This is a genomic window from Paenibacillus sp. FSL R7-0297, assembly GCF_038009025.1.
GTDB lineage: Bacteria > Bacillota > Bacilli > Paenibacillales > Paenibacillaceae > Paenibacillus_AQ.
Genome location: NZ_JBBPAQ010000001.1, coordinates 5,588,548 through 5,646,218, shown reverse-complemented (window position 1 = coordinate 5,646,218; position 57,671 = coordinate 5,588,548). Strand labels below are relative to the sequence as shown.

Here is a 57,671-nt window from a genome sequence, read left to right as displayed (position 1 = left end):
TTGCGGCTGGTAGTATTAGAGTCGTGAAGAAAGGGGATAATCATTACTGGATCGGCACAACATTCATCTTGCCGGAATATCAGGGTCAAGGACTTGCCCAGCAAGTTTTCACCCAGATTGAGCGCATCTATGCTGACGCTAAGTCTTGGGGGCTGGCTACCATCGTGCAAGATGAAAGAAACTGCTACTTGTATGAGAAGCTGGGTTACAGAAGAACAGGTGAGACCAAAGAGATCAATGACAAGCTGACGTTGTGCTTTTATGAAAAAAAGCTTGTTTAAGGTTCACGTTAACGTTAAGAGATGAAGCTATAAAATGTTGTATTTATTGCAACTTTGATTCATAAGTAACTAAGTTTTCAAGGGATTGTTGTATGAAAATTTTCGATTAGGGACGTTTTAAGGAGGAGAATGTTGCATTTTGTGCAGGATTGTAAATCGTAAGAGATATAGACAAACGCTTGACAAACGGATTAATAAAAAGTAAAGTGAGAATATAAATTATCTTAACTTAAAGATAATATTCAACCTAATATCTTAAAGTAAAGATATTATAAGCTGTACTAGTTGCTACTTAAAATTTATCAAAACAGGAGTGAATTCAAATGAATAAACAAACTATGGGCATTCATCATATCACCGCAATTGTCGGCCATCCGCAGGAAAATATGGATTTCTATGCAGGCGTATTGGGACTCCGGCTGGTTAAGCAAACCGTCAATTTCGACGATCCCGGAACGTATCACTTTTACTTCGGCAACAATGGTGGCAAGCCGGGGACCATTATCACCTTCTTCCCTTGGGCAGATGCGTATCAGGGTAAAATCGGCGGGGGTCAGGTCGGCGTTACTTCATATGTGATTCCGGTAGGGGCGATGGCTTTCTGGAGAGAAAGACTGACGAAGTTTAAGGTTGCTTTTACCGAAATGGAGCGGTTTGGCGAGCAGTACCTGGAATTCGATGATCCGCATGGTCTTCATCTCGAACTGGTGGAACGGGAGGCAGGAGAACGTAACGAATGGACCTTCGGCGGGGTAACACCAGAGGTTGCGATCAAGGGCTTCGGCGGTGCTACACTACTGTCCACGCATCCGGAACAAACGGCGGAGCTGCTGGAGAAGGTAATGGGACTTACATTCGTAGGACAAGAAGGCGATGTCGCCCGTTACCATTCTACTGCGGACATCGGAAATGTAGTTGAACTCAAGGTAACTGCGGTGCAGCGCGGCGAAATGGGTGTCGGCACCGTGCATCATATTGCCTGGAGAGCGAAGGATGATCAGGATCAGCTTGAATGGCAGGATGTTGTGCATGATAATGGATATGGAGTAACGCCAGTTCAGGACCGGAATTACTTCAATGCCATCTATTTCAGAGAGCATGGGGAGATCCTGTTTGAGATTGCTACTGATCCTCCAGGCTTCGCCCATGATGAATCGCCGGAAACAATGGGTAGCCACCTGATGCTGCCGGAACAATATGAGCCGCACAGAGAACAGCTTGAGCAGGTATTGCTGCCTTTTACCGTAAGAGCAGTAGATTAACCGACTTTCAGAGAAGAGGGGATGCTAAAATGATTTCAATTGATCCACTGCAGAATACCGAGCGGGATAATTATAAGCTTCTCACCGGGAGCATTATCCCGCGGCCGATTGCTTTTGTCACGACGATGTCGGGAGAGGGGAGCTTGAATGGTGCGCCGTTCAGCTATTTCAATATTGTTTCCTCCAATCCGCCGATGATCTCCATCTCGATTCAGCATGCTGCGGGCCAGTCCAAGGATACGGCACGGAATATTAAGCAGACGAAGGAGTTTGTCGTTCATATTGTGGATCAGCAGAATGTCAGGCAGGTAAATATCACCGCAGCGCCCCTGCCTCCGGACCAGAGTGAAGTAGCTTTAGCGGGACTGACGCCGGTAGATAGCCTGCAGATTGCTGTTCCGGGGGTTAAGGAAGCGAAGGTGCGGATGGAATGTACACTTGAGCATTGCCTGGAGCTGCCTAATAATGACCTGATTATCGGCAGGATTGTACAGTTTCATATTGACGAGCAGATCTACGATATGGGGAGAATTGATGCGGTGAAATTAGGAGCGGTAAGCCGTCTGGCGGGGAATAATTATGCAGGGATTGGTGAGATTTACACCATAGAGCGTCCTGTTTAAAAGCTGGGCTGGTAAGCAGGCGTCATAGGGTGTCTGTTATACTCAGTTTCTTATATCTGAACAACAAAAACCCTGGCGCAAGCGCCAGGGTTAATGATGTATCGGGAAGTATTGCATACAAAGAAGTAATATGTTAATGTTAAAGAACTGTTGATTTTTTTTAATGAAAAGAACGGAGGTTATGCATCTTACTTATATTTTAATTATAGCAAATGGACATCCGGTTTGTCAACCCGCCAGTTTGGGATTATTGCAGCGGGGAAGATAAGGAATATCATTCAAGAAAAGGGAGTGGTCGGGTGATGGAGAAGATAAGCAGCTGGGAGCAGGAACAGGAGTGGCTGGAGCAGGTAAAAGAAAAGCTGAAATTGGGGATTGCTAACCTGGAGCCGGAGGTTGGCCGGTTAAAGGAGCAGGCAACAGATATCCGCAAAAGATTCTGGGAAGAGGTAACGGTGAATACCAGCACCCAGGAAGACTTCGAAGAGAGCTTCTTCACCATAACTCAGCAGGATGCCGTCTTATCCGAGCGGGAACGCAGCCACGCGCGGAAGCTGCAGCAGTGGAAGAATATGAAGCGGCTGCTGCCGTCCCCCTATTTCGGGCGGATTGATTTTCATGAGGATGGCCAGAGTGCTGAAGAACAAGTCTATGTCGGTGTCTCCTCCTTCGTAGATACAGACGGGCTGAGCTTTGTGGTCTATGACTGGCGCACTCCGATTGCGAGCCTGTACTATGACTATCCGCCTGGAAAAGCAGCCTTCGACACACCGGGAGGACGGATCAGCGGAACCATGAGTCTGAAGCGGCAGTACCAGATCCGTAACGGCCAGCTTCAGCATCTGTTCGATGCGAATGTAACGATCGGCGACGAATTGCTGCAGCAGGTGCTCGGCAAGGGGGCGGATGCCCAAATGAAAAGTATCGTGGCAACCATCCAGGCGGAGCAGAACGCGATCATCCGCAACGATAACAGCCAGATGCTCATTGTGCAGGGAGCGGCCGGCAGCGGCAAAACATCAGCAGCGCTGCAGCGTGTAGCTTACCTGCTGTATAAACACCGCGAGCGGCTCTCGGCGGATCAGATCGTGCTGTTCTCCCCTAACCCGATGTTCAACAGCTATGTGTCTACTGTTCTCCCCGAACTGGGTGAAGAGAATATGCAGCAGACGACCTTTCAGGAATATCTGGAAACTTGGCTAAGTCCGGAATTCAGGCTTGAAGATCCGTTTGATCAGATTGAATATGTATTGACCGGGGAACAGGACAGGGGTTATGGCTCCCGTCTTCAGGCCATTGAGTATAAGGCATCGGAAGCCTTCCTACGGGCACTTCAGGGCTATTCGCTGTGGCTGAAGCAAGAGGGCATGCGGTTTAACGACATCTGTTTCGGGGACCGCGTGCTGATCTCAGGAGAGCAGATCAAGACCAGGCTGTATAGCTATGATCCTTCGATTCGTCTCCCGAACCGCGTCACCCTGGTGCAGAAATGGCTGCTGGAAGAGCTGTCCAGACTGCAAAAGGAGGAGCAGGGAGCGTCCTGGGTACAGGAGGAGATGAATTACCTCGATAATGAGCAATACGCTAAGGTATACGGCATGCTGCACAGAGAGAAGGGGGTGTTTGACTTTGCTGAGAAATACCTCCGGCTTCAGGAAATGCTGGTGCACAAACGTGAGCTGGATGAGAGTGATTTTGATTATGCCGAACGGGAGGAAGAGCTGCTGGGCCAGATGATCGTGAAGGAGCAGTTCAGACCTCTGAGACGGGGAATCAAGCGGTTCACATTTATCGACATGAGCGGATTATACTGCCAGCTCTTCACTGATGAACAGGCCTACAGGGAAATGACAGGTGAAGCGGAGATGCCGGAGCTTTGGCCGGAGATCTGTGCGCAGACTAAGGATAAGCTGAGCGGGCAGGAACTCTTTTATGAAGATGCGACACCCTATTTGTATTTAAAAGAGCTGATCGAAGGCGTCCGGACGAATACGCAGGTGCGGCATATTTTCGTTGATGAGGGCCAGGACTATTCCATGTTCCAGTATGAGTTTCTCAAAAAGCTGTTTCCCCGCGCCCGTATGACGGTCCTTGGTGATTTCGGCCAGGCGATCTTCACACAGGCGACGAATCTGTCAGGTGAGAGTTCACCGCTGGTTCAGCTATATGGAGCGGCGGAGACTACGCAGTACCAGCTGGTGCGCAGCTACCGCTCGACGTTTGAGATCGTGGAGTTCACGAAGCCGCTGTTGCCCGGCGGTGAGTCGATTGTCCCTTTTGAGCGGAGAGGCAGACAGCCTGTTCTAACTAAGCTGGAGAGCCATGAGACGAAGGCCGAACACATAGTGAAAGATCTTGCCACGCTTCACGCGGAAGGGTACACTTCAATTGCCGTGATTACGAAGACTGCGGCTGAGAGTATAGAAGCTTATAATTTGTTGACCGCCGGAGGTGCCGCTGAGCTGCGGCTGATCACGAAGAACACGCCTACTTTTGAGAAAGGGGTACAGGTGATTCCTGCTTATCTGGCCAAAGGCGTAGAGTTCGACGCTGTGCTGATCTACGATGCTTCCCCGCAGACGTATCAGAGGGAGAGCGAGCGGAAGCTTTTCTATACCGCATGTACAAGGGCGATGCATGTGCTTCAGCTGTACACAACAGGGGAATGGACGCCTTTCATCCGGGAGGTAGACCCGGCATTGTATGAACTGGCGGAGCACTAAGCACAGGTTATACCCTGAGATTTCTTGAAAGGAGTGGATGCATGCTTATTTCCAGTCATTTGAACAAGTATAGACAGACGATTCTTGAGCTCCCGGAAGATAAAAAGCTGTCTAAAGCGGAACTGCTGGCCAGTGATCTGCTCATGAAGCGCAGCGGCCTGCTTGAAATGTATTACGCTCCACACAACGAGTATGTCAATCCTGCTGCCAAAGTAGTGATTATCGGAATTACGCCCGGATGGACACAATTGAGGATAGCGCTGCAGGCAGCCAAAGCCGGTCTTAAAGCTGGACTCTCCGATGAGGCAGTGTGCAGGCTGGCGAAAGAAGCGGCCGGCTTCGCCGGCACCATGAGAACCCATTTAACTGACATGCTGGACGCGCTTGAACTGCATCGATATCTGGGTGCCGAATCTTGCGGGGATTTGTTTCAGGATCAGCATGAGCTGCTGCATACCACTTCTCTGCTGCGGTTTCCGGTTTTTGTAGCGGGGAATAATTATAACGGAACCCATCCCCATCTGTTGACCAACCCTTTTCTGAACCAGACTGCTTTGCGCTCATTGCAAGATGAACTCAGTCTCATGAATCAGCCGATAATCATACCTCTGGGCAAAAATGTAGAGCAGGTGCTTCAGCAGCTTGCGGCGGACGGGGTGCTGGATGCACGAGATTGTCTGTGGGGATTCCCTCATCCTTCCGGCGCCAATGGACATCGACATAAGCAGTTTGCCAGCCATCAGGAGTCCATGCGAAATAAGATACGTGCGCTTAGCGGTAAATGAATAACGCTCTGAATACCATATGATAAAGAAAATATGAACAGTAACCGACCGGCTGCGCAGCAGCTGGTTTTTTGGTATTTAGTAAATTATGATTTTCGTTTGTTGTGGATGAATCCTGCTGAATCTCCTGGATTTCCCCAGACGGGCCAAAGGAGGAAATGAGGAGCATTAGTGCTGTAACGATAGGATATCAAGTTACTCTGACCGGAGAGAGGGAGTTAATGTTCTGGTTTCCGTCTAAGCGGAATGTTGACAACAGATATTGATTACACTAGACTGTAATTAACACACTAAGATGTAATAGAAACAGATGACTGTAACTGATGTTTCTTAAAGAAGGGTGATTTTATGAATACGTATACCGCGAAGCAATTGGCCGAAGTACTGCAAAGCGAAGATCCGCAAATGAATTTGCGGACGGTCAGGTACTACACACAGATTGGTATGCTTCCACCGCTCGAGCTGGTTGGCAACAAGCGGGCGTATACGGATAAGCATCTGCATTATTTACGCGCCATTCTGGTATTGTCCAAGGGCGGCGACACACTCTCCTCGGCTCAAGAGAAATTAGCGGATCTGGCGATGGATGAAGTGATTAAGATTGGTGAGAACCTGCGTTTGTATCAGTCAGACCAGATGATCCGAAACGAAATGTTTGTTGTCAATGAAGATGTGATTCTCTCGGTGAGTCCGCGTATCCCGCCAGCATTGAAAGATAAGATGATCGAAACCGTCACCCGGTTACTTAAGGAGGAGGGACACTCATGATACAAGTCCGCTACGCTAAATCTGCAATTGAAAATGAAGAAGGCATGAATCATCTCTGGCTTCAGATTACTCCGCTGGGTTCAGTCCAGAATGCCCGGGTGCAGATTACTCTGCCGGCAGGACTTCACCGGATGCGTAATCTAAATGGTACCGACGAGGACAACGCAGGGGTGATATCGGTTCTTGATCCGCTGGCTGTAGCGGATCTGTTCCTCGAAATTTTTACACTGGAGCCAATCCCCTGCGGGATGCACTATATTACTGTTGAACTGTCATACAAAGACTGTGTAGGATCGGTCACCAGTATCAGGCAGGAGATTCCGCTTATTGTCGTACCCGAAGAAGAGTCCGGGGATATTGATACCGATGAGGAAGTGGTGCGAAGAATTAAAGGACTGCAGCTTCTGCCTGGCAGTGGTGGGATGAAGGAGGATAACGAATTCCTCCCGGTTAAGCTGATCAGGATGGACTCCAGTACTGTATCCGAATGGGAGAAAAAGTACCGCGTTGAAGGGGCAATTGAATAGTATATTAGTTTTTTAGAGAATCCTGCTCATCATGGGTTAGAAAAGAAGAGCCAGCGGACAAATGACCGCTGGCTAGAAAACCAATTCACCCGTTAGGGTGATTAGAACGAACTGGATAAGCTCAGAGGGGAGGGGAAGCGGAATTAGTTGGATTTCCTCCACTTGCTGATGAACGAATGGTAGCATCTATACCAACAGTTGGAAAAACAACACTTAAATTTGCCCAATTCATCGACAGTAGCAAAAACGAACTAGATTAGATGCTGTTTTTCCACTTGCTTCCGTATATCCCGCGGAACTGGGCTAATTAAGATACCTTTATCCACTTGTTTGCCGCTAAAGAGGTAATTCGGGGGTAAAAGTGCACCTGATTCTGGTGGAAGTGGGCTGTTGCAGCCGTTGGGAGCTCTTCAGCTTCCTACCGCCCGTTGGCTGTATCTCCTCATTGACCCACCTTGGTGTTAGGAGATGAGAGGTTATGTTTCGGCTGTTAAACCAGCTTGCTGCTATTAAGCAGCAACTCAAGGATTCATGCTGTTCCACAGCGCCTGGAAAGCACCGGATTCGACTTCGAAGAATACCGGAGCATTGCCGTAGCGTACCAGTCCCTGGCCGAATAGGGTCAGCTCCACCCGGGCCTTGTCATCCAGCTGCAGGTAGATGATCTTGCGGTCTTCACTGTCATAGATGCCTTGCTCCGTCAGCGGCTCTGCTGCCAGTGGTTTGGCGGCATTAAGCGCGCTCAGGAAGCCATCCAGCGCGGCACCCTCCGGCAGCGGCAGGTACTGCTGCTGGCCGTTGTTCCAGCTGCTGAAGCTCTCCCACTGGGCGGAGGCAATGCGGCCTTCCAGATTCAGCTTGCCGAACAGATCAGCGCCGCTGCTTATTGTAATGCCATTCGTGTGTTCATACAGCTCCGCATATACCTGGCCATCAATCTCCGTATAGGACATCACCATGAATCCGGAATCGTATCCCTTTACGGCATAGATATCCGCTTCGCCAATATTGGAGGCCAGCTCGATATACTCATCCTTGCCGCTCCATTCATCAATGCCGCCGGACGTCCTGCCCAGCTTCTCGCCGCGCAGTGCTGCGGCATCGGCCGCATCGATACGGGTCGCCGCTTGAGTATAGATATTGCCCTTATATACGACAAGGGCGATCATATCTGCTGAAACACCGGAGCTTTTATCCGGCAGCTCTATCTTGGGAATGACGATGCCTGCCGAGGTACCCGCAGCGGGCGTGCCCGGATCTACCTGAGCCACTTGACCCGGGGAGGCCGTTCCATTCAGCTGCTGCATAATGCTTGGTCCGGCTAAGCCGATTCCGGCAGCGAGCAGTACACTTGCTGCCACATAGACGATTTTACGCGGACGGCGTTTTTGCTCCATTTTATCGACGAATCCTTGTTTCATTGTTTCACTGGATTTCATTGAATTCACCGCTTTCTTATAGTTTGTGCGAAATTCTTCTTCCTTCACTCCGGTTCCGCTCCTTCCAGCTCCAGTTTTAACAGCTGACGTCCCCGCTGAAGTCTCATCTTCACGGCAGACTCGCTGATTTGCAGAATCCTGCTGATCTCCTGGATGGGGTAATCCTCGTAATAATACAGATGGATCACCGTTTTATACTTTACCGGCATCGCCAGCACCAGCTGCAGGATCGCCATATCCTCGGGGGTGTCGGCCGCGGCCGGCTCAGTGCCCTCCAGCTTGACTTCGCGCTTGCGCCAGCCTCTGCCCAGCAGATTTTTACAATGATTGGTGATTACCCGGATCAGCCATGCCTTCTGATGTTCGTCATCCTTAAATGCGGGAGCTTTCTCCATCAGCTTGATGAAGGTGTCCTGCGTGGCTTCTTCGGCATCCTGGCGGCTGCCCAGATGGATCAGGGCAATCCGGTACAGCATCTCTGCGTATTTTTCGTAGCTTGCCATCACATGATTGCCCGGCCGGGTCATGGGTTGCTGCATGAGGTTATGCCCTCCTTTACCTATAACACCCTTAAGGACGGCATTTGGTCACATTTTGTTTCCGGTAATTTATTAGGCTCTGTATTACTGTTGCCTTGAAGTGAAAATAGAACAGGGGATGGGGAAGTCCTAAGACTTCCCCATCCCCTGTATTAGCGGTCATATGAAGCGGCCATACGTTCAGCCGCTTATCTGTTCCAGGATGCTCTTCCTACTCCGGGGTTCCTTGGGTCACCCCGTGCACATAAGTCTGCCATGGGGAATCCAGTGCCCCCTGACCCGGGTTGTACGTGAAGAAGTATTCCACGGTATCACCCTGCTGAAGGTTATTTACCGCGTAGGTGTAGTTGCCGTTGCCCGCGGAGGTCATTGCGACGTTCTGCTGTCCGCCGTTGTTAATTTTGTAATGCAGGTCGGCGAAGGTTGCGCCGTTCACATAGAACAGCAGGTTATTGCCTGTTTTTTTCAGGCCGCGCACCTGATCGCCGATCACAATGACCGCCGGAGGAGGGGACACAACCGTAATCGTGCTGGAGGCGGTTTTGTTGCCGTCTGCCGTTGTTGCCGTAACAGTTGCGGTACCCGGTGCAAGACCGGTTACGAGACCATTCTGGTTCACGGAGGCGGTACTGCTGTTGGATACGGTCCAGGCAACCTGTTGGTTAGTTGCACCAGACGGTGCCACATTGGCGGTCAGCTGGACGCTCTGTCCGGCCTGCACCTGGGCGGTGGAAGGGGTTACGGTGACACCACTAACCGGAACGTTGCCGGGATTGCCCGGATTCCCGCCGCCGCTGCCTTCCTTGTAGACCCGTACATAATCTACCTGCATCGTTGCCGGGATATCAGACGGAGCGGGGGAGAGCCCGCCGTCAAAATGTCCGCCGACCGCCAGATTCATAATCAGATAGAAGGGCTGGTCGAAGGGGGCATTTGGATTGTTCGGTGCCGCTACGGAATACCATTGCTCTCTGTTGACCTTGAAGAAGAATTTACCGTCCACATACCATTTCACATTGTCTTCTTCCCAGACGATGGAATAGACGTGATAATCGTTCGCGAAGGTCTGCCCCTCAGAGAAGTGATATTCACCGGAAATATACCGGTTCACAGGCCATTGTCCACCGAAATGTACGGCGCCGCTGGTCGTGCCGGGAAGCCGTCCCTTGGCTTCCATAATATCGATTTCACCGGATGCGGCCCATGCCCCGTAAGCAGCATCTTCCGGAAGCATCCACAGTGCAGGCCAGATCCCATTGCCTGTAGGCAGCTTAGCCCGAATGTCCACCCGGCCGTACTGGAAGGACAGATGATCCTTGGTGTTGATTTTGCCGGAGGAATACTGCGCATACCGGCTCGGGTCCTGCGGGAAGGACTTTGGCTCATTAATGGCCTTGATATTCAGCTGTCCGTTCTGGAGAAATACATTCTGGGTACTGTTCGTATAATGCTGCAGCTCGGCATTGCCCCAGCCCCAGCTATTGGGATCACTCGTGATATAGTACCCCTGCTCATAATTCCATTTGCCGGTGTCGAGCGCTGTCCCGCTGAACTCATCCTGCCAGAGGAGGTTCATACCTGCTACGGCAGGGTCCGAAGGTGTTCCGAGCGTAATATCTTCCTGGTCGCTTTCATCGGGACGCGGGGCATTGGGATTACCGGTGAAGGTGTAATAGACATAATTGCTGCCGACATTTCCGCCTTGCTGCCCGTTCAGCGGATACCCGATGCGGATTTCCATATTCACCTGGATCGGCTGGAACCACAGGCCATAGATGTAATCGGCCCAGTAGCCCCACTGGTTGGCAGCGGACATATTATTATAGCCGTTGCCGGCATAGACGAATCCGCTCTGTCCGGAATTGCTCAGATCCACCCACTGGCCGCCCGCTTTGATCTGATAGACGAATTTGCCAAGCTCGCTGCCAACCGGTGCGCCTCCGTCTATTTTAGGAAGGGGGAAGCCGATGGAGCCGTTGTTATCCGCTGTGTAAGCTGTGCCGTCGTAAGCAGTCAGTACGTACGAATTTCTAACAGGTGTATTAAAGGTGATGGTATAGATGAGATTCGCGGAAGAGGTCTTGGAGGCCAGTTTGACATTCATGGATTCAGTAACGGTAAACCAATAGCCTCCGCCACCATCGGTGAACTGGCCGAAGTTGCTGTCATAAATCCAGCCGCTGGCTGCGTTATTATCAATATCAATCCAGGTGCTACTGTTAACAGGTTTCACGTACACCTTCAGATCATCCGCCACGGCTTCATAAGTTAAGGCCGGATCATTGTTGAAGGTAGGGTAGGTAAAGCCTGCGCTGCCTGTAAAGCCTGCTGTAATCTGCGGCCCTTGTGTAGGCGCCATAGCCGAGATGGTTGTTGTGTTCAGGTTCTGAAAGGCCAGTGTGTAATTAAGTGTGACCGCGCTATTAGCCTTGGAGTAGAGCTGGATCTCGGTTGTTGCGGAGAGCGTGAACCAGTAGCCGTTCATCCCGCCGTCACTCCAGTGCCCCCAGTTCTGGTTGTAGACATAGCCGCCTGCGCTGTCGATGTCTATCCAGTTGCCGCTTACTTTCACTTTGACGCCCACATCGTCCGATACATCACTCCAGGTGGCGGAGCCGCCGTTGAACACTGGCATTACGAAACCGTAGCTCGCTTGTCCAACCCCTGATTTGGAGATAACTGGACCGTCTGCCGCTGAAAAATAGGTCATGGAGCTAACAGTGACACCTGCTGCTGCTGCAGTCTGAATTCTCGAAGCAGGCCACAGGCCGATGCCGGCCAGCATCACTAAGCTCAGGAACAAACATAATACCTTCTGTTTAAATCCGATATCCGTTAGGTGAAGTCGCTTCATACTTGCCCTCCTTTAATTAAATGGTAGTGAAGGTAACCGCTTACATGTGAGAGAACATCTTTATTCTATCGAAACTAATATCGCGCTAAAAGGGACAATACTTTTTGTTATGACCCAATTTTTTGGCTTTTGCTCACAAGGACTTCATCTGGCAGCGTTTCCCTTGGTCTATAGCACGTTATCCTGGTAATCGCCCTCTCTGCCATGCCTGCGGCGGATCAGCTGCCGGTATTCCGTGGGTTGCATATGCATCACATCCCGGAAGGCCCGTGTGAAGCTTTTGTAGCTTTCATATCCGACCATGGAGGCAATCTCGACGATCTTATGGTCCGTTTCTGCAAGCAGACGCCGGGCTTTATCCAGACGCACATCACGCAGGTATTCGGCGAAGCCTTTGCCGATATTCTTCTTGAACTGGTTGGAGAAATAAGCGTAATTCAGCGACACATGGTTGGACACCATCGCGAGATCCAGCGGCTTGTGGTAATTCTCGTGGATGAAACGGATAGCTTCGTTCAAGTCCTGAGAGTTGCGGTAGCTGCATTTGTATTCATAATAAAATTGGTTCAGCCGGAGCAGCTGCTGCTGCAGCGCCTGAATATAATCGCGGATGCCCGGATAGTCGAACAGGTTGCGCAGAGAGTCTAAGTCCAGCGCTTCTTCTCCCATGTACGGGCGGATTACACGCTCATATTCCTCCATCATCTGGACTACGGCCCGGCATAGCTGCTGTGTATATCGAATGTGATACCGCTGCAGTACATCCTTATGGAATAGGCCGGAGATTCCTTGCGTAATTCTGCCACCATTCTTAGTGCCGGTTAACTGGAACAGGGCATACAGCTCCTCATAGGGGAGCTCCCACTGCTGCTCCAGCCGCTCAATATGCGCGGGCAGGAGGCAACGTTTATCTGGAAACAGGAAGCTATGGCGGTACAGCTCCAATGCCAGCGTATAGCTGCCCGGAAGCTCCCTTAATCCCTGTTGCGGGCGGGTCATTGCGGTAATGGCCTCAATCTGCTCGGTTTGGAGCGCAGCAGGGAAGACCCCCGGATCTATGGCTGCATCAACCGCCAGGATCAGGTGGGGGCGGTGCTGAAGACAGATACAACCCTGTCTGCCATATACGCGGTAAGCAATAGATTCTATGCTATGGCTGCTGCTGGCACCCGGCTGGTTAATCCACAGCTCCTCGCGCAGAATGCAGAGCCGGTAGCTGCGCCATAGCTCTGCATTCTGCTGCTCAGTCGTGTCAATCCACGTTTCATCACCCGCCGCGCCTTGCATATACATGCGCAGCTCCTTACGGTCAGACTCCATGGCGCGGCGAGACAACTGCTCGAGATTACGCGAGAGCGACATTCGTGTCTGAATTTCCTGCCAGACATGCTCCACCGAGGACTGCAAATCCTCCCGCTTCACAGGCTTGAGCAGATAACCCTTAGCCCCAAGCTCAATGGCCTTCTGGGCATAGGTGAAATCGCTGTAGCCGCTAATAATCAGATAATCAACCTTAATACATTCCTCTTTGGTCTGAGCCATGAGCTCCAGGCCATCCATATCAGGCATCCGGATATCGGTAATCACGAGCTGGATGCTGTGCTGACGCAATAGCTCCAGTGCCTCAATTCCGCTCACAGCGCTGTATATATGGTCAAGCTGCAGAGGGAATTGGCGCAGCATAGCCTGCAGGCCGTCACGGATCTGCTTTTGATCATCCACAACCAGAATATTGATCATGCCTACCATCCTCCAAGATTCACATTTTCCCAAGGGAGCCGTATGGTTACGCAGGTATAGGCGCTCTGCACGCTGTCAATCCAAAGTCCGCAGCCCTTGCCGTAATGCAGTTGCAGGCGCTTATGCACGTTCTCCAGACCCAGCCCGTTCTTGCTGGTAATAATCGGCGTATCCGAGTCACCCCGCAGCACAGACTGCAGCCTCTCCAGCATCTGCGGATCAATACCTGCGCCGTCATCGCGGACCTCTATCAGCAGCAGGCTATCATTCTCTACCCTTACAGTAATTTGGATATGTACACTGCCGCCTGCAGGGGCTGCGTGATGCACGGCATTCTCTACGATAGGCTGCATGCACATTTTGGGAATCGTATAGCGCTGCACCTCCGGGGGAAGAGCGGCTGACAATTCAATGCTTCCGCCTTCCATGAAGTTGATGAACCGGATATAGCTGTGGATGTTGGCAAGCTCTTCACTGAGGGCAACCGTATCGCTGCGCCACTGCATGCTATAACGCAGCAGAGAGCCTAAAGAGACCAGTGCACCCGCAATAGCCGGCTGCTGCTGGACCTCCGCATGCATCCGGATCGACTCCAGGGCGTTGTACAGGAAATGGGAATTGATCTGTGAGTGCAGGGAGTGGAGCTGCGCGTTCTTGGCGATAAGCTGTTTATCCACCACCTGTGTCATCAGGTGCTGGATTTCGTCCAGCATATTATTGTAGCTGACGGCCACGTAGTCGATTTCGTCACCGGTTTCGTTATGCCGGAGTCCTGTATCAATCTTCGCATCCAATTGCCCCCTGCGTACCTTGCGCATAGAGACGAGCACCTTCTCCAGCCGCCGGAATATACGCCGGGTCATCTGTGAAACGAGCAGCAGCATAAGCAGCAGCACACAGGAGGTGACGGTGATCACAATCAGGTACCAGTTCCGCGGGCCCTGCATCAGCGCCTGATGGGAGGCGATATCGACCACATAGGCGTTCAGAGGAGCGATGTAGCGATACAGCGCGTAGTAGGTTTGATCCCCGGAGTGAATCTTAATCGGGTTATTCTGCTGCAGCACATCCAGCTTTTCGTGAATCCGGCTAAGAATTCCGTCCAGCTTCTCCCTGGCATTCTGCGGGAACTCATGCCCCGGATTGTATACATTCCGGAAAGCACTCGTTCCGTCCATTACTACGGTGAAGAAATCTCCGTGGGTGTCTTCAAGCAGATCGCTGAAAAAAACACTGTGCCTGGCGCGGATTTCCATAATCGTAGGGAGCTTCTGCTGTTGGCCCTGAAGCCTCACCAGCCTGTAGTAGGATAACGTATCCTCGCCATCCTTAAAGGCGGATAAGCGGAAGGCGGCCCCACCTTCATCCCGGAGCGTCATCCAGTAATCCTGCGGCCAAAACTTGCTGTAATGGTAGATTTCAGGCCAGATTTCGTATACATCCGGGTTATCGACATAGAAGCTTAGCTCACTTATCAGCTCATGGCTTTGAATGATATTATGCATCTGCTCATACTGGTCTTGCTTGAATTTCACGAGCCGCAGGCCGTCCCCGCGCATATTGGTGTGGATGAAATCCACAAATCCCTTCTGGGTCAGAGCGGTGGAGGAAGCGTTCTCAAGAATATCCATCCGGCTGCGCAGCCGCTCATTCAGGCGCGCTACATGATTGCTGCCCTCCGCCATAGCTTCCTTGTAGAGCTGGCTTTCCTGCGTGCGGATGAATAAAAAGGAGACCACAAACGCAGGTATGGCAATCATGAGGCTGAAGGCCAAAAACAGCTTGGTTGAGATGCGGGAATTCCGGTAAAGCTTCCTCATCGTAGTCAGCAAATACTTCATCTGGTTACCCTCCCATCCCTGTAATATACCATATATTACAAACCGGCTGGTAGGTAATAAGGCGTTGCGGCGTAAGGGGAGAAACCCCTCTAAGCAGGGAAGACCGGCCGCCATTCCGGCCGCCGGCATAGTTTAAGACATTATTCCGCCATTTTGGCTTTGCGTGCATCCAGCTCCGTCTGGCGGTACTCCTGAACCTGCTCGAAGCCATAGCTGTCGCGGCGGGACAGGAAGCTGTCGAAGATTTTGTCAAAAGCAGCTTCGTCCTTGGCCGTAATCAGCTCAGGGAGTACTTCTTCCCAGTTCTGGGAGATACGCGCCCAAGCCACCGCTACATCCGAATCGCCAAGCGGGTCCAGCCCTTTGTAGATACCGCTGTCGATATCGGCCTGTGCGTTCGCGAAGTCTTCCATCTGCTTGATCACAGGCGCTTTCTCCGGTCTCCACTGGTTGACGATAACAGGATTGCGCATCATCCAGTAGGTATCCAGTATGCCGTATTCCTTCTCCAGCTTCTCGATATTGCTGCCCAGCATGTCTGTGAATTCAGCCTTCAGCTGCGGTTTGCCGTCCACCGTATCCCAGGTTTCGCCTTCCTTGCCGAGAAACAGGTCACGCTGGCCCTCTTCACTGGCGAGGTAGGTCAGGAAGCGGATCGCACGCTCCGGATGCTCGGTGGATTTGCTGATCATGGTTACCATCCAGCCGTCCATGTTGCCGGGGAACAGCTTGGCACTGTCACCTTTGCTGTTCTGCGGCCCGTCAACTGCGATGTAGTTGGAGTCCGGATTAGCACCCGCAGCCAGCATCGGATTGACAGCCGTCATGCCGGTCCATTCGCGGATCATCATGAAGTAGCGGGCGTTGTTCGTTTTCTCTTCCACCTGGGTATCGGAATCCACCAGGAAATCTACGTTAAGCAGTCCGCGCTCGTAAGCGGTACGGAAGGTTTTGAGCCAGGCGATATAATCCGGGTCGGTCACCCGGTCATATACGCTGCCGTCTTTCTCATGCGGAACGGCCAACAGATTCTGCAGATATTCCGTCATCCCGTAAGGGACATTTCCCTGGGCGAAAAAGGGGCTTATAGGCTGACCCTTATACTCGGAATACTTATCCTTCAGCAGCTGCAGCGCACCCAGGAAGCCCTCCGGGGTACTGAGGTCCGGACTGCCCATTTCCTCGTACAGATCTTTGCGGACCAGGAAGGTCTGATTGGCGGCCGTCATGCCGGTCTCATGCATCAGGTTGGGGCTGTAGGAGTCATTCGGAACCCCATAAGTGTTGCCGTTCTCCTGGCGGTACCACTTCAGCGTACCGTCACCTGCGACCTTGTAGAAGTAAGGGTCGTACTGATCGGCCAATTCATTGAGGGCATAGACATGATCGCCTTCCCACAGCTTTTTGACAGCGGTTTCCCAGGAACCCATAGAAATAAGGTCCGGAAGCTTGCCCGATGTCATCATTAGAGTAATTTGCTCGTTAGCTTCACCGGAAGGTACCTCCAGCTTGACATTGACACCTGTTTTCTCCGTTACATATTTGGAAGCCAGGCTCTCGCCCCAGGTGTGTGCATACCAGTTCGCTCCAACAAACCAGGTTAAATCGATAGGGCTGGTATCAAGCTTCCAGGCGGGTTCATCAGGATTCTGAGTGGCTTCTGCCTGAGGCGCCGGTGTAGTATCAGCCTGCGGCGCAGTTGTGGGTGCGCTTTCCTTATTGGCGGAATTGCTGCTGCAAGCGGCCATAGTTAACGTTAGGATTACAGCCAGAATAATGGCTAAGAATGGTTTGACAGATTTGCTTTTCAAGGCATAATCATCCTTTCTGTATGTGTGTAGAATGCTTCATTACGGCTAGCCTTTAATAGCACCTATCATTACACCTTTGACCAGATAGCGCTGGATGAAAGGGTAGAAGATGAGGATAGGCAGCGTAGCCACCATCATGGAGGCGAATTTGATCGAGTTGCCGGGAAGCCTTGCGCCGAATTGCGCCATCGCCTGCTGCTGCATGAAGGACATGGAATTCTCGGCAATGATTTTGTACAGCATGGTCTGCAGCGGCAGCAGCTCCTGGGAATGGATATAGATGACTCCCTGATAATAGTCGTTCCAGTGATAGACTGCAGAGAAGAGGGAGATGGTGGCAATGACAGCCATGCTGTTGGGCAGGACAATCCGGAACAGAACGCCATAATCCGAAGCCCCGTCCACCTTGGCAGACTCCTCCAGGCTGTCTGGAATGGTGCGGAAGAAGCTCATAAATATAACCATATTAAAAAAAGTATACATGGAAGGGATGATGAATACCCAGAAACTATCATACAGGCCCAGCTTCGTCATGAGAATAAAGGAGGGGATCAGCCCGCCTGAGAACAGCATCGTAATCAAAGAGATTTTGAGATACAGCTTGCGGCCCATCAGATTGGACTTGCTCATTCCGTAGGCTACGATAGCGGTGAACAGCACATGCACCACAGTCCCGATTACCGTACGCATAGTTGTGATGTAGAAGCCGTTCATCAGCGTTCTATCATTAAAGGCTACACTGTAGCTGGCCAGCGAGAGCTCTTTGGGAAACCAGTTGACGGTACCCAGCGAGGCCTGCGCCGGTGAATTCAGCGAGTTGACGAGTACAAACCACATCGGGTACAGCGTCAGAAAGCAGACCGCCAGCATCAGCAGGGTATTGCCGACCTCAAAAGCGCCAATCCGCCGGAATCTTCCGCGTCTTGCCATGAATCTGTTGTCTCCTTTCCAGGTGGAGTCGGCTTCGCCGCTCATCATTCGTTTCTTCTAAAAAATACTGTCGCCGGTCAGCTTCTTGGAGGTCTGATTGGCCAACAGCAGCAGCCCCAGCGCTACGATTGAGCGGGCAAACAGGACGGCGGTGGAGAAGGAGTGACGCCCGGAGACCAGCCCCATGTTGTAAATGTAGAGGTCGAGACTCTCCGCCATCTTCATATTCATGTTGTTCTTAAGCATGAAGATCTGCTCGAAATTACTGCCGAGGATCCCGCTGACCGCAAGGATGAACAGAATCGCGATCGTGGGGCGGATGCTCTGCACGGTAATATGCCACATCCGCTGCCAGCGGTTCGCGCCGTCCAGCTCGGCTGCTTCATACAGCCCCGGATCAATACCGGCTATGGCTGCTATGTAGATAATGGCGCTCCAGCCGGTTTCCTTGAGCGTATCGGTGAAAAAGGTAATCCACCAGAAGTACTTAGGGTCGCTGTTGAACAGGATTTCCCGGTCCTGGAACCCGATCGCCATCATCAGCTGGTTAATGACACCGCCCTCCCCCAGCCAGTTGAGTGCGATTCCGCCAAAGATCGTCCAGGCGATGAAATGGGGCAGGTACGAGATTGTCTGCACCGTGCGCTTAAACCGCAGACCCCGGATTTCATTAAGCAGCAGGGCGAATAGAATGGGGATTGGAAAACCAAGTACGAGCTTAATCGTACTCATCCCGAGGGTATTGCGGATCGAGCGCCAAAACCGGTCATCCGTCATAAAATCCTGAAAATGCTTCAGCCCGACAAATGGCGACTCCAGCATAGGCTTAGCAATGCTGAAGTCCATAAAGGCGATGATCAGCCAAAACATAGGGATATAACAAAAGATGAACATCCAGAGAATGCCCGGTATTACCATGCTTTGCAGCTGCCACTGTCTGACAAGCGCTTTCATTTGTTCCGTTCTGTATTGGAACATGTGCTGTGCCCCCTTCCTCTTTCATCGTATGAGAAAAGGGCAGAGGAAAAAAGGCCATGATTATTGACCCTATCCCAATTTTTTGGATTCCACCCACCGGGTCTGGAAATTAAGTATGCTGTGATTAACTGAAGGGAGTGTGCGAAGGATGAACAAGCTTGTATGGGAGCAGGATTTCGTAAGCGGAAATGCGGATTTGCAGAGCTGGAATATCCGCCTGGGCAATGACTTATTAGACAATGACGGGAAGCCGGTGTATCCGGGCTGGGGCAACGGGGAGCAGCAGTTTTATACGGGGAATCCGGGGAATCTGTCTATTGGAGAAGAAGGCCTGCAGCTGTGTGCGCGCCGCGAAACTGTGGAGCAGGATGGACGCAGCTTCGCGTATACCTCGGCTCGCCTGGATACACGGGACCAGTTCTCTTTCTGCTACGGCAGACTGGTCGTGCGGGCCAAGCTGCCGGTAGGGCAGGGAATATGGCCCGCCATCTGGCTGCTTCCGCAGGATCAGGCTTACGGGCCCTGGCCCGCCTCCGGGGAGATCGATATGCTGGAGGCGAAGGGACGCCTGCCCCGGCAGATTGCGGGAACGCTGCATTATGGACCGGATCTTGCGCAGAAAGTCGTCGAAGAGTTCACCTATGAGCTGGAGAACGGAACGATTAACGAGTTCCGGGAGTATGCGCTGGAATGGGAAGCCGGTTCCATGCGCTGGCTGGTCGACGGGCATTGCTTCGCGGAGCGGGGTCTGGAGCCGGGGGTGATGCCCTTTGATCAGCCTTTTTATCTGCTGCTTAATCTTGCCGTGGGCGGCTGGTATGACAATGTGGCGGTGGACGAAGCTGCGCTGCCGGCGGTGATGACGGTGTCAAGCATCCGGCTGTATCAGCATTGAGGCAGCTTAAATTCCGGTGAAAATATCCTCCAGGCGGTCCCAGTTGGCGGCGACCCAATTATTTTCGTGGCGGAACCGGATGAGCGGTGTGAATTCATCCTTTTGGGGAACCGCAATCCATTCGGCTTCCCTCCACCACGTTAATTTAATGGAACGGATCAATTTGTTAACGGGTAATGGGATATGCTCGCGGTAGCCGGTCACAAAGGCTTGGACCCGGTCCAGCCGGAGCTGGTTGCCTGACAAGGCGCAGGACAGGATGGGGCGTGATATATCGAACTCCGGGTACACGAAATGCAGTCTGTCGAAGTCAAGGATAGCGGCTACTTCATCGGCGCTGAACAGAATATTATCGACGAACAAATCCCAGTGCCCCCAGCCCCGTTCGCAGTCTGCAAAGATACCGGTGTCCATTCCATCAATAATTCTCCGCTGAATCTCAAGCGCTGCAACCGTTTCGCCATTATGAAGGGTGGTGGCCTGAAGGTATCTTTTGTCCCAGTGCTTCACCATAGCTTCCTGGGTCCGTATATTCCAGTGCAGGGGCAATGGAGTCAGGTCCGTGTTCAGCAGCTTATGCATCCGGCCGACTACGCTCCCCAGTGCATACATTTGGGGCTCACTTGCTGAGCCCGGCTCAATACTGCTTCCGTCACACAGGTTCATCAGCACATACCGTTCCTGCGAAGGCGTTCGTAAGACATATTTCCCCTGATGTGAAAATAACTTCGGAACCGGGATGCCCTGCAGCTGCAGCTGATCCTGATGAGTCAATGAAATTTCAAGTCCGTGGGTGAGGTGTTCCGGATAACGTATCTTGCTGTATTGCTTCACGAATAAACGTCCGTGATCACTTTCAAGCTTCCATTTCAGATTCAGGAAACCCTGATCAATCTGCGTAGCTTCAGTAACGTGCACCCCGAAAATCTCTGAAATGGAGTCTAAGATTTCATCCCGGATGGTTGCGGCTGTGTCGGACATATAATATCTCCTCACCTGGAAATATAAATGATGAATGTATTCAGGGTTAACACTAGTTTAATCTCTGTAATGCTCCTATATGACTTTATTTTCACCGGAGTGAGGGGATTATTCAAGATAAATATTTGCTGAGAAACCGAAGGGCGATGCAGCCATTTACTGCCCGGTTAGTTTAAGTTCATAGACCAGTGAATGCTGAATACAGGTGCTTGAATTTACACTGTAAACCTTAAATGATGTACGTATTGCAACTTGGTTTCGCAGAAACAAGGGTGTGGGGATAGATTGTTGTATGAAATACAAGAATTGTCCCTCCAAGCCGCTTGGAGAAGGGGAAATGTTGCATTATGGTCATGAATTGTTTGCACGCTAGTGTGCACTAGGAGAATGGGTTCTTAACCGTGCGGTGAGGTTGGCATGAGCAGGAAAAAAGCTGGTAATGAACAAGCGAAAAGAGGTGTCCCAAGCCGCAGTACCGGCTGCCGGGACACCTCTTTATTGAAAATATAACATGCTTCACACGATAACTTATCCTTCTATGTCTCGCTGAAACGGTACCGTCCATATAAAAGGACGGTACCGTTTCTACTTGGGAGGCAACTTACACGAGTGAAAGCGTGAAGCGGAACGAATACGGACGGTTAGCAGGCAGGGTGAACTGCTCATGGGTCGGTGCACCCCAGCTGTCGTCACCGCCGACACCCATCTGCTTATAGTTCACGCGCAGCACCGTTTTGTTGGATACAGGAAGCTTGTAGCCATGATCGCTGGCTTCAAGCTCAGCGGCACTCCAAGGAAGAGCGTTGATCTCAATTGGCAATGCACCTTCTACATGCAAGCCGTGTCCATCACTGCCTGCAGTGACAGAAGCATATCTTACATCCGTCTTGTTGCCGCATTCCTGCGGACGGAGATATGGTGTGTATTGCCCGCTGACAGTGCCGCTGTAACGTCCCAGCGGAGCTCCGGACTGCCGGTCCCAGTAGTTCTCATGCGGGCCGCGGCCGTACCAGGAGATAGTGTCTAGGCTGCTGTCCAGCTCGAAGGCCATGCCGAATTCCGGAATCTCCGGCAGCTTGCTGCTGCCCGGCTGAAGCTCCTGAACAATCTCTACCGAGCCGTCCGTGCGGATCTCGTATTGAACACGCAGCAAGGACTTCGGCTGGGTATCCAGCAGATACTCAGTGGTCACGAAACCGAGACTGCCCTCAACCCGGCAGCTGAACCGGGTGAGCTGACGGCTGTAAGAGACTTCCTTCCAGACTGCGCAGCGCTCGGGATGCTTGTTGCCGAGGTCATTGTCAGTTACCGCTCTCCAGAAGTTAGGTCTTGCCGGTGCAAGCAGATGCTCTTTGCCGGAAGACTGGTAAGAAACCAGGGCGCCGGTTGCCGTGTCGAACGATATTCCGAAGCTGCTGCCTGCAAAAGTCACCAGCCCGTCTTGCTCATTGACCTGCAGCGTGCTTCCTGGAGTAACAGGTGCGCTGGCCGGAAGGTATGGTATTAGAACGAACTGTTCCCAGGCGATTTCGTGGTCTGCACCTGCCCAGGCCGTTTCGGACTGCTGGACGAATGAGACTGTGAGTACTGCTTCTTTACCGGTTTCAAGCAGGTCCTGATCGTATGAAATAGCAATTTCAGCGGTTTCACCAGGTGCTGCGGACAGCGGCAGCAGTCCTTCCTGCGCGGTTTCTCCGTCCAGAGCAAGCTTCCATTGCAGCTGATAGTCTGCCAGATCCGTAAACAGGAAGTTATTGCGAACCTGTAGACGTCCGTTCGGCAGATCCAGTGCGGTGATGACAATGCTCTGATAGCATTTTTTGACCTCCAGCAGCTTGGGAGTAACCGTACGGTCAGCAAACAGCAGGCCGTTGCCGCTGAAGTTGCCGTCATGCGGATTTTCCCCGAAATCGCCGCCGTAGGCCAGATAGCTTGTGCCGTCAACGGTAGTCGTGCGGATGGCCTGATCCACCCAGTCCCAGATAAAAGCGCCCTGAATGATGTCATACTTGTCAAACAGCTCGGTGTAGAGATGCAGACCGCCGCAGGAGTTGCCCATGGCATGGCTGTATTCGCAGAGAATATATGGCTTCTTGGGATGGTTCAGCGCACATCTCTCGACATCATCCGGTTTGATGTACATGGTAGATTCGATATCACTTGCGGCTTCTGACGCTCTGTAATGGAAAATCCCTTCGTAATGCACCGGACGGGTCGGATCGGCTTCCCGCAGATAGTCATGCATCGCCAGGAAGTTATCGCCGCCGAAGGACTCGTTACCGAGCGACCAGATGATAACCGACGGATGATTCTTGTCTCTTTGCATCATGGAGTTACAGCGGTCAATGACATTGGCGCGCCATTCCGGCCGGCTGGCAGGGACATTGTGCTCATGCAGCTCCTGCTGCTCGTATTGCCAGGAGCCATGGGTCTCCAGATTCGTCTCGTCGATGACATAGAGCCCGTATTCGTCACACAGCTCATACCATACGGACTGATTCGGATAATGGGAAGTCCGCACAGCGTTGATATTATGCGATTTCATGAGCTTGATGTCGGTGATCATATCTTCTCTGGAGAGTGCACGGCCGGTGTCGCAGGAGAATTCATGACGGTTGGTACCCTTGAGCACAATCCGTTTGCCGTTGATCTTCATGAGACCCTCATGGATCTCGAAGGTACGGAAGCCTACTTTGCAGCTGACTGCTTCCAGCACTTGTCCCTGATCATCTGATACAGCAATAACCAGTGTGTACAGATAAGGCTTCTCGGCGCTCCACTTCTTCGGGTTCGTCACTGCTGCGGAGAGCTGTAGCTGCTGAATTCCATCCTGGCCGAAAGCGACAGAGGCGGAGACAGGTTCAGCCCATAAGGGCTGTTCTTTACCGTCATAGAGCTGCACCTGTACCGAATGGGACTCAATTACCTTGTCAAAATAATTCTCTATCGTCAGATTTACATTCAGCTGCGCATCGGTAAACTTCTCATCCAGATCGGTGCGGACGAAGAAATCAGCAACCCTTACAGTCGGTGCAGTATACAGATAAACATCGCGGAATATTCCGCTCAGCCGCCAGAAATCCTGATCCTCCAGCCAGCTGGCATCGCACCAGCGGTAGACTTCTACAGCCAGCTTGTTGACACCGGGTACCAGATAAGCAGTAATATCGAATTCGGATGGCGTGAAGGTATCCTCACAGTACCCTGCCAGCTCACCGTTCACCCAGACATAGAAAGCGGATTCCACCCCCTGGAAGCTGAGGTACACTGGCTGCCCATTCCAAGTCTCGGGTACGGTGAAGGTGCGGATATAAGAGCCCACCGGATTGTACACGGTCGGTGCAAAAGGCGGCTTCAGCTCAGGCTCCGATAACGCCCATGGATAACGGACATTGGTATATTGCGGGTAATCATATCCCTGGAACTGCCAGTGGGAGGGAACGGTAATATCCGCCCAGTCTCCGGAGTCATAACCGGCGGTATAGAAATCCTTAATCCGTGCTTCCGCAGTTTCGGCGAATGCGAATTTCCAGGTTCCGTTCAAGGATTGATAACGGGATGAGGCTTCTTTAGTTCCTTGCAGGGCTTCAGCCACTGCCGGGAAAGACATCATGGAGGCATGCGCGTCTATCCGGTTCAATTGAAATAGCTCAGGATTATTATTCCACTCCGGATATCCGTTTGCAGGCTGCTGGTATGAGAGCTTCTGGCGCAAGTTAACATCTCCTTATATTGTTATATTCATATTATAGAATGGAGAATGACTGGGGTATATATAATGATATTCATCGAATATAACAAAATATGAAACAAGAATAGACTGGAATTTGAAACTGCGTGCCGTTATGATGAGGAGGTGGAACAGGAATACCGGCGGTTAGAACCCGCTGGGCTTTTAAAGGGGGGACGCCTGTGAGAAGTACAATGATCTTTTGCGAAATGGAAGAAACGCTTCCGCTTCCGCTCTATGCTACGACCATCGGGTACTGGGAGCATCAGGAAGAGACGGAACGTCCGGCGGGGTTTCCGGATTACCAGCTGCACCAGGTGCTTGGAGGCAAGGGAGAGCTGCATATCCGGGATAAATCCTATATTGCCGGTCCCGGGGATATCTTCTTTCTCTATCCGGATGTTCCCCATTCGTATGCACCGCTGAGCCGGGAATGGGAGCTGGCCTGGATTTCCTTTAACGGGCGGGAAGCGGCCCAGATGCTGCTCTATGCCGGAATACGCGAGTCAGGAATGGGGAGCTTAAGAGCGGAGCCCATCCTGAAACCGCTGGAGGAGATGCTTACCCTTTCATACGGCAATGAGCTTCAGGATAATCTGGAACGTTCGAAGTTATTGTACTCGCTGCTTCTGGATCTGAAACGCAGCCTGCTCCCCGCCTCGAATGAGGATAATGAGCTGGAGCGGATGAAGCCGGTGCTGCAATATATAGAGCTCCACCTGCACCGTCCGCTGCTGCTGAAGGAGCTGGCCGAGGTGGCTGAAGTGTCGCCGCAGTATCTGTGCCGGCTGTTTCAGCGCACCGTCCGCGAGCGGCCGGTCGCCTACATTAACAAACAGCGGGTGAACCGGAGCAAGCAGCTTATGTTCAGCAGCAGAGGGCAGAGAGTCTATGAAATCGCCCAGCGGGCAGGGTTCGAGAATGTCAGCTACTTCTGTGCTGTGTTCAAACGGATTACCGGTATGCAGCCCGAAGAGTGGAGGCGCCTGCATGGTCTGGATTAGGGACCGCCTGACTACGGATTCGTATCCGTATCCGTATCACAGACTCTCCCTCAGCCGGGCGTACATCCAGTAGCCATGCACTTTCCTCAAAGCATCGACGATCCGCTTCCGTTTATGAAGAGTAGTAGGCCAAGATCAGGCAAGTTCAAGCTTGAACACAACCGGCAGGGCGCTGGCCACCGCTGTGGTGCGGATCGTTAATGCTTCTGCATCCCGCTCCCAGGCAGGCTGCTCATCGAAACCGAGCACGGACATCTTTTGGATAATACCTTCGAAATAGGGGGATTTCTCCCTGAGCGATGTAATGCGCACAACGCCATCCGCAGGGAACACCAGGACAGTTGCATACAGGCAGCTTCCCTTCACGGTGAAGCGGATGTCCTCAGGGGTGAACACCTTGGCGCTGCCGTCGGTGAACTGTCCCTCTTCAATGCGTGTCGGCCCTTCACCGAACGTGCGCCAGAAGGAGCTATCATAAATGGCCTCACCATTTGTACCCAGCCAGCCGCCGATAGCAGCCAGAATCGCTTTATCTTCATCGGCAAAGCTGCCGTCTGCCCGCGGACCCACATTCAGCAGAAGATTGCCGTTTTTACTGACGATATCCACCAGATCGCGGATGATTTCTCCGGCCGATTTGAAGTCATTATTCTCCGTATAGCACCAGGAGTTTCGTGCTGCTGCAGTATCCGTCTGCCAGAAGAATGGCTTCAGCTCAGCGAATTGCCCCCGCTCTACATCGGGAATAGCTGTGCCGAACATGAAGGCATCATGTTTATAATTAATGGCAGCCGTAGTTCCCCATTCTGCAGCTCTGTTATAATAATAGGCAGCGAATTTTTTCAGATATGGCTTGAATACAGCATTCTCAATCCACCAGTCGAAATAGAAGATCTTGGGCTGATACTGGTCGACCAGCTCGCAGCAGCGGATCAGCCAGTCCTCCAGATATTCTGCGGACGGGGGGGAGCCGTAGAGATCGTGATGATCGGGTTCCGGCATGGACGGCCAGTAGAAATCGCCGCGTTCCAGCGGCTCGTGGATATCGGAGTCGAACTCTTTGCCGTGGGACATGAAGAACCAATGCTCTGCGCGGTGGGAGGAGACGCCCAGCTCCAGATCCTGCTTCCCGAAGGCGGCCTTCAGCTCGCCGAGAATATCCCGCATGGGCCCCATCTCGTACGTGTTATAATGGGAGACAGCGCTTTTATACATCTGGAAGCCGTCATGATGCTCTGCAACGGGAATGACATACTTGGCGCCGGAGGCTTTGAATAAGGCAGCCCACTCGCCGGGGTTGAACTGCTGCGCCGTGAACAGGGGAATGAAATCCTTATAACCGAAATCCTTGTGGTTCCCGTAGACAGCCAGATGATGCTCATATTCCTTCGTACCTTGGATGTACATATTGCGCGAATACCACTCATTACTGAAGGCCGGAACAGAATACAGCCCCCAGTGAATGAAAATGCCGAATTTGGCCTGGCGGTACCACTGCGGCACCTCATACATCCTTAGTGAATCCCAATCATCCTTGTAGGGGCCGTTCTTAATGGTCTCGTCGATAAGGTGCAAATAATCTGTCATGCTCATAGTCAATCTCTCATCCTCCCGCGATTAATATAACGCCTTCATTGTACCCGGCCGCAGGGGGATTTAAGAATGTACGCGATTAACTTTCTGATGTACAAAATTAACCTTTAAGGCGGTCTGAACGATGGATCATCAAGCATTGCTTACCAGCTACTTATCCAATCTGAAGGTCGACCTGCTCATGGCGGACTATAACCAGTGCACCACACAGTGGAGGGATCTGGACTATACTCCGGACTACAGCAAGTTCTATTACATCTGCGGCGGTGAAGGTTGGCTGAAGATCGGGGATAAGGAATATTATCCGCAGCCGGGGGAGCTGATCCTGATGCCTGAGGGTGTGAAGCAATCCTACTCATGCATCAGCGAACGCCCTTTTCTCAAGTACTGGTGTCATTTCAGCGCCAAGGTCGGAGAGATCAACCTGTTCCGTATCCTGGAGATGAGCCATGTATGTATTCCGGAGAATCCTGCTGCTGTGGAGGCGGCGTTCAAAGGGGTTACAGGGAGTGCCCAATCGGACGCTGTGTACGCCCCGCTGCTGGCCAAGAGCAAGCTTCTGGAGCTGATCTCCTATTACATCATGAACCTCAGGCTGGATGAAATCTCTTATAAGAACCTGGGCTCCGCCCGGAAGCTGACAGCCGTTCTGGATTACATCGCTGCGAATATCGAACACAATATTACCATTCATGACCTAGCCGAAATTGCGCTTATGCACCCTAACTACTTCATACGCCTGTTCAAACAGCAGATTGGCGTCCCCCCCATCCAATACATCACCCGGCAAAAGATTGAAAAAGCCAAAGACCTCCTGGCAACCACCTCCGGTTCAGTCAGCGACATTGCCGACCAGCTCGGCTTCGGCGATTTGTTCTATTTCTCGAGGCAATTCAAGAAACATGCCGGGCTTGCGCCCACAGAATTCCGAAAACAGGAAACAGGAGGAGTTAAACTATGAGCAGCGAAGCATATAGCGGGTATCAGATCCGGTTAATGGATGAGCCGTCAGCCAGAGCGATTCTTAACTGGAAATACGAACCGCCGTATTCTCTGTACAATATGATGGATGATTCTGCTGAAACGGAGGATATCGAAGAGCTAATGGACGGATCCTACTTCAACGTACGTACTGCGGAGGGAGAACTGGCCGGATTCTTCTGTTACGGAAGGAATGCCCAGGTGGGAGGAGGGGTAGAGCTGGGATATTATCTGGATGGTGCAGCGCTTGATATCGGACTGGGATTAAGGCCGGACCTGACCGGCGCTGGAAAAGGGCTTGCTTTTCTGCAGGCGGGTATGAAGTTTGCACAGCGGACCTATGACGCGAAGCGGTTCCGGTTGTCGGTTGCGGCCTTTAATCTCCGGGCTATTGCCGTGTATAAGAAGGCGGGTTTCCTGCCCGGGCAACGCTTCATCAACCGGTATGGAGACAACGAAACGGAGTTCCTGCTGATGGAGACGGCGGGCCTGTTCTGACCATCAATAGCCAGAGTGGAGAATACAGGGCGAAGTCTGTTAAAATAGAATTATGCATCATACATATCAAAGGAGAACTGAATGTGAACGATAACTTGAAGCAAGCGTACATGCGGCTAGGATTAACTGAAACCGTAACCAGAGAAGAATTGAACAAACGGTTCGATTTGCTCCTGAAGCGCAGACGGACCCTTACTACGGATGAAGAAATAGCAGACTATGAAGCGGATTTCCAGGCGTACAAGCTTATTCTGGATACTTGGGACGAGCAGGAGATTCAGGAAGCTGAAGACCAGCGGCTCGCCAAATACGGGCGGTTCTCCGGGACTGCAAGCCAATGGGAACGCTTTATGCGGCTCTACAAAACGCATGTTATCCTATCCATCGTCGCAGTGCTTGTGTTGATTTTTGGCGGGAAGGCACTGTACGATAACTATCAGCATAAACAGTATCTTGCTTCGCTGCCGCCGGTGGATGCGACCATTATGTTCGTGGGTAATTTCGGGGCCAAGGACAGCAGCGGGGATACAGCGGCATTGGAGCAAGCGGTCATTGACGCTTATCCGCAGTGGAAGCGGGTAGAGGCGACCATTGTGTATCTGCCCAAGACCGGGGAAGGCGCTGATACGCTGGATATGAACCATATGCAGAAAGCTGTGGTCGAGCTGGCGGCCAACCGGCCGGATATCGTCATTATGGATGATGCAACCATCGAGTGGATCGGCGGACAGGCTGGATTCCAGAATCTCGAACCCATTACGGCAGACGGCAAGCTGGCTGCTGACGATACACGTATGAGATGGGGAACGAATGAAGATACCGGCAAGCGCGAGCTGTATGGTGTGGATATTATGGACTCTCCGTTCATCTCTGCACTGCCCATTGACTATAATGTGAAATCGATCATTATCGGTGTGCTTGGCGAAGACAATAAGGATAAGACGATTGAGTTTGTGAAGCATATTGCGGAGGAACAAGCTACGAAGTAAGCAGGGTGCAAGATCAGCATCTCTGAAAATAACAAAAAACCTCTCTTCGAAGGGTTGTTCACACCCATTTCCGAAGAGAGGTTTTTTGCTGCGCCGTTATCCGGCAGACTGGCTGTTCCTAGTTCTCCAGACGGTATCCGCCGTGGAACACAGGGCCGACATACTGGTTGAAGGCATAACCGTTGCGGATCGCTGCGGACACGAAGTCCTTCGCTTTCACCACGGCTTCCTTCACCGACAAACCGTTAGCCAGGCCGCCGGTAATAGCAGCGGCGAAGGTGCAGCCGGCTCCGTGATTGTGGGCTGGTTCGATCTTGGCCGTCTCCAGCACCAGATATTCGCTGCCGTCGAAGAAGATATCGATCGCCATGTCGCCGCCCAGTGCCTTGCCGCCTTTGACGACAACATTCTTGGTGCCGAGCTGATGGATCAGGCGGGCCGCTTCTTTCATCTCTTCAAGAGTAGTCAGTTTCCCCATTCCGGAGAGGACACCGGCTTCGAACAGGTTCGGTGTCGCTACAGTAGCCAGAGGCAGCAGCAGTTCGCGGATCGCATTGGCGCTCTCCGGATTCAGCACCTCATCTTCGCCTTTGCAGACCATCACCGGGTCAATAACTACATTGGTCTGCAGATTGTTCTTGATCGCCTGCTCGGCAACCTGCACAATCTCAACACTGCCTAGCATACCGGTCTTCATGGCATCTACGGGACCGCCGGCGAAGATGGTTTTGAGCTGCTCGGCGACGATTGCGGCATCGATCGGATATACATTATGATGCCAGCCCCGGTCGGGGTCCATGGTAACGATTGTAGTCAGTGCGCTGAAGCCATAGGTGCCGTATTCCTCAAAGGTTTTGAGGTCAGCCTGAATGCCTGCGCCTCCGCTGGAGTCACTGCCGGCAATGGTTAAGGTTTTGATGATTTTTGACAAAGGTAACGTCCCCTTTTTGTATATGGATGGTATGGAGCCTGGTTTAGGTGCAACTTTTTAACTCTACGACATTATAACAAAAAACACTCTGGCTGTCCGCATGACAGTGCTATTTTCAAAGATAAGAATTGAGGATAACCTAGGTGTGCAGCCGGGATAAGTGGTGCGGGAGCACAGGCTGGCAATAGGTTGGCAGTATAGTGAAGCGGACTGAGAGGACCTTATTTCCCGCAATAATCACATTTTGAGACTGAAGCGGATTCTCAGTCCGTTTCAGAGGCGGAGCCGCCTTCGAGGCTGTGCAGCGCCAGCTTGATGGTCTTGTCATAAACGTAGGGCTCAGCACTGTCCCCGCCCATCCAGTACACCACAAGGAATTTCCCTTCCCTGAAGACATGAGGGTATATCCGCATTCCTCCGTCGTTTGTCGTACGGTTAATCTCCAGCTTCAACGCAGCCAGACCTTCGGCACATTCCTGGCTGTCAGCGTAGGTATAGACGGACAACCGGTCCGGCCGGGCCGGTGTATCGGTCTTATCAATCAGCAGCTCTTCAGGCCAGACACCGGCCAGCTGCTTGTTGAACATGAGCTCAGTGGTATCCGGGACGAGGCTGAGCTGCATGCCCCGCTGTTCCAGAGCCAGGTAGAGAGACTGAGTAGTATATTCTGCACTGCCTGCGGCAGATTCCGGATTCTGCGCTGCAGGAAGGAGGAGCGGACCATGATGGGCTGCGAAAAATCCCTGGATGCTGTCAATCACATCCTGCCCGTCAAAGGCTGAAGAGGTGGTTATCTCAAGCTTGCGGAACAGATATCCCCATTCGCCTTCATCGTAGTAGGCCGTTCCGGCTGTTTCATACCCGCTGGCTTCCGCAGGCAGAGAATACCGCACAGTGCGTGCATCGGCTCCTCCGGTTCCCGCCATATACTGTTCGGTGAACGCAGGAGGAATAATGGTCAATCCGTATTCATCCGCCCATTCTGCCTTGCCGGGGAAATAGGTCCCGATGCTGCCGACTGCACAGCCCTGACAGCCCCAGGCATTATCGGAATATTGCAATGTTTGCCCCGGATTATCCGGGTCCTCAAAAGTCGCCCCTAAGGAGCCGTTGGCTCCAGTAATAGCCGAAGCTTTCCAGCCGGCAGGGGCCAGCAGGATATAAGCACTGCCGGTATCGCCCTGGAAGACGAGGGCCGCCTGCAGCTTATCTTCCATGCCGGCCGGCAGCGGGAAGGTCATCTTGGGCAACGGGGGCGGAGTGACATGTGCAGGACTGTTTCCGTCGTCCAGAACGGGAACGGAAAGGACGGCAGCCAGCGGGATCGATACTTCAGCACTTTTGTCTTCAACAGAAGGGAAAGGGACTTCAGCATTATAAATGCTGCGGATGCCGACGGCATAATCATTGCTTGGAACGCTTTGGTTATTGCTGGTGGGGGCGGGGGAGAAATCCGCAGCTCCGGTTTCCAGAGGCTGGGGAGCTTCCGATACCAGGGGAGTTAGACGTCCAGCAAGCTTGCCGGGTTCCAGGCCGCTGTAACCGAACCATAGCAGCATGGCCATGACCGGCAGCAGTACCGCTGCGTAAGCAAGAACCTTATAGCGCTTGGGCTTGGGCTGATACCCTCCCAGACGCTGCTCTACCTTCTTCTGCATTTGCGGAGTGAAATTCATGCCCTCAAAAGGCTTCTCCTTCAACTGTTGTTCCCATTCCTCCGGTAATTTGCTCATGAATTGTTCAGCTCCTTTTCCTTTTCCCAATATTCATTGGCTTGCTGCCTTGCGCGGCAGCTGCAGAACTACCTTCCACACCTCACTGCTTAAGGATTGCTGCAAAAAGGTCTCTTCAGCGGAGGGGCTTGAGCCGGGTCTGCCAGCGTGATCTTGTAAGGTTACCCGCCGGATGAAGCTGCAGCTGCGGTAGGACAGCCAGCGGTTGCGGGTAATCTGAAGCAGCCAGGTTCTGACGGAAGCTTCGCCACGAAAAGTACCCCTGTATTTATAAGCCCGGATGAAGGTCTCCTGGGAGATATCATCAGCAGCACTTCTGCAGCGGGCCAGGTAGTAGGCATAGTTCCATACATCCTCGCCATAGTCTTCCATAAGTGTCTTTAACGCGGCGGCGTTCATAGTATTGGAATCCTTCGTTGCACCGTACATACGGTCCCTCCCTTTTCTCTCTACTGTATTGACCTCTGTATCCTCCGGAAAGTTTCTTTTGTCCTGAATAAAATTATATAGCGGTGATTGTGGCACTAAGTGCAGCAGATTGGCTAGGAACGGGAGTTCCAATTGGAGGGGGCTGCATATTTATATAGGAGGATACCAATTAGGAGGCTGCCATGATAGAAATTAGCTTATGCATGATTGTCCGCAATGAAGAGAAGAGCCTGCCCCGCTGCCTTACTTCTGCTCGCGCGATTGCGGATGAGATCATCATTGTGGATACAGGCTCGGCGGACAGAACGAAGGAGATTGCGGAAACCTTCGGAGCGGTGATATATGATTTTACCTGGATCGAAGATTTCTCTGCTGCCCGCAATTTCGCCTTCAGCAAGGCGACCAAGGAATACATCTTCTGGCTGGATGCAGATGACTATCTGATGGAAAGTGATCAAGTGCTGTTCAGAGAGCTGAAGCAGTCGCTCCCGGAGAATGTGGACAGTGTGAACATGCAGTATAATCTCGCTTTTGACGCGGAGGGGAAGGTGGTCACGTCCTTGCGGCGCAACCGGCTGGTCCGCCGGTCCTGCGGGTTCAAATGGATCGGCCCGGTGCATGAATACCTGGAGGTATACGGCCCTTCTTACAGCAGTGATGTCTGCATTACCCATGAGAAAGACAAAGAGTACACGGACCGAAACTTGCGGATCTACCGCAAGCGGGTGGCTGAGGGGGAAGTCTTCTCTCCGCGGGATCAATATTATTATGCCAATGAGCTGCGCGATCATGGAATCCACGGGGAAGCCTGCCAATATTACGAGTTGTTCCTGAACGGCGGTCAAGGCTGGGTTGAAGATAACATTCAGGCCTGCCTGTGGCTTGCCGAATGCCGGGAGCGGCTGGGTGACAAGGAAGCGGCGTTCACTGCGATCACCCGGACGCTGCAGTACGATTCCCCGCGTGCCGAGTTCTGCTGCCGGCTCGGTGCCTGGCATGTGGAGAAAGGCCAGCTTCATCCGGCGATCTACTGGTATGAGCTTGCTGTTATGCTGCCCCCGCAGACAGCTTCACTGGGTGTGAAGAATGAGGCCTTCGCCACCTGGATTCCGAATCTGCAGCTCGCGCTCTGTTATGACCGGCTGGGCCAGCATGAACGGGCTAATCATTTCAATGAGACGGCCCTGCTGCAGCTTCCCAGCCATCCCAGTATGCTGTATAACCGGACCTACTTTCAGAAGCTCCTGGGTGATAAGTATGTTTCGCTGCAGCCGCAGGAGACCGCCGGGGAGAAGAAGAAATAGCAGGGTTGCGTAACAGCGGTACCGAAGCGGCGGATAAATGCAGACCGGCCATATGAATAAAGGCGCTCCTCAAGCCGTAGCTTGGGAGCGCCTTTGTGTGTTTTTATTGGAACAGCAGGGTTTGAATCGCATGGGCCGGAATTGAACCCTCCGCCAGCTGATCCCGGAAGTGCAGGGTGTATGGAAGCCTGCTGTCCGTGCGGTTGAGCACGACCACGGCATAGGTGCCGTCTGTATTACGGAACGCCGTAGTTTCGAATTTGTCAGTATATCTGGAGCTGCCCACACGGACGGCCCCCGGACGGATATACTTGCTGAAATGCCCGATGTAATAGAACGAGCTCTCATAGATTACTTCATCCTTCAGGGTGTCACCGATAATCGGCGCATCGCAGAAGTTACCCACATGGTTCGGGCCGCCCTGCTCATCAAGAACGATATTCCAGTCCGTCCAGCTGGACATCCAGTTGTTCAGGTTGCCGATAATATCATGGCCGTAACGTTCGCCGGTGTTCCAGGAACCGAGGTGAACGCCACCTTCCTGACAGCCTTCGCTGAAGAACAGCTTTTTGTCAGGGAAACGCTCATGTACAGCGCTCAAGGCTTCGAAATGATCACCGGAGTACCAGTGGAAGCAGATGCCCCAGATATACTTTGCTGCCTCCTGATCATTGAAAGTGGTCTTCGCCCGGTCATAGACCCGTTCCTTATTATGATCCCAGATCATGATTTTGACATGGCTGAGGCCGGCTGCTTCCAGGGCAGGACCGAGATAATCGCGTACGAAATCCTTCTCTTCTTCAGCGGTATAAATGCAGGAATCCCAGATCTGCTTGGCTTTGGCTTCATTCTGCACACTGACCGCCCAGATATCGATGCCGGCTTCAGCGTAAGCCTGAATGTATTTCACGAACAGATTAGCCCAGGCTTCCCGGTATTCCGGCTTCAGCTTGCCGCCGTTATTCATCTCGCCGTTCGTCTTCATGAAGGCCGGAGGGCTCCATGGGGAGGAGAACAGCCGGAAGCTCCCGCCCACAGCATCAGCCGCGCGTTTGATTAACGGAAGGATCGACTCCTGATCTCTGGAGATATTGAAAGTAGCCAGCTCCGGGTCAACGCCATCTACATAAGCATAGTTGCCCGTTGAGAAGTCACAGCTCTGGATATGTGATCTGCACAGGGTGTAGCCGATTCCGTGCTCCGGATGGAAGTAGGCATCGATGATTTCCTGCTGCTTCTCCGGACTAAGCTTGGCTAGCGTGACTGCGGAGGCTTCCGTCAGCGCACCGCCGAAGCCTTCGATTTCCTGATATTCCAAATCCTCATAAATATTAATTAACTCCATTTCCTTCTCTTCGGAATCGGGCCGGAAGGACAGAGGCTGTAATTCTTTTAACCGGTCACCGGTTTCTTTGGCTGTCTGGATCACGCGGATTGTAGTGCTGCTCATAGGACTTATGTTACCTCCTGAAATTTTGTAGGAATAGTCTAATTATAGAAGGTATTCCGCTGCACATTGAAGAAACAATATGGTTAAGAACCTCAACGATCTGGTCATGAGGTAAGAGTACGGAAGGGTGATCAAGGATGGGTACAACCTGTGTAGACATTCATCTCAGCTCATTTTCCCGGCATATCCAGCCGTTCTGGCATTTGTTCCGGGAAGGGCTGGATACCTATATCATCAGGCTCCAGGCAGAAGGGGAATGTGAAGCGCTGATTGACGGGGAGATGGTCACGGTGATGCCGGGTGATCTGCTGCTGTTCCGTCCCGGCGAGCTCTACGATCTGCGGATTGGCGAGAAAGAAAGTCCGCTGGGCTTCAGCGCAGACTACTATGTCATGTGTACAGGTGAATGGGTGGATGAGTGGTGGAACAAGCAGGTGAGGGCTAAGAAGTCCAGGATTGCCGAAGACAGCAAGCTGCATAGCATCTGGCAGCAATTAATTCTGGAAAAGCGGCGGATCGACGGAGGCAGCCCGGAAATTCTTGAGGCGCTGTTTAAGGCCCTGTGCCTGCTGCTGGACCGGGCTATCGCCGAAGCGCCGGCCTCATCCTCCTCTTCACTCCTGCAGGGACTGAAGATCAAGAATTATGTGGAAGAGCATGCGACATCCTCCATCCGGCTGGAGGATGTGGCCCGCCATGCGGGAATCAGCGTCACCCGGGCGGTTCATCTGTTCAAGGAACAATTCGGGTATTCGGTGATGCAATATGCGGTGCAGGTCCGTCTGGCGATGGCGCTGCGGCTGATGGACAACAGCAACTATACACTGGAGCGTATTGCTGAGGAGACCGGCTTCGGCAGCTATACCTACTTCCACCGGGTATTCCGGGAGCGGTACGGCGTTGCACCGGGAGTGTACCGGAAGCGTTCATAGCCTGTGAAGATGAAAAGGGGGTGTCCCAATCCGCCATTACGTGGCTATGGCGGACTGGGACACCCCTATGTATGGAGCCCGCAGGGGCTGCCCTGAAATTTCAGTTGTTTGCTTAACCTATATTCCGCTTGTCCGGTAATCAGTGTCCCGGTAACGCCGAATTGTCCAGCAGAAGATGGGGTTCGCTTGTACGGATGAAATCCATGACTTTGTCATAGATAATCCGGTGGCCCTCCCGGTTAGGGTGAATCCCGTCCCGGCAGATAAACTTGGTGTAATCCGGTTGCTGCAGGAATGCGCCCCGGACATCAATGATCTTGGTCTTGGTGCTCTCGGCGACCTTGATAATTGCGGAGTTGTACCGCTCCTGCCACCAGTAAATCTTGGTGACGCTGCCGAGGAATTTCAGAATGTTCAGCTCGGTGTCCGGATTATTGCCGCTGACCCATTTGAAATAGTAGTCCGCATTCAGCGGGGGCAGACTCATCAGAATCGGCGTAATCCCCTGATTCTTCAGGTAATCAATCATATCCAGCAGCATCCGCTCGAACGCCGGAAAATCAGTTTTGGGATTATGCTCTGCTTCGGGATTGCTTGCAATTTCTTCCCAGTGATAGTCGCAGTCATTGCCTCCGTATTCAATCAGTACCACATCCGGCTTGTCTTTCAGCACATCGCGTTTCAGATTGCCGAAGCCCTTCATCAGCGTATTGCCGAATCTGGCGGTATTACGCATAGCTCCCTTAAGCTTGCCCTGCAGCAGGGACACGTAGTTATCCTCCAGAATGACATACTTGCTTCTTGCTTCATCATAGACAACACCCTTGGAGATCGAATCTCCGCTGACCATGTATTTAAACTCAAGCCCCGTGGCTTCCTTCTGCTCTTCGTACGAATTCATTGTCCCACCTCCGATAACCCTAGTGTATATAGCTTTAGTGTAAACCATACATAGAGCAGTGACTATGCATATATGTCATGGTTTCATGCGGGGCGATCCCGATATGACAAGCTGCAAGCCGAAGTGGTCCGACTCTGAATACTCGAAGTTGGACCTGGAGCTTCCTTGAATCTTGTTCCGGAAGAACATTTATTGACCGCTTAATTCCTGCGCATTCTGAAGCCGCCGAGTCTTTGCAGGAGAGCTGATCTGGGCGGAGTGTTTACTGAATTTCCAGTCAGGAAGCCAAGCGTGGTCTGCTCCATGATCCTGACACTGTTCTCCCAGGTCCAGGCCCGGGAATCGGCTTCCCCCTTGGAGGCAAGGCGGACGCGGAGAGCCGGGTCCTGAATCAGCCGGACGACATCCTCGGCAATCCGGTTCTCGTACCGGTAGGACAGCAGGCAGTTCTCTTCGTGGCGGGCATATTCCAGATTCCCTCCCGAGTATACGGACACAAGCGCAGCACCACAGCGCATGGCCTCCAGTCCCGGCAAAGATCCGGTGTCGAATATACTGGAGCTGACAAAAATATCAGCCCCGTTATAGTGATAGCAGAGTTCGTCGTCATTCAGGGGAGTGAAAAAGCGGTATTTGCCGCTGGCCTTCATTTTTTGCAGCGAATCCGAACTGTAGAACTCATCCGGAGGACTGATGAAATTGATATTTACCTCCGGGACATTATGCTTCACGATATCTAGCTGCTTCACCAGAAAATCCTGTTCACGGTGCCAGGAGAAGCCGTTCTCCACTTTGCGCAGGATAGCGGTAATGTTCAGCGGCTCCTGAAGGCTGTGGCGGATATGCATATTGCTAAAAGTGGAACTGATTCCTACAGGCACAATGCTTCCGCTAATTCCGTGACCAAGCTCAATTAATTCCTGCTGCCACTGGGACAGAACAATCAGCTTATCGGTGGTATGATAGGAAGGAAAGGATACCTCATTCCGCGGCAGAAACAGCGGTTCGTAACACAGAGAGAGGCGGATATGGATGCCCTTGCCATTCTGGCTTGCAGCCTGTGATACCGAAACCGTTGTATAAAAATTCGAAACGATGATATCGCTGGCCGGGAAATCGGATTCACGGAGCAGCGTATAATCGGTAATCAGCAGAGTGGAATGGACCTCATAAGAAACATCGCCTCCAAGCGGCATGAGGATCACCACCTGATGCCCTCTGGCAGTAAGACCATCCGTGAGCTCCACGAGCATGCGTTGTGCCCCGCCATGGCATAAGGTAAGAATGGGGAAAGTGAATCTCATGTATGATCCCTTCCTTTCTGGCTTAAGAATCGCTTGCAAACATGCGATATGTATACTATTTTATTCATTGAATGGCCAAAAGTACCGGTTATACGGTGTTTTTGCAGCAATTGGGGGTTTGGGAGGAGCTGATCAGGAATGGAGGGCTACAGCTGAAGTATTCATAAAATACTGGCCGGTACAGCAGAGGAATCACCCCTGACATACCGGCCGGGTTGTAGCGCATCTCCTGAACTGGCAGCTTATGATTAGAGGCGCCGATTGCGCAGCAGGGTAACAGTGTCCCTGATATCCATGACTGTTACTTCTTCCAGCGAAACGTCGATCATCGGTTTGTGTGACTCCAGCTTGTTCAGGAACTCTGTGGTGTGGAACAGCCCTTGCCCTGAAGCGCCATGGCGTATCCGGGTTCCGTCCTTATAGAGATCCTTGAGATGGGCCAGAATGATCCGGTCGCCGAACAGGCTGAATGCACTGTCTACGATCTCATCCTGCAGATGAACCTCTTCGCCAATCAGGTTGCAAGGGTCCAGTACCACACCGATGGAGCTGGAAGGAACCTCGTCGAGGATACGGCGCATTTTGGCCGGAGAGGACAGCGTATGGGTGCAGACTCCTTCAAGTGCCAGGAACACCCCCCATTTCTCCGCTTCCTCAGCAAGCTCCTCGACCGTTGCCTTGAGGGTATCCCAGCCGATTTCTTCATACCGGTAAGGATCGGATTCCTGAAAGGTCGTCAATAAGCCGGTCTCGGTAGCGACCATAGGTGCACCGAACTGGCGGGCATAGCGCAAATGTTCCTTGAAACGGTCAATTTCTGCCCGCCGGATGGCAGGATCGGGATGAATGGGGTTGATATAGCAGCCAAGTACGCCAATGCGGATGCCGGCTTTGTCGAACTGCTCACCGATATAGGAGGCCAGGCCGGGGCTGAGCTTGCCGGGAGACAGATCGATATCCTGAATGGCTTTGGCCAGGGCGAGCTGTACGAAGTCAATATTGTAAGTCTGCAGCGTAGCGGTCAATTCTCTAAGCGGCAGGCAGCCCGCTGTATGTGCCAAGGTTCCGTAACGAATAAATAACATCTCCTTTGGAATTCTATGGATTTATATTTATAATATTAAATGCGCTTACAGTGACTTGCAATGATAAAGAAGTTTATGAGAAACAGGAGGAACCGATGAAATGAATGCTATTGAACAACGCAAACAGGAGCTTGAGAATTGCCGTCCAGAGCCTACGCTGGACCCGGAAACGATTGACGAATTCTGGAATGATCTGCTCGCCGAGGATGAGGAGCAGCCGCTGGATGTTACAATAATCCCTGAAGAAACTCCATATCCGGGCATGGAGGTGAGCAAAGTAAGCTATACAGGTTATGGGGAAACGACCATCCATGCCTGGTACATCCGGCCTGCTGCTGACACAAGTGTACATAGAGAGCTGCCGTGTATTGTAACGTTTCCCGGTTACACCGGCGACCGGGGGTATCCGGAACGGTATGCTCACTTTCTAATGCTTGGCTATGCAGTACTTGCCGTGGATGTGCGTGGACAACTGGGAGAGACCGGCAATCTGCTGCCGCAGGAAGAAGGTATAGTCAGAGGCTGGATCACCCAGGGGCTGCTGGAGAAGGAACGGTCCTATTATGTGGCTGTAGCGATAGATACGGTTCGTGCCATAGAGACTGCAGCGCAGCTGCCGGGTGTTGATCCCGAGCGTATTGCCATTACCGGGGGAAGCCAGGGAGGCGGAATATCGCTGTTGGCCGGGGCACTGAGCCGGCGGGTTGCTGCAGTGGCTGCAGACATACCGAATCTCTGCCGCCTCGACTTCGGGGTGCTGAATTCAACCAGCTCGCTCACAGAGATTGCCGATTTCCTGAAGCGCTATCCGGAGCATCTGGAGCGGGTGCTGCAGAATCTGGCATATTTCGACATTGTTAATCTGGCGCACCGGTTCACCGTACCTGTTCTGATGTCCGCAGGCTGGAAGGATACTGTTTGTATGCCGGAGACCATCTATGCGGCCTATAACCGTATCCAGTCACCGAAGCAGATGATGGATTATCCGTTCTCCGGGCATGAGGTCAGCGAATATCAGCGGAGGCAAACGGCTCTCTTTTTCCGGGAGTATCTGGGCTAAAAAGATTAATTACCGGAAGGCTGATTAGCGGCGGGTGTTTGGTGTAAAGGTTATAATGAAGGTGCTAAGCTGTCAGAATGCGAAGCAGCCTAAGGAATGGGAGGGAATGGCAGATGAATAAGGATGGAGACAAGCTTCCCGCGGAACTGGTCGTGGAGAATTTCGAATACAGCCAAATGAATGAGCAGCTGGTGAAGAAGAGCTTCTGGAGCAAAACGAGGAAAGCGGCAGGCAAAATCCCGTTCACCAAAGATGCGGTTGCCATGTATTACTGCGCCATTGATGCCAAAACCCCGTTATGGGCCAAAGGCATAGCCTTCGGCGCGCTGGCTTATTTCATTTCACCCATTGACGCGATTCCTGATGCGCTGATCGGACTCGGTTTCACGGATGATGCAGCGGTCATTGCCGCAGGCATCCGGGCGATTGCCGGTCAGGTGAAGGAGGAGCATAAGCAGAAGGCCGAGAATTTTTTTGAACAATCGTGAGGTACCGGTAACCCCAAAAGTGCAGCGGGTTGCTGCACCGGATTCATTATGCTTCTTCCTCTAAATGTCCATTTCCAGGAGGGCAGCGGTCTGCGGATTGCTGCTTCGCCTGGTATTCTGTGCCCCAATCCCTCATCAGTTTAATAATCGGAATCAGCGTCCGGCCAAATTCGGTCAGCGAGTATTCAACCTTCGGCGGCACCTGATGATACACCTCGCGGTGAACCACGCCATCCTCCTCCAGCTCACGAAGCTGAAGTGTCAGCATACGCTGGGTGATGCCGGGACAGATCCGGCGGAACTCGTTGAAGCGTTTTGTTGAATCCATCAAATGGTATAAAAGCACACCCTTCCACTTGCCGCCAATAACATCGAGGGTAAATTCAACAGGACAAGCTGCACCCTGGCCGTCCGGACAAGCACCGAAACCGCCTTTACGGTTACGCATAACCGAACACGCTCCTTAAGTATCATTTTGTATACTACCTATCAAAAATGTGCGTACTTCACGAATGGTTATCTATCCACTACTATAAGCATGTGAGCAGGATAACGTCAATTCCAGACCTGAAGGATACACAGAAAGGGAGTATGTGAAATGGATCATACAGTAAAAGAAACCGCAACAACCAAGCAGGAAATTCTGGCCGCCTATGCATACAGACACGCTACCAAGGTATTTGACAGCAGCAGAAAGATCAGCGAAGAGGATTTCGGGTTCATCCTGGAAACAGGCCGCCTGTCACCGAGCTCCTTCGGCTTCGAGCCCTGGAAATTCGTTATTGTTCAGAGTATGGACATCCGTGAGAAGCTGCTTCCTTATGCCTGGGGGGCACAGAAGCAGCTGCCGACAGCAAGCCATTTCATGCTGATTCTCGCAAGACTGCCGCGTGATATGGCTGCGGGCTCGGAGTATATTCAGGGTATAATGCAGGATGTGCAGAGCCTGCCGCCGGAGGTTGCCGAGGGTAAGCGGAAGGTCTATGATATGTTCCTGAAATCCGATTTCGGACTGGAAGGGAATGAGCGGGCGATATTTGAATGGGGTGCACGGCAGACCTATCTGGCTCTGGGTAATATGATGACTGCTGCCGCGCAGATTGGCATCGACTCCTGTCCGATTGAAGGCTTCGACAAGGCTAAGATCGAGCAGGTGCTGACAGAGGAAGGGATAATGGACCCGTCACATTTCGGAATTGCCTGCATGGCGGCTTTTGGTTACCGGGTTAATGAGCCGCGCGGCAAAACCCGTCAAACGGCCGGGCAGGTGGTCCAGTGGGTCTAACCGCAGCCGCTTCAGCAATTTAGGCGAAGTGTGAGCCATTTAAAAATAGATGCCATCCTTATTAAGGGCGGCATCTGTTTTTTTGCGAGTTATGAAAATACATAGAAGCTTCGAAAAAAGTTTGAAAACTTGCTGAAAATTCTGCTACTCTTAATAAGTCAGCTTGTTACTTGTAACAGGCTGCCAGTGATCGTCAATTCAAGATTGAAGGGATTCCTGCAATATGAAAATCATCCGCGTTATCGCTGAAGTCTGCTTGCTGTATGTGTTCTTCCTGGCCGGAGATTACTTGCAAAAACTGCTGCATCTGCCGGTTCCGGGCAGTATCGTAGGGCTGTTGCTGCTATTCGTCCTGCTGCTGCTTAAGATTGTTCCGGTGAAGCTGATCGAGAACGGCTCATCCTTTATTCTGGCGTATCTTCCCATGTTCTTCATCCCGGCAACCGCTGGTATTATGAACCATCTGGATATCTTCAGCGGAAGAGGGCTTCTCCTGATTGGCGTTCTGGTGATTAGCAGTGTACTGACCATGGTCGTCACGGCACATTCCAGCCAGTGGATTGCCAGCCGCAGCGCCAAAAGGCTGACAAGACGGACGTATCCTGCGCGCAGCCTGCAAGGGAAGGGGAAGGAAGCATGAGAATTCTGCTGGCCGTTGGTTTTGTACTGATGAATGTTCTGATCTATCTCTTCATGTCCATGTTATACAAACGCTACCGTCTTCCTGTCCTGCTGCCGGCATTGACCGCAACGTTCACTGTAGTCGTGCTGCTCCTGGGCTTCCATATCTCTTATGAGACTTATATGATCGGCGGCGACTGGATTAACCGCCTGCTTGGACCGGCGGTTGTATCCCTGGCCTATCCGCTGTACAAACAGCGGCACGTGCTGTGGAAGAATCTCCCGGCCGTACTTGGCGGAACGGTGACCGGACTGCTCGTAGGAATGTTCAGCGGGCTGCTGATGGCAGCCGGACTCGGCTTCTCCAAGCTGTATGTCCTCTCCATCCTGCCCAAGTCGATTACAACTGCAGTAGCGATCCAGATCTCCAGCAATCTGGGCGGAGATTCCTCGCTTACCTCCGTATTCGTGATGATCGCCGGATTCACGGGGGCCATCGGCGGGCCGTATATCATTAAGCTGTTCAGAATCCGCGGCGAGTCCGGCATCGGCATCGGCTTGGGAACGGCGTCCCACGCCCTTGGCACAGCCAAAGCCCTGGAGTACGGTGAGCAGTCGGTGTCCATGAGCTCTGTGGCCATGACGGTATGCGCCATTGTCGGTTCCATTGCCGGACCGTTCGTAGCCTGGATCATGTATCATTAATGCAGCTTCTTACCCGTTAACACGCAACCGGATGACATTCCACGAAGCTGCCGGAAGCATGGCGCTTATACATCCGCCGTCTGCCGCCGCCGTTCCGCGGTTATGCGGGAGCACATTCGCCGGGTTCGAGCGGGTGTTCGCCGCTTGGAGATCCTCATGCTCAAGGATGGTATGCTGAATTACCTCTACTGCACCGAAGCTGCGCAAATCGACGGTCAGCTCCATGCCTTCGCCCAGATGACGGTTGACAGCAAATACGGTAACCTCGTTCATTTCTTCGTTATACACACTGACCGCTTCCAGATAAGGAACGTCGGTGAAATCCTGTGAATCATATTTCGGACTAGTAATCAACGGGTGCAGCACCGTTCCCCGGCCATAGATTGAAGCATGCATGTAAGGATAATAAGTGGTCTGCAGCCAAAGGGGTCCCCCGTTCTCAGTCATAATAGGGGCAATGACATTGATCAGCTGGGCAATGCAGGCCATCTTCACCCGGTCCGCATGCTTCAGCAGGCTGATCAGGCAGCAGCCGACCACAAGTGCATCCTCCAGATTATAGACATCCTCGAACTCCGGCGGGGCAATCTCCCAATGCTGCTGTGCGCGGCTGGTTCCTTGAGTCTTCCACACATTCCATTCGTCCAGAGACAGATAAATCTTTTTCTTGCTTTTCTTCTTAGCCTTGATATAATCACATACTGCTGCTACGCTGTCGATGAACTGGTCCATATCGAGTGAGCTGGCCAGGAAATTCGCTGTATCGCCATTATTATTATTGTAGTAGGTATGCAGGGAGAGGAAATCTACGTTATCGTAAGTGAGATCCAGCACGGTTGCTTCCCATTCGGCAAAAGTATTCATGGAGCTGCCCGAGCTGCCGCAGGCCACAAGCTCAAGGGAAGGGTCTACCCAGCGCATGGCTTTGGCGGTTTCATTCGCGAGCCTGCCGTATTCGACGGCCGTTTTTGCTCCAATCTGCCACGGGCCGTCCATCTCATTGCCCAGGCACCAGGTGCGGAAATTGTGGGGAGCCTGATACCCGTGGGAGATGCGCAGATCGCTCCAGTAGGAACCGGAAGGGTGGTTGCAATATTCCACGAGATTCCTGGCGGCGTCAATTCCGCGGGTACCCAGATTGACCGCCATCATGACCTCAGAACCGGCCTGCTTGGCCCAATCGGCAAATTCATTGGTACCCATCTGATTCGTCTCTGTAGTCCACCAGGCTAATTCAAGAGAGCGCTTACGGCTCTCCTTGGGTCCTACGCCGTCTTCCCAGTTATAGCCGGAGACAAAGTTACCTCCGGGATAGCGGATGATCGGCACGCGGAGAGCCCGGATGGCCTGCAAGGCATCACCCCGAAAACCGTTAGCGTCTGCGGTAGGGTGTCCCGGCTCATAAATTCCGCCATAAACGGCCCGGCCCAGATGCTCGATGAACGATCCGTACAGCCTCGGGTCTACTTCGGCCAGCTTGAAGTCCTTGTCGACAATCATCTTGGATTGAATGCTCATTGTGTTAAGCTCCTTTTGTTTTGAATTCATATTACAATTAATGAAATTATTAATCTAATATCCTGATTTATGATTACATCATACGGATTACAGCGTATACTAAGCAATAAAAATATTTAGGATTAATAAAAATGCTAATTCAAAGAGTGCGGAGGTTAGAGGATGTATTTAACAACGGATTCCGAATCACTGAAGGTATATGAAGCATTAGCCAGTGAAGTGCGGCTGCGGATCATTGATCTGCTCAGCGTGGGGGAGATGCATATCAAGGAAATCGCAGCCCGGCTGTATCTAAGCAGCGCCATAGTCAGCTCCCATGTGGCCAAGCTCCAAAAGGCAGGCATCGTCAGCTCCCAAATGAAGCGGATTGACGGCGGCACATATAAATACTGCTCGCTCTCCGCTAATTTTCTGCAGATTAAATTGTCAGGAGCCAAAGGCATTGCCCGGAAGGTGGTTGAGGTCTCCGTGCCGGTGGGACATTATACCGATCTTCAGGCTTCACCAACCTGTGGCATTGCCACCACCGAGAAGCTGATCGGATATTATGATGATCCGCGTTATTTCCTGGACCCGGAGCGGGTCGATGCCGGAATTCTCTGGTTCGCCAAAGGCTATGCCGAATATAAGGTGCCGAACTATCTGTTCATGGACCAGAGGGTGCAGGAGATTGAAATTTCGATGGAGGTCGGCTCGGAAGCGCCGCATGTCAATGAGAAGTGGCCTTCAGACATTGCGTTTACGATGAATGGAATTCCGCTTGGCAAATGGACCAGTCCCGGTGATTTCGGTGTGCAGCGGGGAAGGCTGACTCCGGCCTGGTGGAATTCCGATGTGAACCAGTATGGCTTGCTGAAGGTGCTGAGGATTAACGCAGGGGGAACTTACATAGACGGCCAGCAGATTTCTGCAGTCACCATTGATGAAATAGGCTGGCAGAAGGACCAGTGGAGCTTCAGGTTAACTGCAGAAGACACCACCCGAAGGCGGGGCGGTTTAACCTTGTTCGGACGCGGGTTCGGGAATTACGAGCAGGATATTGTTTTCCGCGTGTATTACGAATAGTGAAACTGTATAGATGAAGAGTAGGGGATGTGTGACGGGTTGAGACAATGGCTCTACGGCTGTATTGCCGTACTTGTTCTGACGGGAATTATTGCTTACGGTTTCCTGAGTGCACCCAAGGTAATCCGGCTGGAGCAGGAAATGCAGGTTACCGCCTATAAGCTGCAGGAGGCAGGTTATGCGAAGACAGTGACTGTAACACTGAAAGGTGCGTATGCCGAAAAAACCCATTCTTACACCGGTAAGCTCGCTGTTAACGGGGTTCAGTATAAATACTGTGATTTGAATCCGGAGCGGGGGTTCATGATCTGTGCTCGGGAGGACGCGGGAGGTGAATATAAACTTTTGGGTCAGGTATTTGCAGATTCCGGATTTCAGACATGGAGTCTTGCTCTGCAGAAGGGGGAGAAGTCTCCCGGTTATGAAAGTAACAGCTTCTATTATGCAATTTACGGGGAAGATGATCCTGGTGATGACAGCATCATTCTCAGCTATCCGTCAGCAGACAGGGACACAGCGATTCAGCAGTATGAGTCCCTGCAATCAGTCTGGCAGGATCAGTGGGAGCGCCGGGTGAAATAACCTCCAGCCAAAATGTTTGCAAAATAGGTCAACGGGTAACTATAACTAAGTAATCCAAAACCTGCACAGCTTGCATAAGGAGGAGTTCAGATGCCAGATCATATCGAGAATGAAGCAGACATCCGCAACAAAGAGAATAAAGACGGTGATTCACTCGCGGAACGCAAAAAGATGGAAAATGGTGTAGACATTGAACCGGAAGCCGATGACTGGGTCGCCAAACCGGCTGAATCTGCTCATCCCGACCCCCTTCCGAAGAATTAGAGCGGCAACTGCATTTCGTATGTATGAGACTTTTCCTTAGGGACAGAGTTTTTTCACAGAGGCCGGATGCTTTCCTTGCGAGGGGCATCCGGTTTTTGTTTGTTTTGCGCCCTGCGCGAAAGGGCTTATTGAGCTTGGTTTAGTAAATAATGTATACTATAGGAAAGTACAGCCTCATCACGTCTTGATTCTCCAGATCATCGCAGGTTCACAGGTCTCAGGCAATTCAAATTGCGGGGAGGAAACCTAGTATGCGTAGTCGGAACGAGAACGGCCGGTATCGGCAAAAGCGCGGTGATGCCCTGACAGGCAACCTCGAGAAAAAGTACGGATCGAGCTTCGGTGTGCGAAGCGACATGAAGCTGGAAACGCTGAGAAGCCAGCGTGAGGAAGGTCCGCCCTTAATGCAGATGCAGAGAGAACAGCAGCATAAAGAATGAATTCTGAAGGCTAGTGTGGTCGTTATTCGGCTCTAAATCATTAACTCCTATAAAAATGGCTGCAGTTCCTAACCGGAACCCTGCAGCTTTTTCTTTGTATACGAAATAGGGATAAATCCCTCTGAATCCGCCAAAAGTGGGCAGCAAGCGGGAACGAGGAGCAAAAGTGCCCCTGAATCCGCCAAAAGTGGGCAGCAGGCGGGAACGAGGAGCAAAAGTGCCCCTGAATCCGCCAAAAGTGGGCAGCAGGCGGGAACGAGGTGCAAAAGTGCCCCTGAATCCGCCAAAAGTGGGCAGCAGGCGGGAATGAGGAGCAAAAGTGCCCCTGAATCCGCCAAAAGTGGGCGGCAGGAGGGAATGAGGAGCAAAAGTGCCCCTGATTTTACCGGAGGCTGCCCCAAACAAAGCATTCAGAATAGAGCAATGTGAGATGGCTTAAAATCTACATCAGCTGCTCAGGCTGCATAGCTCGGGCTGATTCACCCGTTAGGGTGATTTTGTTCGTGTGAGGACCGCCAGAAATTACCGTCATAACCTCCCTTTCTCGGAGGCATACTAGCTCCCATTAGTGAAATACTGGGGCTGGAGGCGGGACCGACTACAATGACAATGATACTTTTGCAAGATAGTTATAGCGCACTGGCAGCTGTAAGCCCGTATTTATTCTATTTTACTGTATACTCTTTTCTGGGCTGGGTGCTTGAAGGCAGCTATAACCTCTATAGTGCAGGTGCTTTTCGCAAAGAAGGATTCTTGAAGGGGCCGTTTAAACCCATGTACGGCTGTGCGCCGCTGCTGCTGCTGACGGGACAGAGTATTGGGCTTCCGCTTCCTGTATTCCTGATGCTTACCCTGATTATTCCGTCGGCTGTTGAGTTTGTCAGCGGCTGGCTGCTCAAGGGTATTTTTCGTAAGCAGTGGTGGGATTATTCGGGAATGCCCTATCAGCTGCAGGGACATATCTGCCTGAAATTCTCGTTGTATTGGTGGGGGTTGTCTATTGCCTGTATCTATGGTTTGCAGCCGCTGGTGCATTTCCTGTATCTGCATGTTGAGCAGGTATGGACACCGTTGATTCCGCTGGCCCTGCTGCTATTCTCGGCAGATCTGCTTTGGACTTTCCGTACCCGTCGGCGCGGGCTGAGGGAGCTGGATCCTACGGAGCAGCTGGAGCTTGGTGAGGGATGATTAGACTAGGAGACATTTCCGGATGATTCTCCGGATGATTCTCCGGATGATTCTCCGGGGATGTATGTGTTAATAGGTCAGCCAGAGTAATTTGGTTGGCCTATTTCTGCTGAGGATGAAAAAGAACTCACTCTTATCTGTTCTTAAGTCCCTTTAAGGTTTGATCATATTCATTCATAACCTGAAACAGATAATCCATGAATTCTATACTAATGCCGGAGGGTAATGAGGACTTCGTGTTTGTTTTGATTACAATCTTACGTTTCATTTCAGTCACCTTTTTCCTCGTCAGATTGATTTGATTTTTTAGCTGCAATCATACGATAACCTTAAGACTTAAGAAATATTTTTATCCGTAAATATAAGAAGTGGACTGCGTTATGGAGCTGTTCGGATGACGCTCAGACAAGGAATATCTTACAACCGTGTCAAATATAGAGGTATACGGGTTGCCTAATATACCCCGGAGCGGGAGGGAATATGAAGAGATTCAAGAAATACTATCCGGCTGTGATCATTCTGGAAGCGCTGATTATAGTTTTACTCGCAGGGTTATGGATACGCGAAATCAATAAGCCGGTCCCTCTGGCCAGAGATCAGCTTAACTTGATTACGCATTTTGATCAGCTGGATTTGGACAGAATTAGAGAAATGATACATAGATTTAAGGAAGGCAAGGGAGATAATCTTACCATGCTCCGGTGGGGCGTCGATAGCGGACCGTTTATTCATGATGTATATGATGACGGTAAGGTGCTGCACTGGACGGTGGATAGCAGCCGGGACGGAGCCGGGTACAATGGGGAAATAGAATATGTCTGCCAGGAGATCCAGCTTACGGAGGTCGAAGAATTCTACAGGGTAGAATTGTCTGATTGTGAGAATCAGCCGGAAGACTTCAAGGTTAATCCGGTTTCTTTTCGCAAGGATGAGCTTTAGGCCGGAATGAAGGGTTATAATAAAATGCTAAATCAATCTTAGGAGGAATCTTCATGCCAATGTCTGAATATTACCGGGAGCTGCGCGGCAAGACCGGCAACGGGTTATTAATGAAGCCTTCAGTAGCGGCGGTAGTGCGGGATGAACAAGGCAGAATTCTGCTGATCCGCAAGAAAGATGAAACGCTGTGGGGGCTGCCCGCAGGGGCGGTCGAGCCTGGAGAAACACCATCCAGAGCGCTCCGCAGAGAGGTGTTCGAAGAGACGGGTCTGATGGTTACACCTGAACAGATCCTCGGCGTATTTGGCGGCGGGAAATACAGATATGAATATATAAATGGTGATCAGGTGGAGTACACGGTGATTGTGTTTGAATGCGTCATCGTCAAAGGACATCTGAGAAGTATGGACGGGGAGGCGGAAGAGCTGGAGTTCTTCAAGGAAGATGAACTGCCTGAGTTAGCCATCCCGTATCCCCCGAAGCTGTTTGTGAGCGATGCCTCTGATACACGGAAAGTTATTTTTGAGTAAAGCACTGCCATTTAAGCAAAATGAAGATATTGTTCCCATAGGATTCAGCAGTTTCAATACAAAGGAGTAATTTCATTGCATAATCCGGTAATAAGATCCAAACTGATCTACTGCGGCGCAGTACTGCTCGCTGTTATGCTGGGCCTTGGGACCAGGGTATATGGTGACCAGCTGCCGCGCTTTGTCAGCGGACACTTTGGGGATGCGATCTGGGCAGGGATGATCTACCTTGCCTTCCGCGTGTTGTTGACCCGGTATCCGCTAAGATTGTCGCTTATGCTCAGCCTGTGCTTCAGCTTCGGGGTTGAGTTCAGCCAGCTCTATCAGGCGGAATGGATTATACATGTACGCTCGACAACAGCAGGCGGACTGATTCTGGGCCAGGGTTTCCTCTGGATTGATCTGGTCCGGTATACGGCTGGAATTCTGTTCTGCTATGTAATTGACCAAATCTTACAAAATTGATTCTGGAATATACAGGAGGAAGAATATATATTAAGTGAGGCGATGCAGGTATGTAATAATTTGGAATGAGAATGCCTGTAATCAGCCGAACGCTGCCTGATTTGGAGATGAGTAACTGCAAATGACGAACAGTTTAATCGTGGTATGCCTGCTGACCCTGATCATTCACACAGCAGAGACGTTATCGTATTCGGTGCGTTTTGCCGGAGTGAAGCTGAACAAGATCGCCATCGCCTTATCCCTGACCGGTATTATCGTGCTGGTCTCCAGAACGGCTAATATGGTACAGGCTCCCTTAACGGCCAAATTCGTAGACTATGGCAAAATAGACGATAGCTTTCCGCTGCTCAATTATCTGCGGATTATTATGCTGGCTTCTTCACTGGGCACCTTGATAGCCATTGCCTTGTTTCCTACCTTCGTAGGGCTGTTCGGAAGAATCATCTCCAAGCTTGAGATTGAAGGCTCTATTCCGAAGCTCCTGACCAGTGTAACCGTCGGCCAGCTCAAGAATACGCGGAAATATATCCGCAGGCCGAAGGTGAGGCTGCGCAGCTTCCGCTATCTGGGTATTCCGAAACGATTCATCGTAATGAATATATTCGTAACGGCGTTCTACACCGTTGGGGTGTTATCCTCCATGTATGCAGCCAAGCTAATGCCTGATTTAAGCACAACTGCCTCCCAGGCTTCGGGTCTGATTAACGGGTTAGCGACGATCCTGCTGACGGTGTTCATCGACCCGCAGCTCGGGATCATTACCCATAAGGCGACGGAGAATGTGGAATACCGTGATCAGCTGGGCAAAATCTATGTTCTGCTGATGGGCTCACGCTTTCTGGGATCACTGCTCGGTCAAGCACTGCTTGTTCCGGGAGCCCACATCATTTGCTGGCTGGTGAAGCTGATCTGATTCTGAGGGACAAATTACTTAGGCAGCTTCAATTCTGCGGAATGGATGGCTGTGCTGATCTGCTGTTCCCAGCTGTACATACGTCCGGCCATTGTACGTATCTCACCCATTTTGCTGTAAGAGAGCTTCATCGCAGCCGCGGCCTTGGTGGCATCTCCCGCCTTGACGGCGGCTTTGTAGCTTTTGTCGGCTTCGCTTCTCTCGGCTTGCATTGCCGAGAACAATTTGTTCTGGGCGGTGATCTGTTTCTTGAGGTTTGCAACGGGTGCAAGGGCATCCTTAGCCGGCTTATTTCTTGCAACAGTAAGCGCCTTGGCTTCTGCTAGTGCAGAGGTTGTGACCTTCACCTCAGCCCGTGCTGCAACTGCGGCCGCCTTAAGCTTATTGCGCTTGATCTCAAGGAGCGTGGCATTCTTCAGGTTATTGGCCTTGCGCGCAGCTGCCGCCTGTTTGCCCAGTGAAGTGTATTGCTCCAGCACGGGTGCATGCTTCTTCTGCATGGCTTCGGCTGCAGCACGCAGCTTGGCAAGCTGGGCGGCATCTGTGGATTTCAGCTTGGCATTAACCGCCGTGAGCGCCGTATTATTCTGCTTGCGCAGCTCCTGGTTCCGCTGAATTTCCGACTTTAACACTACCTGCAGTTCCGTATAATCCGTATAAAGATTGTGAATCTCATCCAGCGCTGAATCCCAGTCTGAGGCAGCAGAAACCTGGGGGGCAACACCAGGCCAAAGTGTCAGCAGGATCAGCATAACCGTGATTCTCTTTACAAACTCTCTGGTAAAACTTGTGAATTTAAACATATCATTCCGCTCCTGTCATCATTAATTTGATAATACAACACCATAGGACACAAAGAAGCACCCCCAAGAAAGGCATGAACTGCCGATCCTGCGAGGTGCTTCTCCCGCTTAGCGTGTGTTATTGTTCATTTAGTATAACCCTGAAGGAATGGATAGTCAAGGAAAATAAAGAACGTTAGTTCTTATTCGTGGAATGCTTCTTTTTATATGACTTGGCCAGGAAATCTAGTAGAATATATCTATAGTTTACAATAATATATAAAGTTCGACATCTAGGTACTCATAGGAATAGGGGATGCAGGATGCAACTTAGACATGTGAAAATAAAAGGTACAGGCAAATATCTGCCGGAACGCGAGATTAGTGATGCGGAGCTTGATGTTGTACTTGGCACGCCTCCGGGCTGGGTTAATAAAATAACCGGAGTTGGCATCCGCCATTATGCCGGTGAAGGTGAAACTGCTTCTATGATGGGTGCAAAAGCTGCGGAAGCGGCATTGGCCGATGCAGGCTTAAGCTTTGAGGATATCGATTGTCTGGTCTGTACCAGCGGGACCAAGGAGCAGCCGCTTCCGAGTACGGCAGTATTCATTCAGCAGGCGATGGGACAGGCAGATTCCGGCGTTCCGGCTTTTGATATCGATGCGACCTGCCTCAGTTTTCTGGTAGGTCTTGATGTTATGTCATATATGGTTGAAGCGGGAAGATACAAGAATGTACTGCTGGTTGCTACAGAAATCGCATCGGCAGGGCTCAATTGGGAGGATAAGGAGAGCTCGGCACTGTTTGGTGACGGGGCGGCGGCAGTTGTTATTGGTCCGGCGGAGGCCGGTGATGTCTCGGGAATTCTTCATGCTTCACTCAAAACCTACAGCAGCGGCGCGCGTTATTCGGAAATCGCCGGGGGCGGCACAAGGCTGCATGCCCAGAAATTCACTGCCGAGAATGCAGTGCCGTATTTATTCCATATGGACGGGCAGGCCATCTTCCGCAAGGCTTCGAAGCTGCTTCCGGACTTCATCAGTGAAATGCTGACAGCTACGGGTAATCAGATGAATGACTTCCGTCTGGTCATTCCTCATCAGGGCAGTGCCATGGCTATGCGGCTGCTGCGCAAGAAGCTGGGAATTGCCGAGGAACGGTTCCTCGACAATACAGCAGGGCATGGCAATACCATTGCGGCTTCTATACCTATGGGACTGCATGAAGCGATTAAGCAGGGCCGGATTACCCGCGGAGACCGGATTATGCTGATTGGTACAGCGGCAGGGTTGTCTTTGGGAGGCATGATTATTGACTATTGATCAGAATATTCTGATTACCGGCGGACGCGCCCCGGTAGCCCTGGAGCTGGCAAGGCTGTTAAAGGCAGCAGGCCACCGGGTCTTCGTTGCGGAAAGCGCTGAATATCATCTGTGCCGGGTGTCCTCCGCTGTCGAGGCCAGCTTCCTTGTGCCTTCTCCGAGGCATCAGCCACAGGCTTATATCCAGCGGCTCGCCGGATTAACGGAGGAATTAAATATTAGCTGTCTAATTCCCACCTGCGAAGAGATATTCTATATCGCTGCTGGACTTGAGCATATAACCGGCTGCCGTGTGCTTGCTCCCTGCCGTGTGCTTGCTCCCTGCCGTGAGATCCTGGCGCAGCTGCATCACAAGGGGGAGTTCATTGCCTGGGTCCGCTCTCTTGGATTTGCCGTCCCGGAGACTACCCTAATCAGCAGCGCTGCCGAGTGGCACCGGACCCAAGAGATTGCTGCGGCGGACGGTAAACAGCAGGTCTATAAACCGGCCTTTTCCCGGTTTGCCTCTAAAGTGATCCTGCCTGATAGCGGAGATGCCGCAGGGTGCCGGAGCCAGAAGCAGCGACAAATCTCTCCTCCGACTGGTATTTCCGCTGCTGCACCCTGGGTAGCTCAGCAGTATATCAAGGGCAAGGCAGTCTGCACTTACAGCATCGTGCATGAAGGCTCGGTAGTCGCGCATGCAGCGTATGACAGCAGGTACCGGACGGGCCGGAGCGGTGCGAGTGTATATTTCGAGCACCTTGAACATCCTGCGGCACAGGAGTGGGTGCAGCGGTTTGCCGGAGCTATCAGCTTCAGCGGCCAGATCGGGTTTGATTTCATAGAGGCGGAGGATGGAATTCTGTATCCGATTGAATGCAATCCGCGTGCGACCAGCGGGATTCATCTGTTCACTCCGGAGGATGGGCTAACGGAGGCTCTGCTGAACCCCGGTATGCTTGTGCAGACTGGCGAAGTATTGATTCCGCGCTCAGACCGAAGAGCTATGCTGACTCTGCCCATGCTCGGCTGCGGACTGAAGCCGGGGCGCGGAGGCTGGAGCAATTGGCGGCGGGCATTGCGCGGGGCAGAGGATGTAATCTGCCGGAAGGGTGATCAGCGTCCTTTCCGCGAGCAGTTCCGTGTGGTCTATGCCGCGCAGAAGACGGCTTGGCGGCACCGGATTTCAATTACAGAGGCGCTGACAGAAGACATAGAATGGAATGGTGAAGGATGACAAAAGCACTGGTGACAGGGGCGACCGGCTTTCTCGGGCAGCATACAGTAAGCAGACTGGTTAAGCTGGGCTGGGAGGTCTACGGGCAGGGACGGAATCCGGAGCTTGGGAGGCGGCTTGAGAAGAAAGGAGCGGTATTCCTCCCCGGGGACCTGCGCGATGCTGACACAGCAGACCGCGCCTGTCAGGGGATGGATTTCGTATTCCACTGTGCTGCGTTGTCTTCGCCTTGGGGGAAATACCGGGAGTTCTATACATGCAACGTGGAAGCGACTAGCCATATTGCCGAGGGATGCAAGCGGCAGGGTGTAGGGCGGCTGATTCATATCTCTACACCAAGCGTGTATTCCAGCCAGCTTCACCGCGTTGGAATCCGGGAGAGTGACCCGCTGCCCGGGAAGCCGGCCAATGCTTATGCCGCGACGAAGCTTATGGCTGAGCAGGTAGTGGAGCAGGTAGCGAAAAGCGGGCTTACGGCATTTATGCTCCGGCCAAGAGCCATCTTCGGCCCGATGGACAATGCCCTCTTCCCGCGGCTGCTGGCAGCGAATAAGACCAAGGGAGTTCCGCTGATGAATGACGGAACAGCAAGGATCGATCTCACCTGTGTGGAGAACGTAATTGATGCCATGCTGCTCTGCTGCGAAGCCCCGCTCTCTGCGTCCGGGCGGGCCTATAACATAACCAATGGTGAGCCGGTCATGTTCAGGGATCTGGTGACCAGATTGTTCTCCCTGCTTGATATTCCTCTGCACACCAGGCGGCTGCCGTATGCCGCCGCTTATGCCGCTGCGGGGATGATGGAAGGCATACACAGGCTGCTGCCGTTCCTGGGAGAACCGCTGCTCACCCGCTATTCGGCAGCCGCGCTGGGAATCTCCCAGACGCTGGATATTTCGGAGGCCAAGGAGCAGCTTGGCTATCACCCGCGCGTGACATTAGATGAAGGTCTTCGTGCCTTCGCGGAATGGTGGAGGGAACAGCAATGATTACTGAGATACCAGTTAAATTATCCATATTGTCTGCAGGATATTGCCTGCATCCCGAGCTGCTGACGCTGCGGGGGGGTTCCCTTAAGCCCGCTCTTTTCCCGGCAGGCTATACCTTGATCCGGCATCCGCAGCATGGGCCCATCCTGTTCGATACGGGGTATAGTGCCCGGTTCTTTCAGGAAACGGCGCGTCTGCCGGCCTCACTCTACCGCCGGATTACGCCAGTAGTGTATACAGATGAAGAGAGCGCTGCGCGGCGGCTCCAGGAAGGCGGGATTGCTCCGGAGGATGTGCGTTATGTTGTGCTGTCGCATTTCCATGCGGATCATATCGGCGGGGTGCAGGATTTCCCGCAGGCGAAGTTTATCTATTTGCGTAAATCATACGATGCCGTAAGCAGACTGGGTCCGGTCCGGGCAACAAAGGCAGGATTTCTGCCGGGACTGCTGCCAGAGGACTTCAACGTCCGTTCGTTGCCCGTAGATGAGTATTCGGCTACGCGCCAGCTGCCGGCCGGACTTCCGTTCACGGAGGCGTATGATCTGCTTGGAGACGGAAGTCTGCTGGCGGTGGAGATGTCAGGCCATGCCGCCGGTATGATTGGCATGTTCGTCTCCACCGGGGAACATGATTATCTGCTCTGCGCGGATACGGTCTGGTCCAGCCGGGCGTTCCGCGAGAACCGCAAGCCGCATCCGGCAGCCGGCCTGATTATGTCCAGCCGCGCGGAGTACAAACAGAATTTCCACCGGCTGCGCCAGATCCATGAGCGGTTTCCGGACATCCGGATCGTACCGAGCCATTGCCGCGAGGCGCTTGCGCTCTGGGGAACGGGAAGTGTGAAATGAAGCGGATGAGGCTAGTCATAACACATTATATTCTCACCAAATGGGGCCGGCGCTGGAAGAACCGCGCAGTGCTGGAGCAGTGGCAGGAGCTGCGCATCCGGCGCCATGTGGACAAGGTAAGGGAGAACTCCCGGTTCTACAGGGAGCTGTGGGGAGGCATTCCGGCGGCTGTATGGCGGAAGTTTCCTGTGATAGAGAAGTCACTGATGATGGAAAATTTCGATGATCTGAATACGGTGGGCATTACGAAGGAACAGGCTTTTGCCGAAGCCTATGATGCGGAGAACAGCAGGGATTTCAAGCCTACCCTTCAAGGCGTCACGGTTGGTTTGTCCTCGGGAACCTCGGGCAGCCGGGGAATCTTTCTGGTCGGAGAAGAGGAACAGGCAGCCTGGACAGGCACCGTGTTGGCCAAGCTTTTGCCTGGAGGACTGTGGAGACGTGCGCGGATTGCCTTTTTCCTGCGGGCGAACAGCAATCTGTACGAATCTGTGAAGCAGGGCCGTCTGCAGTTCCAGTACTTCGACCTGCTGGAGCCGCTTCCGCAGCTCCTGGCCCGGATGGAGCAGTATCAGCCGGATATCTGGATCGCGCCGCCTTC

The 57,671-nt window shown here is 52.1% G+C and carries 54 protein-coding genes (2 of these 54 only partly in view); 33 read left to right on the top strand and 21 right to left on the bottom strand.

Features of this window, described 5'->3' with window-relative positions; translation table 11 throughout:
• The 7 genes from MKZ24_RS24875 to MKZ24_RS24845 all read left to right on the top strand — a co-directional run.
• Positions 1–281, top strand: the 3' portion of a protein-coding gene (locus MKZ24_RS24875; RefSeq protein WP_042235343.1) for a GNAT family N-acetyltransferase. 193 nt of this gene lie to the left of the window's left edge; 281 of the gene's 474 nt are visible here — the last part of the coding sequence; its start codon lies beyond the left edge, outside the window; it ends in the stop codon at positions 279–281.
• 323 nt (positions 282–604) lie between these two features.
• Complete coding sequence (locus tag MKZ24_RS24870) at positions 605–1,543, top strand: ring-cleaving dioxygenase (RefSeq protein ID WP_340787792.1); 939 nt, start codon at positions 605–607, stop codon at positions 1,541–1,543.
• A 29-nt stretch (positions 1,544–1,572) separates the two neighbouring features.
• The gene (locus MKZ24_RS24865) at positions 1,573–2,166 is read left to right on the top strand and encodes a flavin reductase family protein (RefSeq protein ID WP_340787789.1); all 594 of its coding nucleotides are present in this window, start codon (positions 1,573–1,575) and stop codon (positions 2,164–2,166) included.
• Between the two features lie 302 nt (positions 2,167–2,468).
• The gene (helD, locus tag MKZ24_RS24860) at positions 2,469–4,889 is read left to right on the top strand and encodes an RNA polymerase recycling motor HelD (protein WP_340787787.1); all 2,421 of its coding nucleotides are present in this window, start codon (positions 2,469–2,471) and stop codon (positions 4,887–4,889) included.
• A 41-nt stretch (positions 4,890–4,930) separates the two neighbouring features.
• Entirely contained in the window at positions 4,931–5,674 is a 744-nt protein-coding gene (locus MKZ24_RS24855; RefSeq protein ID WP_042235350.1) for a uracil-DNA glycosylase family protein, read from the top strand.
• 348 nt (positions 5,675–6,022) lie between these two features.
• Positions 6,023–6,442 carry a MerR family transcriptional regulator gene (locus MKZ24_RS24850; RefSeq protein ID WP_340787784.1) on the top strand — a complete coding sequence of 140 codons (420 nt, stop codon included), beginning with the start codon at positions 6,023–6,025 and terminating at the stop codon, positions 6,440–6,442.
• A complete protein-coding gene (locus tag MKZ24_RS24845) occupies positions 6,439–6,969 on the top strand; it encodes a hypothetical protein (RefSeq protein WP_340787782.1) in 531 nt (176 codons plus the stop codon). The genes MKZ24_RS24850 and MKZ24_RS24845 overlap by 4 nt, the downstream gene beginning before the upstream one ends.
• A 521-nt stretch (positions 6,970–7,490) precedes the next feature.
• On the opposite strand, the gene MKZ24_RS24840 is transcribed toward MKZ24_RS24845, so the two are convergent.
• The 8 genes from MKZ24_RS24840 to MKZ24_RS24805 all read right to left on the bottom strand — a co-directional run bounded on the left by MKZ24_RS24840 (position 7,491) and on the right by MKZ24_RS24805 (position 19,101).
• Positions 7,491–8,456 carry a hypothetical protein gene (locus tag MKZ24_RS24840; protein ID WP_340787779.1) on the bottom strand — a complete coding sequence of 322 codons (966 nt, stop codon included), beginning with the start codon at positions 8,454–8,456 and terminating at the stop codon, positions 7,491–7,493.
• The gene (locus MKZ24_RS24835; protein WP_340787776.1) at positions 8,453–8,947 is read right to left on the bottom strand and encodes an RNA polymerase sigma factor; all 495 of its coding nucleotides are present in this window, start codon (positions 8,945–8,947) and stop codon (positions 8,453–8,455) included. Before MKZ24_RS24835 ends, MKZ24_RS24840 begins: the two co-directional genes overlap by 4 nt.
• Before the next feature lie 211 nt (positions 8,948–9,158).
• Entirely contained in the window at positions 9,159–11,801 is a 2,643-nt protein-coding gene (locus tag MKZ24_RS24830; RefSeq protein WP_042235354.1) for a family 16 glycosylhydrolase, read from the bottom strand.
• A gap of 168 nt (positions 11,802–11,969) precedes the next feature.
• The gene (locus tag MKZ24_RS24825; RefSeq protein ID WP_340787771.1) at positions 11,970–13,541 is read right to left on the bottom strand and encodes a response regulator; all 1,572 of its coding nucleotides are present in this window, start codon (positions 13,539–13,541) and stop codon (positions 11,970–11,972) included.
• 2 nt (positions 13,542–13,543) lie between these two features.
• Entirely contained in the window at positions 13,544–15,382 is a 1,839-nt protein-coding gene (locus MKZ24_RS24820) for a sensor histidine kinase (protein ID WP_340787768.1), read from the bottom strand.
• Between the two features lie 140 nt (positions 15,383–15,522).
• Positions 15,523–17,193, bottom strand: coding sequence for an extracellular solute-binding protein (locus MKZ24_RS24815; RefSeq protein ID WP_340787766.1), 1,671 nt, complete (start codon positions 17,191–17,193; stop codon positions 15,523–15,525).
• Between the two features lie 45 nt (positions 17,194–17,238).
• Entirely contained in the window at positions 17,239–18,123 is an 885-nt protein-coding gene (locus MKZ24_RS24810) for a carbohydrate ABC transporter permease (protein ID WP_042242292.1), read from the bottom strand.
• A gap of 57 nt (positions 18,124–18,180) precedes the next feature.
• On the bottom strand, positions 18,181–19,101 hold the full coding sequence (locus tag MKZ24_RS24805) for an ABC transporter permease (RefSeq protein WP_042235359.1): 921 nt from the start codon (positions 19,099–19,101) through the stop codon (positions 18,181–18,183).
• 148 nt (positions 19,102–19,249) lie between these two features.
• On the opposite strand from MKZ24_RS24805, the gene MKZ24_RS24800 reads away from it, so the two are divergent.
• Positions 19,250–19,996 carry a glycoside hydrolase family 16 protein gene (locus MKZ24_RS24800; protein WP_052416280.1) on the top strand — a complete coding sequence of 249 codons (747 nt, stop codon included), beginning with the start codon at positions 19,250–19,252 and terminating at the stop codon, positions 19,994–19,996.
• Between the two features lie 6 nt (positions 19,997–20,002).
• Here MKZ24_RS24800 and MKZ24_RS24795 read toward each other — a convergent pair whose 3' ends face one another.
• Positions 20,003–20,977 carry a phosphotransferase gene (locus MKZ24_RS24795; protein WP_042235361.1) on the bottom strand — a complete coding sequence of 325 codons (975 nt, stop codon included), beginning with the start codon at positions 20,975–20,977 and terminating at the stop codon, positions 20,003–20,005.
• 601 nt (positions 20,978–21,578) lie between these two features.
• Positions 21,579–24,692, bottom strand: a complete 3,114-nt coding sequence (locus MKZ24_RS24790; protein WP_340787762.1) for a glycoside hydrolase family 2 TIM barrel-domain containing protein — start codon at positions 24,690–24,692, stop codon at positions 21,579–21,581.
• Between the two features lie 197 nt (positions 24,693–24,889).
• Here MKZ24_RS24790 and MKZ24_RS24785 point away from each other — a divergent pair, with 197 nt between their 5' ends.
• Entirely contained in the window at positions 24,890–25,711 is an 822-nt protein-coding gene (locus MKZ24_RS24785) for an AraC family transcriptional regulator (protein ID WP_042235364.1), read from the top strand.
• A 135-nt stretch (positions 25,712–25,846) separates the two neighbouring features.
• Here MKZ24_RS24785 and MKZ24_RS24780 read toward each other — a convergent pair whose 3' ends face one another.
• Positions 25,847–27,304: an alpha-L-fucosidase gene (locus tag MKZ24_RS24780; protein ID WP_042235366.1), complete on the bottom strand. Its 1,458-nt coding sequence runs from the start codon at positions 27,302–27,304 to the stop codon at positions 25,847–25,849.
• A 124-nt stretch (positions 27,305–27,428) separates the two neighbouring features.
• On the opposite strand from MKZ24_RS24780, the gene MKZ24_RS24775 reads away from it, so the two are divergent.
• From MKZ24_RS24775 to MKZ24_RS24765, 3 genes are all read left to right on the top strand, one after another.
• Complete coding sequence (locus MKZ24_RS24775; protein ID WP_340787757.1) at positions 27,429–28,265, top strand: AraC family transcriptional regulator; 837 nt, start codon at positions 27,429–27,431, stop codon at positions 28,263–28,265.
• Positions 28,262–28,783 (top strand): GNAT family N-acetyltransferase, encoded by a 522-nt coding sequence (locus tag MKZ24_RS24770; RefSeq protein WP_445323681.1) that lies wholly within the window; start codon positions 28,262–28,264, stop codon positions 28,781–28,783. The genes MKZ24_RS24775 and MKZ24_RS24770 overlap by 4 nt, the downstream gene beginning before the upstream one ends.
• A gap of 83 nt (positions 28,784–28,866) precedes the next feature.
• Positions 28,867–29,772, top strand: a complete 906-nt coding sequence (locus MKZ24_RS24765) for a hypothetical protein (RefSeq protein WP_042235371.1) — start codon at positions 28,867–28,869, stop codon at positions 29,770–29,772.
• A gap of 118 nt (positions 29,773–29,890) precedes the next feature.
• On the opposite strand, the gene thiD is transcribed toward MKZ24_RS24765, so the two are convergent.
• The 3 genes from thiD to MKZ24_RS24750 form a co-directional block, all read right to left on the bottom strand.
• Positions 29,891–30,703, bottom strand: a complete 813-nt coding sequence (gene thiD, locus MKZ24_RS24760; RefSeq protein WP_042235373.1) for a bifunctional hydroxymethylpyrimidine kinase/phosphomethylpyrimidine kinase — start codon at positions 30,701–30,703, stop codon at positions 29,891–29,893.
• Positions 30,704–30,966: 263 nt separating this feature from the next.
• Entirely contained in the window at positions 30,967–32,436 is a 1,470-nt protein-coding gene (locus MKZ24_RS24755; RefSeq protein ID WP_340787752.1) for a DUF4850 domain-containing protein, read from the bottom strand.
• Positions 32,437–32,469: 33 nt separating this feature from the next.
• Positions 32,470–32,865, bottom strand: a complete 396-nt coding sequence (locus tag MKZ24_RS24750; RefSeq protein ID WP_052416285.1) for an RNA polymerase sigma factor — start codon at positions 32,863–32,865, stop codon at positions 32,470–32,472.
• A 182-nt stretch (positions 32,866–33,047) separates the two neighbouring features.
• Here MKZ24_RS24750 and MKZ24_RS24745 point away from each other — a divergent pair, with 182 nt between their 5' ends.
• Entirely contained in the window at positions 33,048–34,169 is a 1,122-nt protein-coding gene (locus MKZ24_RS24745) for a glycosyltransferase family 2 protein (RefSeq protein WP_340787749.1), read from the top strand.
• 103 nt (positions 34,170–34,272) lie between these two features.
• On the opposite strand, the gene MKZ24_RS24740 is transcribed toward MKZ24_RS24745, so the two are convergent.
• The gene (locus MKZ24_RS24740; protein WP_340787747.1) at positions 34,273–35,619 is read right to left on the bottom strand and encodes a glycoside hydrolase family 30 protein; all 1,347 of its coding nucleotides are present in this window, start codon (positions 35,617–35,619) and stop codon (positions 34,273–34,275) included.
• Between the two features lie 137 nt (positions 35,620–35,756).
• Between MKZ24_RS24740 and MKZ24_RS24735 the strand changes: the two genes are divergently transcribed.
• Positions 35,757–36,551 carry an AraC family transcriptional regulator gene (locus tag MKZ24_RS24735; protein ID WP_340787746.1) on the top strand — a complete coding sequence of 265 codons (795 nt, stop codon included), beginning with the start codon at positions 35,757–35,759 and terminating at the stop codon, positions 36,549–36,551.
• Between the two features lie 139 nt (positions 36,552–36,690).
• Here the strand turns inward: MKZ24_RS24735 and MKZ24_RS24730 are convergent, their stop codons facing one another.
• The 3 genes from MKZ24_RS24730 to MKZ24_RS24720 all read right to left on the bottom strand — a co-directional run bounded on the left by MKZ24_RS24730 (position 36,691) and on the right by MKZ24_RS24720 (position 39,841).
• Positions 36,691–37,452, bottom strand: a complete 762-nt coding sequence (locus tag MKZ24_RS24730; protein ID WP_042235383.1) for an SGNH/GDSL hydrolase family protein — start codon at positions 37,450–37,452, stop codon at positions 36,691–36,693.
• 200 nt (positions 37,453–37,652) lie between these two features.
• A complete protein-coding gene (locus MKZ24_RS24725; RefSeq protein ID WP_063840072.1) occupies positions 37,653–38,756 on the bottom strand; it encodes a glycosyltransferase family 4 protein in 1,104 nt (367 codons plus the stop codon).
• A gap of 248 nt (positions 38,757–39,004) precedes the next feature.
• Positions 39,005–39,841: a sugar phosphate isomerase/epimerase family protein gene (locus tag MKZ24_RS24720; protein ID WP_042235385.1), complete on the bottom strand. Its 837-nt coding sequence runs from the start codon at positions 39,839–39,841 to the stop codon at positions 39,005–39,007.
• Between the two features lie 100 nt (positions 39,842–39,941).
• Here MKZ24_RS24720 and MKZ24_RS24715 point away from each other — a divergent pair, with 100 nt between their 5' ends.
• Both MKZ24_RS24715 and MKZ24_RS24710 read left to right on the top strand, forming a co-directional pair.
• Entirely contained in the window at positions 39,942–40,901 is a 960-nt protein-coding gene (locus MKZ24_RS24715) for an acetylxylan esterase (protein WP_042235387.1), read from the top strand.
• A gap of 113 nt (positions 40,902–41,014) precedes the next feature.
• Positions 41,015–41,389, top strand: coding sequence for a YkvA family protein (locus tag MKZ24_RS24710; protein WP_340787739.1), 375 nt, complete (start codon positions 41,015–41,017; stop codon positions 41,387–41,389).
• Positions 41,390–41,435: 46 nt separating this feature from the next.
• Here the strand turns inward: MKZ24_RS24710 and MKZ24_RS24705 are convergent, their stop codons facing one another.
• Positions 41,436–41,837 (bottom strand): winged helix-turn-helix transcriptional regulator, encoded by a 402-nt coding sequence (locus tag MKZ24_RS24705; protein WP_042235389.1) that lies wholly within the window; start codon positions 41,835–41,837, stop codon positions 41,436–41,438.
• A gap of 150 nt (positions 41,838–41,987) precedes the next feature.
• On the opposite strand from MKZ24_RS24705, the gene MKZ24_RS24700 reads away from it, so the two are divergent.
• From MKZ24_RS24700 to MKZ24_RS24690, 3 genes are all read left to right on the top strand, one after another.
• Positions 41,988–42,674 (top strand): NAD(P)H-dependent oxidoreductase, encoded by a 687-nt coding sequence (locus MKZ24_RS24700; protein ID WP_042235391.1) that lies wholly within the window; start codon positions 41,988–41,990, stop codon positions 42,672–42,674.
• A 223-nt stretch (positions 42,675–42,897) separates the two neighbouring features.
• Positions 42,898–43,314: a CidA/LrgA family protein gene (locus tag MKZ24_RS24695; protein ID WP_042235393.1), complete on the top strand. Its 417-nt coding sequence runs from the start codon at positions 42,898–42,900 to the stop codon at positions 43,312–43,314.
• Positions 43,311–44,000: an LrgB family protein gene (locus tag MKZ24_RS24690; RefSeq protein WP_042235394.1), complete on the top strand. Its 690-nt coding sequence runs from the start codon at positions 43,311–43,313 to the stop codon at positions 43,998–44,000. Before MKZ24_RS24695 ends, MKZ24_RS24690 begins: the two co-directional genes overlap by 4 nt.
• A 9-nt stretch (positions 44,001–44,009) precedes the next feature.
• Here MKZ24_RS24690 and arfA read toward each other — a convergent pair whose 3' ends face one another.
• Positions 44,010–45,518 carry an arabinosylfuranosidase ArfA gene (gene arfA, locus MKZ24_RS24685; RefSeq protein ID WP_042235396.1) on the bottom strand — a complete coding sequence of 503 codons (1,509 nt, stop codon included), beginning with the start codon at positions 45,516–45,518 and terminating at the stop codon, positions 44,010–44,012.
• Between the two features lie 162 nt (positions 45,519–45,680).
• Between arfA and MKZ24_RS24680 the strand changes: the two genes are divergently transcribed.
• The 9 genes from MKZ24_RS24680 to MKZ24_RS24640 all read left to right on the top strand — a co-directional run bounded on the left by MKZ24_RS24680 (position 45,681) and on the right by MKZ24_RS24640 (position 51,904).
• Positions 45,681–46,583, top strand: coding sequence for an ArsR/SmtB family transcription factor (locus MKZ24_RS24680; protein ID WP_042235397.1), 903 nt, complete (start codon positions 45,681–45,683; stop codon positions 46,581–46,583).
• A 39-nt stretch (positions 46,584–46,622) separates the two neighbouring features.
• Positions 46,623–47,165, top strand: coding sequence for a hypothetical protein (locus MKZ24_RS24675; protein WP_042235399.1), 543 nt, complete (start codon positions 46,623–46,625; stop codon positions 47,163–47,165).
• 90 nt (positions 47,166–47,255) lie between these two features.
• Complete coding sequence (locus tag MKZ24_RS24670; protein WP_179093583.1) at positions 47,256–47,429, top strand: hypothetical protein; 174 nt, start codon at positions 47,256–47,258, stop codon at positions 47,427–47,429.
• 251 nt (positions 47,430–47,680) lie between these two features.
• On the top strand, positions 47,681–47,869 hold the full coding sequence (locus tag MKZ24_RS24665) for a hypothetical protein (protein ID WP_039297241.1): 189 nt from the start codon (positions 47,681–47,683) through the stop codon (positions 47,867–47,869).
• A gap of 603 nt (positions 47,870–48,472) precedes the next feature.
• A complete protein-coding gene (locus MKZ24_RS24660) occupies positions 48,473–49,057 on the top strand; it encodes a putative ABC transporter permease (protein ID WP_231637847.1) in 585 nt (194 codons plus the stop codon).
• A 480-nt stretch (positions 49,058–49,537) separates the two neighbouring features.
• Positions 49,538–49,996 carry a DUF4362 domain-containing protein gene (locus MKZ24_RS24655; RefSeq protein WP_042235402.1) on the top strand — a complete coding sequence of 153 codons (459 nt, stop codon included), beginning with the start codon at positions 49,538–49,540 and terminating at the stop codon, positions 49,994–49,996.
• Between the two features lie 53 nt (positions 49,997–50,049).
• Positions 50,050–50,526 (top strand): NUDIX domain-containing protein, encoded by a 477-nt coding sequence (locus MKZ24_RS24650; protein ID WP_042235404.1) that lies wholly within the window; start codon positions 50,050–50,052, stop codon positions 50,524–50,526.
• A gap of 75 nt (positions 50,527–50,601) precedes the next feature.
• The gene (locus MKZ24_RS24645) at positions 50,602–50,991 is read left to right on the top strand and encodes a ribosomal maturation YjgA family protein (protein WP_231637848.1); all 390 of its coding nucleotides are present in this window, start codon (positions 50,602–50,604) and stop codon (positions 50,989–50,991) included.
• 121 nt (positions 50,992–51,112) lie between these two features.
• Positions 51,113–51,904, top strand: a complete 792-nt coding sequence (locus tag MKZ24_RS24640; protein WP_340787719.1) for a lipid II flippase Amj family protein — start codon at positions 51,113–51,115, stop codon at positions 51,902–51,904.
• A gap of 14 nt (positions 51,905–51,918) precedes the next feature.
• Here MKZ24_RS24640 and MKZ24_RS24635 read toward each other — a convergent pair whose 3' ends face one another.
• Positions 51,919–52,707, bottom strand: a complete 789-nt coding sequence (locus MKZ24_RS24635) for a hypothetical protein (protein ID WP_340787716.1) — start codon at positions 52,705–52,707, stop codon at positions 51,919–51,921.
• A gap of 302 nt (positions 52,708–53,009) precedes the next feature.
• Here MKZ24_RS24635 and MKZ24_RS24630 point away from each other — a divergent pair, with 302 nt between their 5' ends.
• The 5 genes in view from MKZ24_RS24630 to MKZ24_RS24610 are tightly spaced (at most 5 nt apart) and all read left to right on the top strand, a layout consistent with a single transcriptional unit that may run on beyond the window.
• Complete coding sequence (locus tag MKZ24_RS24630; protein WP_340787713.1) at positions 53,010–54,011, top strand: beta-ketoacyl-ACP synthase III; 1,002 nt, start codon at positions 53,010–53,012, stop codon at positions 54,009–54,011.
• Complete coding sequence (locus MKZ24_RS24625; RefSeq protein ID WP_340787710.1) at positions 54,001–55,230, top strand: ATP-grasp domain-containing protein; 1,230 nt, start codon at positions 54,001–54,003, stop codon at positions 55,228–55,230. Before MKZ24_RS24630 ends, MKZ24_RS24625 begins: the two co-directional genes overlap by 11 nt.
• Positions 55,227–56,219 carry an NAD-dependent epimerase/dehydratase family protein gene (locus MKZ24_RS24620; RefSeq protein WP_042235415.1) on the top strand — a complete coding sequence of 331 codons (993 nt, stop codon included), beginning with the start codon at positions 55,227–55,229 and terminating at the stop codon, positions 56,217–56,219. Before MKZ24_RS24625 ends, MKZ24_RS24620 begins: the two co-directional genes overlap by 4 nt.
• Positions 56,216–57,070, top strand: a complete 855-nt coding sequence (locus tag MKZ24_RS24615; protein ID WP_340787708.1) for an MBL fold metallo-hydrolase — start codon at positions 56,216–56,218, stop codon at positions 57,068–57,070. The genes MKZ24_RS24620 and MKZ24_RS24615 overlap by 4 nt, the downstream gene beginning before the upstream one ends.
• Before the next feature lie 5 nt (positions 57,071–57,075).
• Positions 57,076–57,671, top strand: the 5' end (the start) of a protein-coding gene (locus MKZ24_RS24610; protein ID WP_445324197.1) for a F390 synthetase-related protein. It continues 712 nt past the right edge of the window; the window shows 596 of its 1,308 coding nt (coding positions 1–596); the start codon lies at positions 57,076–57,078; its stop codon lies off the right edge, out of view.

What these genes read in the sequence shown, in the direction of transcription:
- MKZ24_RS24720 (WP_042235385.1), bottom strand. Translation starts at nt 39,841, where the DNA reads ATGTTATTTATTCGTTACGGAACCTTGGCACATACAGCGGGCTGCCTG.
- MKZ24_RS24725 (WP_063840072.1), bottom strand. Translation starts at nt 38,756, where the DNA reads ATGAGATTCACTTTCCCCATTCTTACCTTATGCCATGGCGGGGCACAA.
- MKZ24_RS24700 (WP_042235391.1), top strand. Translation starts at nt 41,988, where the DNA reads ATGGATCATACAGTAAAAGAAACCGCAACAACCAAGCAGGAAATTCTG.
- MKZ24_RS24660 (WP_231637847.1), top strand. Translation starts at nt 48,473, where the DNA reads ATGACAATGATACTTTTGCAAGATAGTTATAGCGCACTGGCAGCTGTA.
- MKZ24_RS24740 (WP_340787747.1), bottom strand. Translation starts at nt 35,619, where the DNA reads ATGAGCAGCACTACAATCCGCGTGATCCAGACAGCCAAAGAAACCGGT.
- MKZ24_RS24715 (WP_042235387.1), top strand. Translation starts at nt 39,942, where the DNA reads ATGAATGCTATTGAACAACGCAAACAGGAGCTTGAGAATTGCCGTCCA.
- MKZ24_RS24730 (WP_042235383.1), bottom strand. Translation starts at nt 37,452, where the DNA reads ATGAATTCGTACGAAGAGCAGAAGGAAGCCACGGGGCTTGAGTTTAAA.
- MKZ24_RS24810 (WP_042242292.1), bottom strand. Translation starts at nt 18,123, where the DNA reads ATGGCAAGACGCGGAAGATTCCGGCGGATTGGCGCTTTTGAGGTCGGC.
- MKZ24_RS24670 (WP_179093583.1), top strand. Translation starts at nt 47,256, where the DNA reads ATGCCAGATCATATCGAGAATGAAGCAGACATCCGCAACAAAGAGAAT.
- MKZ24_RS24705 (WP_042235389.1), bottom strand. Translation starts at nt 41,837, where the DNA reads ATGCGTAACCGTAAAGGCGGTTTCGGTGCTTGTCCGGACGGCCAGGGT.
- MKZ24_RS24710 (WP_340787739.1), top strand. Translation starts at nt 41,015, where the DNA reads ATGAATAAGGATGGAGACAAGCTTCCCGCGGAACTGGTCGTGGAGAAT.
- arfA (WP_042235396.1), bottom strand. Translation starts at nt 45,518, where the DNA reads ATGAGCATTCAATCCAAGATGATTGTCGACAAGGACTTCAAGCTGGCC.
- MKZ24_RS24650 (WP_042235404.1), top strand. Translation starts at nt 50,050, where the DNA reads ATGCCAATGTCTGAATATTACCGGGAGCTGCGCGGCAAGACCGGCAAC.
- MKZ24_RS24735 (WP_340787746.1), top strand. Translation starts at nt 35,757, where the DNA reads ATGGGTACAACCTGTGTAGACATTCATCTCAGCTCATTTTCCCGGCAT.
- MKZ24_RS24615 (WP_340787708.1), top strand. Translation starts at nt 56,216, where the DNA reads ATGATTACTGAGATACCAGTTAAATTATCCATATTGTCTGCAGGATAT.
- helD (WP_340787787.1), top strand. Translation starts at nt 2,469, where the DNA reads ATGGAGAAGATAAGCAGCTGGGAGCAGGAACAGGAGTGGCTGGAGCAG.
- MKZ24_RS24805 (WP_042235359.1), bottom strand. Translation starts at nt 19,101, where the DNA reads ATGTTCCAATACAGAACGGAACAAATGAAAGCGCTTGTCAGACAGTGG.
- MKZ24_RS24750 (WP_052416285.1), bottom strand. Translation starts at nt 32,865, where the DNA reads ATGTACGGTGCAACGAAGGATTCCAATACTATGAACGCCGCCGCGTTA.
- MKZ24_RS24835 (WP_340787776.1), bottom strand. Translation starts at nt 8,947, where the DNA reads ATGCAGCAACCCATGACCCGGCCGGGCAATCATGTGATGGCAAGCTAC.
- MKZ24_RS24820 (WP_340787768.1), bottom strand. Translation starts at nt 15,382, where the DNA reads ATGAAGTATTTGCTGACTACGATGAGGAAGCTTTACCGGAATTCCCGC.
- MKZ24_RS24775 (WP_340787757.1), top strand. Translation starts at nt 27,429, where the DNA reads ATGGATCATCAAGCATTGCTTACCAGCTACTTATCCAATCTGAAGGTC.
- MKZ24_RS24690 (WP_042235394.1), top strand. Translation starts at nt 43,311, where the DNA reads ATGAGAATTCTGCTGGCCGTTGGTTTTGTACTGATGAATGTTCTGATC.
- MKZ24_RS24695 (WP_042235393.1), top strand. Translation starts at nt 42,898, where the DNA reads ATGAAAATCATCCGCGTTATCGCTGAAGTCTGCTTGCTGTATGTGTTC.
- MKZ24_RS24755 (WP_340787752.1), bottom strand. Translation starts at nt 32,436, where the DNA reads ATGAGCAAATTACCGGAGGAATGGGAACAACAGTTGAAGGAGAAGCCT.
- MKZ24_RS24745 (WP_340787749.1), top strand. Translation starts at nt 33,048, where the DNA reads ATGATAGAAATTAGCTTATGCATGATTGTCCGCAATGAAGAGAAGAGC.
- MKZ24_RS24800 (WP_052416280.1), top strand. Translation starts at nt 19,250, where the DNA reads ATGAACAAGCTTGTATGGGAGCAGGATTTCGTAAGCGGAAATGCGGAT.
- MKZ24_RS24655 (WP_042235402.1), top strand. Translation starts at nt 49,538, where the DNA reads ATGAAGAGATTCAAGAAATACTATCCGGCTGTGATCATTCTGGAAGCG.
- MKZ24_RS24870 (WP_340787792.1), top strand. Translation starts at nt 605, where the DNA reads ATGAATAAACAAACTATGGGCATTCATCATATCACCGCAATTGTCGGC.
- MKZ24_RS24630 (WP_340787713.1), top strand. Translation starts at nt 53,010, where the DNA reads ATGCAACTTAGACATGTGAAAATAAAAGGTACAGGCAAATATCTGCCG.
- MKZ24_RS24830 (WP_042235354.1), bottom strand. Translation starts at nt 11,801, where the DNA reads ATGAAGCGACTTCACCTAACGGATATCGGATTTAAACAGAAGGTATTA.
- MKZ24_RS24640 (WP_340787719.1), top strand. Translation starts at nt 51,113, where the DNA reads ATGACGAACAGTTTAATCGTGGTATGCCTGCTGACCCTGATCATTCAC.
- MKZ24_RS24635 (WP_340787716.1), bottom strand. Translation starts at nt 52,707, where the DNA reads ATGTTTAAATTCACAAGTTTTACCAGAGAGTTTGTAAAGAGAATCACG.
- MKZ24_RS24855 (WP_042235350.1), top strand. Translation starts at nt 4,931, where the DNA reads ATGCTTATTTCCAGTCATTTGAACAAGTATAGACAGACGATTCTTGAG.
- MKZ24_RS24780 (WP_042235366.1), bottom strand. Translation starts at nt 27,304, where the DNA reads ATGAGCATGACAGATTATTTGCACCTTATCGACGAGACCATTAAGAAC.
- MKZ24_RS24795 (WP_042235361.1), bottom strand. Translation starts at nt 20,977, where the DNA reads ATGTCCGACACAGCCGCAACCATCCGGGATGAAATCTTAGACTCCATT.
- MKZ24_RS24665 (WP_039297241.1), top strand. Translation starts at nt 47,681, where the DNA reads ATGCGTAGTCGGAACGAGAACGGCCGGTATCGGCAAAAGCGCGGTGAT.
- MKZ24_RS24850 (WP_340787784.1), top strand. Translation starts at nt 6,023, where the DNA reads ATGAATACGTATACCGCGAAGCAATTGGCCGAAGTACTGCAAAGCGAA.
- MKZ24_RS24680 (WP_042235397.1), top strand. Translation starts at nt 45,681, where the DNA reads ATGTATTTAACAACGGATTCCGAATCACTGAAGGTATATGAAGCATTA.
- MKZ24_RS24620 (WP_042235415.1), top strand. Translation starts at nt 55,227, where the DNA reads ATGACAAAAGCACTGGTGACAGGGGCGACCGGCTTTCTCGGGCAGCAT.
- MKZ24_RS24865 (WP_340787789.1), top strand. Translation starts at nt 1,573, where the DNA reads ATGATTTCAATTGATCCACTGCAGAATACCGAGCGGGATAATTATAAG.
- MKZ24_RS24825 (WP_340787771.1), bottom strand. Translation starts at nt 13,541, where the DNA reads ATGATCAATATTCTGGTTGTGGATGATCAAAAGCAGATCCGTGACGGC.
- MKZ24_RS24770 (WP_445323681.1), top strand. Translation starts at nt 28,262, where the DNA reads ATGAGCAGCGAAGCATATAGCGGGTATCAGATCCGGTTAATGGATGAG.
- MKZ24_RS24845 (WP_340787782.1), top strand. Translation starts at nt 6,439, where the DNA reads ATGATACAAGTCCGCTACGCTAAATCTGCAATTGAAAATGAAGAAGGC.